A 57,333-nucleotide genomic window follows, 5' to 3' on the forward strand; every position below is an offset into this window, starting at 1 on the left:
AGCCCCATCCCCGCCGCCTGCCGCTCGATGGCGAACTCGACGATCAGGATGGCGTTCTTGGCGGCGAGACCGATCGTGGTCAGCAGGCCGACCTTGAAATAGACGTCGTTGGTCTGGCCGAAGAGCGTCGCCGCCGCGAGCGCGCCAAAGATGCCGATCGGCACCGACAGCATGACCGCGAACGGGATCGACCAGCTTTCATAGAGCGCGGCCAGGCACAGGAACACGACCAGCGCCGAGATTGCATAAAGCGCCATCGCCTGGTTGCCCGAAAGCCGCTCCTGGTGCGACAGCCCTGTCCATTCATGGGAGTAGCCCGGCGGCAGCTGCGCGACGAGCTTGTCGATCTCGTCCATCGCCGCGCCCGAACTGACGCCCGCCGCCGCCGCGCCCTGGATCTCGACCGCCGCCGAACCATTGTAGCGTTCGAGCCGGGGCGAACCGAAGGTCCAGTGGCTGGAGGCGAAGGCCGAGAACGGCACCATGGCGCCGCTGGAATTGCGCACCTGCCATTTGTCGAGATCTTCCGGCTGCATGCGGAAATTGGCGTCCGACTGCATGTAGACCGGCTTCACCCGCCCGCGATCGATGAAGTCGTTGACATAGTCGCTGCCCCAGGCGCTGGACAGCGTGTTGTTGATGTCGGCGAGGCTCACGCCCAGCGCGCTCGCCTTCTCCTGGTCGATGTCGACCGAGAATTGCGGCTGGTCCTCCTGACCGTTCGGACGCGTGTTGGCCAGAACCTTGCTCTGGGCGGCAAGGCCCAGCAGCTGGTTGCGCGTCTGGATCAGCGCATCATGGCCTGCGCCGTTGACGTCCTGCAGGTAGAAGTCGAAGCCGTTGGTGTTGCCGAAACCCTGGATCGCCGGCGGCGCCAGCGCGAACACCTGCGCATCCCTGATCGCTCGGAAGGCGCCCATGGCGCGGCCGGCGATCGCCTGCGCGGCGGAACCCGCAGATTTGCGCTGGCTGAAATCCTTCAGCCGCACGAAGCCGATGCCGACATTCTGCCCGGCGCCGCCGAAGCCGAAGCCCGAGGCGGTGAAGACGCCTTCGACCGCGTCCTTCTCTTCCTTGAGATAGTGATCCGTCACCTGCGCCAGCACGCGCTCGGTGCGATCCTGCGTGGCGCCGACCGGCAGGGACACGCTGGTGATCAGGATACCCTGGTCCTCTTCCGGCAGGAAGGAACTGGGCAGCCGCGCGAACATCCAGCCCATGCCGATGACGATCGCCAGGAACACCACGAGAAAGCGCTTGCCCCGGTTGATGATGCCGTGCGAGCCGTCGCGATAGGCCGTCGTGCCGCGGTCGAACATCCGGTTGAACCAGCCGAACGGACCGGTCTGCGTCGCATGGTCCTTCGGCGGCCGCAGGATGGTGGCGCACAGCGCCGGCGTCAGCACCAGCGCCACCAGCACGGACAGCACCATGGCCGAGACGATGGTCACCGAGAATTGCCGGTAGATGATGCCGGTCGAGCCGCCGAAGAAGGCCATCGGCACGAACACCGCCGACAGCACGGTGGCGATGCCGATCAGCGCCCCGGTGATCTCGTTCATCGATTTTCGTGTCGCCTCTTTCGGCGGCAGCCCCTCCTCCGCCATGACGCGTTCGACGTTTTCCACCACCACGATGGCGTCGTCGACCAGAAGCCCTATCGCCAGCACCATGGCGAACATGGTCAGCGTGTTGACCGAATACCCGAACAGGGACAGCACGCCGAACGTGCCGAGCAGCACCACCGGCACGGCGATGGTCGGGATGATCGTCGCCCGCAGATTCTGCAGGAAGATGAACATCACCAGGAACACCAGCACGATCGCCTCGGCCAGCGTCTTGACCACCTCCTCGATCGACAGCCGCACGAAGGGCGATGTGTCGTAGGGATAGACCACCTCGACGCCCTGCGGGAAGGTCGAGCTCAGCCGGTTGATCGTCGAGCGCACGGCTTCCGCCGTGCTGATGGCGTTGGCGCCGGTCGCCAGGTTGACGGCGACGCCCGCCGCCGGCTTGCCGTTGTAATTGGCCTGCGTGGTATAGCTTTGGGCGCCGAGTTCCACGGTGGCGACGTCGTTGAGCCGCACCAGCGAGCCGTCGGTCTGGCTCTTCAGGATAATGTTGCGGAACTGTTCGGCCGTCTGCAGCCGGCTCTTGGCCGTCACCGTGGCATTGAGCTGCTGGCCCTTGCGCGCCGGCAGGCCGCCGAGCTGGCCGGCCGAGACCTGCGTATTCTGCGCCTGGATGGCGCTCGCGACATCGCTCGGCATCAGCGCGTATTTGGCGAGCTTGTCGGGATCGAGCCAGATGCGCATGGCATAGCCCGAGCCGAACAGCTGCGTGGAGCCGACACCCTCGACGCGCTTCAGCGTATCGTTGACGGTAGCGTTGACATAGTCGGCGAGATCGGTCGAGTTCATCTTGCCGTCGCTGGAGACGAAGCCGATGACCATCAGGAAGCCGGTCGAGGATTTCGACACGGTGATGCCGTTGCTCTGCACCACTTGCGGCAGCTGCGACTGCACCAGCTGCAGCTTGTTCTGGGTCTGCACCTGCGCGGTATCGGGATCGGCGGAGCTGGTGAAGGTCAGCGTGATCGAGGCCTGCCCGGTCGAGGTCGATGTCGCCGTCATGTAGTCGAGATTGTCGATGCCGGTCATGCCCTGCTCGATGACCTTGGTCACCGAGTTCTCGACCGTTTGCGCATCGGCGCCCGGATAGGTGGCGCTGATGTTGACCGTGGTTGGCGCGATCTGCGGATATTGCGAGATCGGCAGTGATTGCAGCGCGAGCAGGCCGCCCAGCATGATCACGATGGCGATCACCCAGGCGAAGATCGGCCGGTTGATGAAGAATCCTGACATGGCTCAGTTCCCGGTCGAGGCGCCTTGCGCCGGCTTCTGGCCACTGTCGGCGACGGTGGAGGTGGCGGGCGCGGTCGACGAGGTCTGCGCGCGATCCTTGATCTCGCCGGTCGCCTCGTCGATCGTCACTTCGACGCCGGTGGCGTCGCCGCCGGGGCGCACCAGCTGCAGCCCCTCGACAATGACGCGGTCGCCGTCACCGACGCCCGAATCCACCAGCCAGTTGTTGCCGACCGTGTTGCGCACGGTGAGCACGCGGGTCTCGACCTTGCCCTGCGCATTGATGACCATGGCGGTCGCTTCGCCCTTGGTGTTGCGGGTGACGCCGCGTTGCGGCACCAGGAAACTGTTTTGCGCAACGCCCTCCTCGACCAGCGCGCGCACATACATTCCGGGCAGCAGCAGCCGGTCGGGATTGGGGAATTCGGCCCTCAGCGCAAAGGTGCCGGTGGTCTGGTCGACATTGGCGCCGGCGAATTCCAGCTTGCCAGTCTGCTGGTAGATGGTGCCGTTCTCCAGTTTCAGCTTTACCGAGACATTGGGGCCGCTGAATTTCAGCCGCCCTTCCGAGATCGCCTGGCGCAGGTTGAGCAGGTTGGTGCTCGACTGGGTGACGTCGACATTGATCGGGTCGAGCGAGCGGATGGTGGTCAGCACCGTCGACTGGTTGGTTGTCACCAGCGCGCCGGGCGTCAGCGTCGACTTGTCGATGCGGCCGGCGATCGGCGCGGTGACCGAGGTGCGGTTGAGGCTGATGCGCGCGGTCTCGACGCTCGCCTTGGCCGAGGCGACATCGGCCTGCGCCTGCGCCAGCGTGGCGGCGGCATCGTCGTAATCCTGTTTGGAAACAACGTTCTGCTTCAACAGCCCGGCATAACGGTCGAACTTCGCTTGCGCGGTCGGCACCGCCGCTTCCGCCTTCTGCTGCGCCGCCAGCGCGCTGTCATAGGCCGCCTGGTAGCTGGCCGGGTCGATCAGGTAGAGCGGCTGGCCCACGACAACCTCGGCGCCTTCCTTGAAAAGGCGCTGCTGGATGATGCCGTCGACCTGCGGACGCACCTCGGCGACCAGCGACGCGGCGGTGCGGCCGGGCAGTTCCGCCGTGATGGCCACCGATTGCGGATGCAGCGTCACGACGCCGACCTCCGGCTTGCCGACGCCGCCCATGCCGGCCGGCGCCTTGCTTCCTTCCTGCGAGCAGGCCGCCAGCAGGAAAGCCGCGCAGGCCATGCCAGCCCATGGCGCGAGGCGGCGGCGCATCGGCAGCGCAAAATGATTAGACGGGATAGGCATGGTCTGGATCTTTCGCTGGGGTTGCGGTCGCCGCCTGGCGGTCGGCATCGGATCGTTCGACGAGCAGCCGGGAGAGATGCCGGCCGAGGAAGCGCTGGAGGTCGTCCATGAAAGTGTAGACGACCGGCACATAGACAAGGCTGAGCACGGTCGAGGAGATAAGGCCGCCGATGACGGCGATCGCCATCGGCGCGCGCGTCTCGGCATCGGCGCCGATGCCGAGCGCGATCGGCAGCATGCCGACGCCCATGGCGATCGATGTCATGACAATGGGGCGCGCCCGCTTGCGGGCGGCGTCGAGCAGTGCTTCGAAGCGGCTCATCCGACGCTCCTTCTCCGCGACCAGGGCGTACTCTACCAGCAGGATCGAGTTCTTGGCCGCGATGCCCATCAGCATCAATATCCCGATCAGCGGCGATATGCCAAGCGCCTTGCCGGTAATGAGCATGAAGCCGAGCGCGCCGCCGACGGAGAGCGGCAGCGCGACCAGGATGGTCACCGGCTGCACGAAGCCGCGGAACAGAAGCACCAGGGTCAGGTACATCAGCAGGATGCCCGCGGCGATCGCGGTGGCGAAGCCGGAGAACAGCTCCTGCATGCGCGCGGCGTCGCCGCGCGACAATTCGTGCACGCCGGCCGGCAGGTCGCGCATGACAGGCAAGGCGCGTATCGCCGAGGTCGCCTGGCCGAGCGTCAGGTCCGACAGGTCTGCCTCGATCGTGGCGCTGCGGCTGCGCCCCACCCGCGTGATGCTGTTGGGCCCGGCGTTGAAGCCGATGTCGGCGACCGCGCCGAGCGGCACGGTGCCCTTGGCGCCGGTAAGCGGCAGCACCGCCAGCTTGGCGGGATCGTCGATCGCGCCGTCCGGCAAGGTCACCATGATCGACACCTGGCGGTCGCCGAGATTGAACTTGGCAAGGCTGGTGTCGGTGTCGCCGATGGTGGCGATCTTCACCATCGAGGCGATCTCGGTCGGCGTCACGCCAAGCGCGGCGGCCCTGGCGCTGTCGGGCCGCACGATCAATTCCGGCTTGGTCGTCGCCGCCGTCGACTTCGGGTTGATCAGCCCCGGCACCGACTTCATCTGCTCGATCAGTTCGGCGCTCGCCTTCTCCAGCGCGGCGCCGTCGTCGGCAACCAGCGTGATCGCCACCTTGGCGCCGGCAAAACCGTCGGCGCCGAACTGGATGCGCGCGCCCGCAACCTCGTTGAGCTTCGGCGAGGCCTCGGCCTCGAACTGCTGCTGGCTCATCGCGCGTTCGCCGCGCGGCTTCAGGTTGACGGTGATGTTGGCGGTGCGCACCTCGGCCGAGCTCGAGCCCTGGTTGGGGCCGCCGCCGGAAGACGCGGCCGTGCCGATGGTGGCGAAAATGCTGTCGACGGCCGGCTCGTCCCTGAGGCGCCTGGTGATGTCCTGCACCACGGCGGTGGTCTGCTCGATCGTGGATCCCGGCTGCAATTCGACCGAGATCATCGAGCGGCCGCGATCGGCCGCCGCCATGAACTCCGTCGGCAGTTTCGTGGCCAGCATCATCGACCCGGCAAAGAAGGCGATGCCGGCGGCGAGCGTGATCCAGCGATGGTCGAGCGCCTTGCGCAGCAGCCATAGATAGGTCGGCACCCAGCGCGGCATGTCGTCCTCGTCGTGGCCGCCGGCGCGCACCAGATAGGCGCCCATCAGCGGCGTCAGCATGCGCGCCACAAGCAGCGAGAACAGCACCGAGACGCAGACCGCGACGGCGAAGGAAAAAAAGAACTTTCCCGGAATGCCCGGCATGAAGGCGACAGGCACGAAAACCGCCACGATCGTTGCCGTGGTCGCCACCACGGCCAGCCCGATCTCGTCGGCCGCCTCGATCGCCGCCTGGTAGGCGCTGGCGCCGGTCTGGCGCATATGGCGAACGATGTTCTCGATCTCCACGATCGCGTCGTCGACCAGGATGCCGACCACCAGCGACAGCGCCAGAAGCGTGATGTTGTTGAGCGAGATGTCGAACGCCACCATCACCGCGAAGGTCGGGATCAGCGACAGCGGCATGGCGACCGCCGAGACCAGCGTCGCCCTGATGTCGCGCAGGAACAGCCAGACCACGCCGACCGCCAGCAGCGCGCCGAGCCACAGCGCCTCGAGCGCGGCATCGTAGCTCTCCTGCACAAAACCGGAGGACGAGGTGACCTCGGTGAATTTGGCGACGGTCGTCCCCGCGCCCATTTCGGCGATCGCCGCCCGCGCCGCCTTGACCACGTCGATCTCGCTCGATCCGACCGAGCGGTAGACATTGAAGGCGACGACCTGCCGGCCGTCGAAATAGGCCGCCTGGCGCGGCTTTTCCCAGCTGTCGGTGACGGTGCCGAGATCCTTGAGCCTGACGTCGCCGGCGCCGGTGAGTGCGATGCGCGTGTCGGCCAGCGCCTCGACGGTGGTGGCGCTCGCCAGCGTGCGCACCGACTGTTCCTGCCCGCCGATGGTCGTGCGGCCGCCCGGCTGGTTGACGTTGTTGGAAGCGAGCGTCTGGCTGACATCGCCGGCGCTGATGCCGAGCGCGGCGAGCCGGTCGGGGTCGAGCGCGACGCGGATGACGCGGTCGACGCCGCCCGAGCGCGTCACCTTGGAGACGCCGTCGACGCCGAGCAGCACCTTGGCGACATCGTTGTCGATGTACCAGCTCAGCGCATCTGGCGACAGCGTCGGCGCCTCGACGACGAAGGTCAGCACCGAATTGCCTGATGCGTTGACCTTGGCCACGACCGGCGTCAGGGCCGCCGCCGGCAGGCTGGATTGCACCTGCGAGACGGCGTTGCGCACGTCGTTGGCGGCCGTCTCCGGATCGGTGCCGAGCGTGAACTCGACCGTGGTGACGGAAGAACCCTCGCCGATCGAGGTCGAGACGTCGTCGACGCCTTCGAGCGTCGCCACCGTGTTCTCGATGACGCGGGCGACCTGTACTTCCATCTCGCTTGGCGCGGCGCCCGGCTGCGATACCGTGACGGTGACCGTCGGCAGGTCGATGTCGGGCATGTTGTTGGTGCGCAGGTGGGAAAAGCCCCACAGGCCGGCAATGGTCAGCGACAAAAACAGCACGATGGTCGGCACCGGGTTGCGGATCGACCAGGAGGAAATGGCGTTCATCGCGACGCCTCCGCCGCCTGTGCGCCATCCCCGGCCTGCGCCGCTTCGGCGGTATCGGCGGCGACGCGCACGAGGTTGCCGTCACTGAGGAAGCCGGCCCCGGCGACCACGACATCGTCGCCCTGCGCGAGCCCGCTTTCGATCGCGACACGGCCATTGTGACGGGTGCCGGTCGTCACCGGGCGCATGGCGGCCTTGCCGGAAGCATCGACGACGAACACCGCCGGCTTGCCGTCCTGCCAGACCAGCGCGGCCTCAGCGACGCTCAGCTGTTGCGCGGCCGCACCCGCGATCGACACGCGGGCGAACATGCCGGGCCTCAGGCCAGAGCCTTCGCCAAGCGCGACATAGACCGTGGCGAGCCGCGTCGTCGAATTCACCGTCTGGCCGATCGAGGAGACGCTGCCCGCGAAATGGCGGCCGGCCGCGTCGACGACATCGGCGGCCTGCCCGACCGAAATGGCCGGCAGGTCTTTTTCGGGAACGAGCACGCCGGCCTCGAGCCTGCCGGCGCGGATGATCTTCATCAGCTCGGTGCCGGCCTGCACGATGGAGCCGGTCACCGCCGGGCGGCTGGAGATGATGCCGTCGAAAGGCGCGCGGATGGTGGTGCGGTCAAGCTCGGCCTGCAACCGGTCGGCGGCGGCCTGCGCCTGCTCGACCTGCGCCCGTCCGGTTTTTACGGCCGTCGCCCTGTCTTCCGCCGTCTCCGTGCTGATGGCGTTGCTTGCCAGCAATTTGCTGGCGCGGGCGGCCGCGGAGACGGCCGAGTCCAGCGTGGCCTGAGCCTGCGTGACGGCGGCTTTCTGCTCCGCCAGTTGCGCCTTGAGCAGCGAGGCGTCGAGCCGCGCCACGACATCGCCGGCGCGCACGCTGTCGCCTTCCGTGACCAGCATGTCGGTCAGCCGCAATCCGCTCTCCTCGGCGCCGATGGTCGCTTCCTGCCAGGCAGCGACGGTGCCGGTGGCGCTGATCGACGACGTGACAGGCTCGGCGCGCGCCTTCTCTACCGTAACGGTCAAGGTCGCGGCCTTCAGCGCCGAAGCCGCCGGCGCGGCGGCCTCGGCCGTCGTCGCGCGGCCATAGGCCTTCAGCGCCGCCATTGTGGCGAGCACGATCAGCACGGCCGCGAGCACGACATAGGTTTTACGCGATCTTGCGGTCATGATGTCCATGGCCGTTGGTCCGCTGCGAAAGCGGCAGCGACAGGCGAAAGGCGGCGAAGCTCAGGCGAATGGCGCCCTTCAGTGCGGGGGAAGACGGCACCTGCGGCTGGGCTGCGTGATTGTCGCGCGGCAAGTATCTTGGGCTGGCCGATGCGATCAGCCGCAGCAGCATCAGGGCTTCCCACATTGGCGTGCTTCCAGTTCGATGGGTTCAAAAGCAGGCCCTGATCGGGCCAGCCATGATTTGAACCGGATGGCGCAGTTACGCGCGCCATCCGGGAAGTTCCGGCCAGCCCGAGAACGGGTTGGGTACCGGGCTGGCCGGCGCAGCCGGTCAGAGCTGCTCGCCATTCCCGGGCTGGGGTGGCGGGCCGCCTTCATTGGGCAGGCCTCTTGGGCCGGCTGCATCATTCGGCGGACCGCCCCAGGGACCGGGGGGTGGTCCATGGGGGCGTTCCGCCGAAGCGAGGATTTCGAGCTGTTCGGGCGAGAGCTTGGCGCGCAGTTCCGTGATCGCGTCCTTCAGCTTGGCCGCCGAAGCCGCGCGGGCCGTGACGTCGTCGGCCAGCCTTTCCTGGAATGCGAAGGGATCGGCCTTGCCGCCGGGTCCCGCATCGGGGCCTTTCGCCTGAGGCCCACCATCCGGCCCGCCAGGACCTCCGGTGCCGCCGGGGCCGCGATCATGGCGCGGCGGCGCAAGCACCGCTTGCAGCGCGCTGGTGTAGTCGCGCCAGGCGTCGAGCTGTTCGGAGCGGATGCCGACGCGCGTTTCCAGCGCCGCCAGCCGCGCGGCCAGCATGAATTCCGGCGGCGGTCCCATGCGGCGGGGACCAGGGCCTTCCGGCCCGAAGCCTCCCGGGCCAAAGTGTGCCGGGCCAAAGCCTTTCGGACCATGCGGCATCGGGCCGTGCGGGCCGGGACCGAGGTCGGGACCGCCCTGCATGGCCATCATTGGTGGCATGGGCGGCGCCTCGCCGGGCGCGCCGCCGGGATCGGGCTGCGCCGCAAAAGCGGGGTGGATGGCGGCGAGGGAAAACAGGCCGAGCGCAAGAAGTCTGTTGCGCATGATGTGGTTCCTTTCATCCATGCTTCGGACGATCAGGAGGATAGGAAGGCTGTTTGTCCGCTTCGCGTCGGCGTGTTGCCGAAGGTTTCCGCAAAGGGGCAATTTGTTTCCGAATGTTTCCACCGGCCCGCCAGCAACATTGCGTTGCAATTTTCCATGCCGCTGGCGCGCGCTCTCCCTATAATCGGCATCGAGCCCCATGATCACGGGCCCCATGATCAGGGACAAGGTCAGGCACGATGCAGTCACAACCCCATATCCTTGTCGTCGACGACGACCGCGAGATCCGCACGCTGCTTGGCCGTTATCTCGACGGCCAGGGTTTCCGCGTCTCCGTCGCGGCCGACCGGCGCGAGTGCGAACAGAAGCTGGCGACGGGCCAGTTCGACCTCATGGTGCTCGACGTCATGCTGCCGGACGGCTCCGGCCTCGACATCTGCCGCAGCCTGCGCGACCGCAAGCCGCACATCCCCGTCATCCTGCTGACGGCGCTGAAGGAAGATGTCGACCGCATCATCGGCCTGGAGCTCGGCGCCGACGACTATCTGGGCAAGCCGTTCAACCCGCGCGAACTCACCGCCCGCATCCGCGCCGTGCTGAGGCGCGCCGCCCCCGAGGACGCGCCCGCCGCGCCGCGCGCCCGAATCTACCGTTTTGCCAGCTACAGTCTGGAGCCGGACACGCGCAAGGTGATCGACGCGCAAGGCGACCTCGTCGATCTCACCGGCGCCGAGTTCGACCTTTTGCAGGTGTTCCTCGACCGTCCCGGCCGGCTGCTGTCGCGCGACCAGTTGCTCGACCTCACGCAGGGCCGCGAGCGCGACCCGCTCGAACGCTCCGTCGACGTGCTGATGAGCCGGCTGCGCCGCAAATTCGCCGAGGCCGGCGACGGACCGCTGTTCAAGACGGTGCGCAATGGCGGCTACCAGCTCACCGCGCGCGTCGAGGCCGTGGAGATCGAAGCGTGAATTCGCTGCGCCGCCGCCTCATCGTCCTGCTCGTCGCTTCCATCGTCGGCGTCGTCGGCCTCGCCACCGCCGCCGTCATCAGCGTGCGCGGCGGCGGGCCGCCGCCGGAACTGACCGTGCCCTGGGTCGCCCAGCAGATGGAACTGGTGCTGCGGCTGCTGCCCGGCCCCATCCCGGACGTGCTGCGCGTGGAATTCACCGACCAGCCGGCCGGCGGCAAGGTCGACCGCCCGGAAACGACGATGCTGAACGATATTCTGCAGCGCCGCGGCTTCTCCCTGACGGCCGTCGTCACCGAGAAGCCGGACGAGCCCGGGCAGATCGCATCGGTGCATCTGCCCGACGGCCGCTGGGCGATCATGAAGATGCCGCATCTGAAGCCGCCCGGTCGTGAATGGCTGGTGCTGGCCGGCTGGATCTCGCTGATCGTGGCCGGCGCGACCGCCGTCTCGGTCTATTTCACCTCGGTGCTGATCCGTCCGCTGGAGATGCTGGAGGCCGCCGTCTCCAAGATCGGCTCGGACGGCGTGCTGGCGGCCGTGCCGGAAGTCGGCTCGGCCGAAGTCAAGGCCACGGCGCATGCGCTGAACCAGCTGTCGTCGCGGCTGAGGACGTCGATGGAAAGCCGCATGCGGTTGGTGGCCGCCGCCGGCCACGACCTGCGCACGCCGATGACGCGCATGCGGCTGCGCGCCGAATTCCTGGACGAGGACCGCGACAAGTGGCTGCACGACCTGGACGAACTCGACCGCATCGCCGACAGCGCCATCCGCCTGGTGCGCGAGGAGGTGAACCAGGACGCCGTCGAACCGCTGGATCTGAAGAAGATGGTGCGCGACATTTCGGATGAAATGGCCACGCTTGGCCATGACGTGTCGATCGAGCGGCTGGACGCCGTCTCGGTGCGCGCCGGCGCGCTCGGCCTGCGCCGGGCGCTGCGCAACCTGATCGTCAACGCCGCCACCCACGGCCGGGCCTGCACCATCTCGCTCACCGCCGCGGACCAGCGCGCCGTGCTCTCGATCTGCGACATCGGGCCGGGCATCCCGCCCGACCTCATCAACAAGGCCTTCGAACCCTTCTTCCGCGTCGACCCCGGCCGCCAGCAATCCATCCCCGGCGCGGGCCTCGGCCTCGCCATCGCCAAGGAAATCATCGAGCGCTACGGCGGCACCGTGACGCTGGAAAACCGCTTCGGCGGCGGCCTGGCGCAGACCGTGGTGTTCAAGGCGGTGTGAGGGGCGTTGGCGCAATCCTCCAGGTAGATAGCAACGCAGATAAAAGCACCTCGAAGTAGATCGGCAAAAATTGCTCGTGCCCTATTTTGTGTCTAGCTAGAATATGCTTTTATATGAGAGATCGCTAATTACCCTTCAGAAAAACACGGTTTTTAGCCATGACCGGGGTGGCAATATCTTCCAACCGCGACCTACAGGATTTCATGCGCATAGCATGGCCTGGGGAGCGAAAGAGATTCATGGGGCCGCCTGCTGCGGTCGTGGCGTTCTCCGACTGGAATTACTACTATACTAGAGACCCATTGGAGTGGCGCTCAAATACCGATCCGAAACGTACAGTGGACGTCCCTGTTGGTTTCGTAACAGATTTGGCCAGCATTCCGCCGGCATTCTGGACATTGCTGCCAAAAACTGCCGCTTACAGCTATCCTGCGATTATTCACGATTACCTTTATTGGTTTCAGCCCTGCGACCGCAAGGATGCGGATGAAGTGTTGAAGGGCGCCATGGAGGATCTCGGCGTCGCGACGGTCACCATTACCACCATTTACGGCGGCGTCCGAGTGGGCGGAGAGAGCGCTTGGCAAGCCAACGCCAAGGCCAGGGCGAATGGCGAGAAACGAGTTCTGAAGCGCTTCCCGGCTGACATGAAGATCAGTTGGGAACAGTGGAAAACGGAGCCGGATGTATTCGTCTAGGACGTGAGGTCCATTCACGTCGAAGGAGCGGCTCGTTTGTAGAGGGGGAGGACGATGGCTGGGGGCAAATATGCACTGGTCATGGGCAACGCCGCCTACAACGGAGACATGGCGCTTGCAAATCCATGCCATGACGCGACGGCGATGTCTGACACACTCGCCGCATTGAAGTTCGATGTGACCAAACTGGAGAATGGCACGCGGGACGATATGAGATCGGCGATAAAGAATTTCGTCGGAACGCTAAAGCTGGAACAGGCGTCAGTCGGGGTTTTCTATTTTTCTGGCCACGGCCTACAGGTCGAGGATCAGAACTATGTGGTCCCGATCGACTTCGATCAACATGGCGAGCAACTGGCTTCGCGCATGATCCAGGTTCAGCCGATCATCGACGAGATGTCGAGCGACGTCACCCTCATCCTTCTGGATGCCTGTCGTAACAACCCCGGCGCGCAGCGGGTCATAGGCACGCGCGGCCTCGCCAATCTCGATGACGCGAAAGCGTTGCTTGTCGGCGGTCGTCCTGTAGAGGGCGACGCGCTCACAGTTTCCGGGTTTGGCGAGATGAAGGCAGATCGAAACAGAAATACCTTCATTGCCTTTGCAGCCGCACCTGGCCAATTCGCTTATGACGGCACAGGGAAGATGAGCCCGTTCACCCGGGCTCTTGTCAGCAACATGGATGCGGTGGACCTGCCCCTTGCCAATCTTATGGCACGTGTCCGCAAGGAGGTCTTGTCGATAACCAAGAACCAGCAGCGAACGTGGGACAACTCGTCACTTACAGATCCATTCTTCTTCAATCCCGGATCGCTTCTGCTTTTCCTCGGAAACATCATGGCACTGATCGGTCTTCTGCTTTGTTTGACCTCCTATTCACTGGTCCTCGCGACACATAACGCCAGTTGGAACCAATTGACAGCAGCTGCCACGCTGCCATTGATCTCGCTGATCATCCTGTTGTTCGGCATGCAGAGCGTCTATTCGCGCCTTCGTGGAAACTTTGAATACTCCAACGACGAGGAAAGGACGGTCCGTGACCATCTGCTCCTGAGTCTCCAAAAGGGGGGTGTTGGGGGCTATCTTGGCGCGCAACTTGCGGCACTGTGCATCAGCGTGCCCTACTACATGGCATGGCTGCAGAAGTACGATCAGGGAGCCGCCCGGATGCCGGTGTCGCTCGGCATCCTGACGACGGAGATGGCAATTGCCGCTGCACTGATTGCTTGCCTGCTAGGGAGCACTTGTATCTTCCTCACCCGGCTCAAATGGTCGAACCGCCGGCTGAAGTTTATCCAGCAACCTAGCCGCACAAGTATCCTGCTTGGCGCGGCTTGCGGCGGCATGCTCACCGGGGTGATCACCGCACCATTCCTCATGGGATATTTCGGCAGCCTTGATCGGCCGCAGGTCACGCCGGGATATCTTGTTCCAGGCTCCATCATCGGCGCCTCGATCATCATCTTTTCGATCGTCAATTTCGATTTCGAGCGTCTGAATGCCAAGCGCCTGGGATCCAGTGCATTGGCCGCGCTTGCCGCCATGCTGTTCGGCTGCCTTGCAGCGGTCATCGTGTTCGGGCCGCTCTATGCATTGGGCATCGTGCAGTTCATTACCCATCAGTTGGAGCAGAATTTTCACGACCCGGCGATTATGATCAGCGGGGGTGCGGCCTACGGGCTTCCTGTAGGGTTGATCCTGGGGATTGTCATTGGCGCAGCCATCGTGCTGACCGAAAAGTGGTCTGCCCGACCGGTCATTTAGGCAAGGCGCTAAGGCAGGCTGCCCCCCCGTTCGCCCCTTCGGATGTCGGGGGATGTGATTGACTCAGGGCGACATCAGCGCCCACATCGCTTCGTTGAACTTGCGCATCTTTTCGCGGAATTTCTTTTCCGCCAGCATGCGCGCTAGCGTGGCTTTCTTGCGCCTTGTGTTGGCGGCCCGCCAGAGCGCCTCGACGCGGTGGAACTCGCGGCCAGCGGCCGCGGTCGCCTCCTTGCCCTTGGCGCGCATCACCGCCTTGCTCGCGGCCTTCATCGCCGCCAGTTGGGCTTCTTCATCCGTCTGTGCCGCTTCTTCCTCTCGCCGCGCCGCGCCATAGTCCTGGGCGGCCTTGGTCAGGTCCTGCACTGCTTTCCCGATGTCCGGCATTGTTGCCCCCAATGTCTGTAATCGCAGGCTACAAACATTAGTGAGACCTTAAATTTGGCCGATGTCAATGATGGCTGCGGCCAACATCGAAGGCAGGCGCGGCAAACCTGGACGCAGCAGGGCGGCGACGGGCCCTGCCTCTCCTGGATCTCCCCCCTTGAGGGGAAGATGTCGCCGAAGGGGTCGGTTCGACCGGGCGCTAGCCGCTTTCTGCGACAAAAAAAGAGGGGCGGCGCGTTACGCGCAACGACCCCCTCTGTCCGCTTCGCGGACATCTCCCCTCGAGGGGGAGATCGCCTTCGCTATCAGCCCGCCATGGCCAGCGGCACGGGGCTCTTGTTGGGGATCTGGATGTCGATTTCCAGCGTCGACATGGTCTCGCCACGGTCCATCGACACCTGGAGATAGTCCTGATCGATCTGCACATGCTTGGCGATGACGGCCATGATCTCCTCGCGCAATATGGAGACGAGGTCGGGCTGGGCGCGGCTGCGGCGCTCGTAAGCGAGCAGCACCTGCAGCCGCTCGCGCGCCACCGGCGCACTGGTGCGCCGCTTGAAGAGGTCGAGGATGCTCATGCCGCCCTCCTTCCCAGAAGCCGGTCGAGGAAGCCCTTGCGCTCGAAGGGAACGACGACCGGCAGATCCTCGCCTTCCAGCCTGCGTGCCGCTTCGAGATAGGCCTTGGCGGCGGCGTTGATGGGCTCCGACAGCGTCACCGGCGCGCCGAGGTTGGAGGCGCGCAGCACGTCCTGGCTCTCGGGGATGATGCCAATGAGCGGGACCGACAGGATTTCCAGCACGTCGTCGATCGACAGCATCTCGCCGCGCGCCGCGCGGGCCGCGTCGTAGCGCGTCACCAGCACGTGCTTGGCGATGTGCTCGCCCTGCTCGGCGCGCATGGTGCGAGCATCGAGCAGGCCGATGATGCGGTCGGAATCGCGCACCGACGACACTTCCGGATTGGTGACGATGACCGCCTCGTCGGCGAAGCGCATGGCAAGCTGGGCGCCGCGCTCGATGCCGGCCGGGCTGTCGCAGAACACATAGTCGAACACCTGGCGCAGGCGACCGATGACTTCCTCGACGCCTTCTTCGGTCAGCGCGTCCTTGTCGCGGGTCTGCGAGGCCGGCAGCAGATAGAGCGTCTCCAGCCGCTTGTCGCGGATCAGCGCCTGCGACAGCTTGGCCGTGCCCTGGATGACGTTGACGAGATCGAACACCACGCGGCGCTCGGCGCCCATGATGAGATCGAGATTCCTCAGGCCGACGTCGAAATCGACGAGCGCCACCTTCTTGCCGGTCTTGGCCACGGCGGCGCCGAGCGCGGCCGTCGAAGTCGTCTTTCCGACGCCCCCCTTGCCCGAGGTGACCACCACTACCTTGCCCATATATCCAGCCTCCGTTGGCATTTTTATGTTCTAGTCCCGCCGTGACCGGCACGGCACCCTGTCTCAACCGCCGACCTTCGCATGCGAAGCCGGCCCGAAGCTTGCGTCCCGCCGCCGGCGCCTCAGCCGAGCGGCATCACGCACAGCGCGTCGTTCTCGAGGAAGGCCTGCACCGCCTTGCCGCGCGACACGCCTTCCATCTCCTCGGCGGTCGTGTACCAGCCGTCGACCGCCAGCAGTTCCGCCTCGTTCCTGCGGCAGAAGATGCGCGCCGAGATATTGCCTTCCGAACCGGCGATCGCGCGGCCGCGAAGCGTGCCGTAGACATGGATCGACCCGCCGGCGACGATCTCCGATCCGGACGCGACCGAGCCCAGCACGATGACATCGCCATGCGGATGGAACACCGACTGCCCCGAACGGATCGGCGTCTTGATCATCAGCGTGCCCGCCGTTGGCTCGCCCGGCTGGTGGACGGCGCCCTGCCCCGATCCTGCCGCCTCCGCCCTGTTTGCCCGCGTCTTGCCCGATCCCGCCTTGCCAGATCCCGCTTTAGCGAACTCCGCCGTGGCGGGCTCGATCCTGATCGCTTCCAGTCCCGCCAGCGCGGGGTCCGCCTCCTGATCGTGGGAGGCCACATCCCCGGAAATCCCGTCCTGGAGAGCCGTGTCGGCCGAAACCGCTGCCGGCGAGACCGCTGCGGCAGGCGCCTCAAGCGGCACGGCCTGCCCCTGCTCCACGGCGGCTTCCAGTTCCTCCGCCCGTGCCTTGCGCGCCGCGCGGCCAAGCAGCCCCTCGGCCGTCGCCTCCTTGGCGCCGGCCAGCAGCGGCGGCAGGTCAAGCCCCAGCGAAGCGCCCTCGAGCTCGATGGCGTAGACCCGGATGCCCCGCCCCGCCAGCGAGGCCACCAGCAAGCCGATATCGGCCGCAACGGGCTGCAGGACGTTGAGATCGAGCACCACCGGCCGGCCATTGAAATAGCCCGGCGAATTGGCGATCCAGTGATCGAGCCCCTCCAGCCAGTCGGTGATGGGCGCCTCCGGCGTCAGCGTGAAAGCGACGAAGGAACGGGCGCGAAAACGGATGGATTTGGTCTCAACGGGAGCGGCAAAGGTCACGGCCGGGCGAATCCTTACTCAATGGTTAAAAGTGGCCGCCGAATGGTTAACAAATGGTTAATGCGAGGGTTTTTGCGCCCCTCACCGGCAGCTCCCGCCATGGCCACCGAATGCGGGCCGGGCCGCAAAACTGTGTGATTGGCACAGGAATTGCGTTACATTCCAACGCGACATGAATAAGTTAGCCAACTGGTTTTGCGTCTGACATGAATGCAAAGCAGTCGGTTTGTGGGAACAAATCATGCAGGACCGAGCCAGCTTCGATTTCGACATGGCAGGGCACGACGCGGGCGCGCCGGTCACGCAGGTCGATATCAGTTCAGTCGTTCGCGTGGGGTCGAGGCTGGCGGCGTGGCGCGACGCGCTCAACAACTATTACTATCCTCTCGACCTTTCCACGCCCTCGACGGCCTTCAGTGTCGGCCATCTGTCGGTCCACGATGTCGCCGAAATCCGAATCGGCGTGCTCGACAGCGACCCCATGACGGTTACCCGCCGCCCGACCCATATCGGACGCAGCGACGACGACTTCTTCATGATGCCAATAACCGCCTCCAACAACCTCTACCTCACCCAGCGGACGCGCGACTGCCAGGTCCGGCCGGGCGACCTTGCGTTCATCGGCACCGGTGATCCCTACGTCTACGGCCAGCCCGAGCGCACCATGATCACGGCGCTGCGCCTGCCCGCCGCGATGCTGCGCGAAAGGGTGCCGTGGATCGACGACATGACGGCGCGGCAATGCCAGCGCGAGCAGCCTCTCGTGCAGATGTTCCACGAGTTCCTGGGTTCGATCACGCGGCATGGATCGCATTTGAGCGGCCCGGAGGCGAAGTTCCTGCGGCACACTCTTTTCGACCTTCTGGCGCTGGCGGTAACTGTCCCGGGCGGCGCGCTGTCGGATGAGAGCTCCGTGCGCTTCGCCAACCGGCAGCGCATATTGCATTTCGTCGAGGAGCACATATCCGACAGGAATCTGGGCAGTTCGCTGATAGCGGCGCGGCTGGGCCTGTCGCCCCGTTACATCCAGAAGATCTTTGCCGAGCGCGGCGAGACGGTGACCGAGGTCATTCGCAGGCGGCGCGTCACCGAAGCGCAGCAATTGCTCAGGAACAGGAACCTGCAAAGCAAGTCCGTCCAGGAGATTTCCTATCTGGCGGGATTCGCCGACCCGGCCTATTTCAGCCGGGTTTTTCGCCAGGAGACCTCGATGTCTCCCGGCGAATACCGCAAGCTTCATTCGGCCTGAACGGTTATCAGGCGAGTTCCGCCCGCCGCCGGGCGGTCGCCGCCTCGTCGACACGCATCGTGTCGGGGTCGGTGCCGGAAAACACCACGCCGTAAATGTCGTTGGCGCGCTCCAGGGTTTCGTAGCGTTCGATCACGTCGATCAGCACGCGCCTGGGATCACGCTCCAGCGGACTTCCGTAGCCGCCGCCGCCGGCCTGGTTTCCCTTCACATACTCATCCCTGCGGATGTTCAGCACGGCGATGTTGGGCAGCTCTTCCTCCTGCCCGTTGGCGCCGACCTTCCAGTGCCTGCAGCGCAGGCCGTCGCCGCCGCCGCGAACCCCCTTGGGCGGATAGACCGTGCCGTCGCAGGGCCAGATGACGTCCATCGGCTGTTCCTTGGGTCCGTAGGCCACCTCCATCGCCGGTGCGCCGCGAAACTTGCCGGCGCCGCCCGTGCCCTGCATCAGGCGCAGGAAGCGGATGGCGATGGGATGCTTGAGCTCGTCGATCTCGACGGAGTCGCGATACATCAGCCCGGCCGCGACCGGCAGCCCGTAGGTTATCCAGCCATCGGCATTGGGAGAACCCGGTCCGCCGGCATTGGCCAGGAAGAGCTGGTTCACATAGGCCGAATTGTCGGCGCGATGGTCCTTGCCGGAGACGACGGCGCAGCCCGCCCCCATGCCCAGTCCTCCCTCCGCGAGGCCCCAGCCGTCACCAAGCTCGGCGAACGCCGATTGCACGATGTTGACCAGCCTGTCGGCGACATTGGTGGTGGCGACCGAACAGCTGTGGGGAAATTTGGGGCGTCCCGCCACACAGCCGTCGCGCAGCTTCAGCCGGATCCGGCTGAACGACCCGAAGTTGCGGGGCACGGAGGTATCGAGGGCATTGAAGATGCCTGTGATGGTCGATGCGGAGGTGCACGCCTCGCTTTCGTTGAACCCGCATTCGACGTTGTCGACATTGTCGGTCAGGTCGATCTCGATGAGCGCCTTTTCCGGATCGATGTCTATCGCCACGTTCAGCGGAATGCCCTCGGGCAGGAGATCGCCGAACGGATCATGCGCCCCCGAATTCCTCAACGTCACCTTGGGCAGCGTGCGAATCGCCTGGATCATCCGCTGTTCGGAATAGGCGAACCAGTGGCGCACGAACGCCTTGATCTGGTCCTTACCGTATTTGGCGCAGAGTTCCTTCAGCCGCCGCTCGGCGATCCGCGCCGCGCCGATGCCGGCGAGGAAATCGCCGTACCACTGATCCGGGACGCGTATGCGCGAACGGCACATCCGCACGACATCCTCGACCATCTCATAGGCGCGCTGGATGCGCACCGCAGGGAAGATCAGCGCGCCCTCGGCGTACTGGTCCTTGGCTCCGGCCATGTAGGTGGTCGGCAAGGCGTTGCCGATATCGGCCTGGTGAGCCTTGGCGACCGCCGTGAACAGATGCTCGCCGTCGACGAAGACCGGAACGAGATAGGTGTGATCCCCGGCATGGGTGTTGCCGCTATAGGGATCGTTGTGCAGGTAGCAGTCGCCTTCACTCAGCTCCGCGCCGGCGAAGTCGCACATGGCCTGCGTCTGCATATGGCTGCCGAAGATGTGGATCGGCAAACCCTCGGCCGAGGCCAGCAGCCGGTTGTCGCCGGTGCAGATCGAACAGCTGAAGTCGCGCGCGCCGTTGATGACGCCCGAACGGGCCGCGCGCAGCAAGGTGTTGGTCATTTCCCGGATGATGCCGTCGATGCGGTTGGAAATGATCGCCGTCATGTATGGGTCGAAATCGATTTCTGTCATGTCGTTCATGATTTCATCCTTCGCGGGCGCGATTTATCAGGCGATTTCTAGGAGGTAGTGGCCGTTGCCGCTGACCGACACGGCCATGTCGGGATAGACGACCAGCGTCGTCGTCGATTCCTCGACGATTGCCGGGCCCTGGACGCGGCTGCCGCGCACGAGGTCGGCGGCCTTGTAGATGGGAACCTGGAGCGGCGTCTTTTCGCCGAAGAAGCAGGGCCGCACCGTCGCGCTCGGTTTCACCTGCGTGAACTCGACGCGCGGCGCCGGCACCGGCGGCTCGGACAGCGCGACCTTGAGACGGGCCTTCCAGCTGACGGTCTCGATCGGGCTGTTCGGGTCGCGCACCGCGAAGACCCTCTCATGCACGTCATGGAAAGCGCCGACATAGGCCGCGAGGTCGTCATCGCCGAAGAACCGGTCCGTCGGCAGCGGCGTGTCGAGCTCCCATATCTGGCCGAGATAGCGCGCCTCGCCGATTCGCTCTATGGCATAGGCATCGCCACGGCCCGGCAGCCTGCGGCGGAAGCCATGCAGCTTGTTCTCCAGGTCGTCGAGGACTTCGTTGACACGCACGGCGTCGAAGCGGTTGGAGAGCGTGACCAGGCTCTGCGCCTCTTCGGCGACGATGTTGGCGAACTGCATGCCCGAGGCGGAAAGCGCCGAAGCGCTGCTTGGCAGCACAACCTTGTTGCAGCCAAGCTCCTTGGCGATCAGCATGATGTTGATGCCGGCCGCGCCGCCGCCCGCGACGATCGTGCTCTCGCGTGGATTGACGCCCTCGTTGATGGTGACGTCGCCGATCGCGCGCACCATGAGGTCGCTTGCAAGACCCAGGATCCGGAAGGCCGTTTCCTCGATCGTCAGGCCGATCCGCAACGCCACGCCGTGCACGGCCTGGCGCGCGGCCTCGACATCGAGCTTCATGCGGCCGCCGAGAAAATAGTCCGGATCGAAATATCCAAGCACGACCGCCGCGTCGGATACGGTCGGCTTGGTGCCGCCGCGGCCGTAGCACGCCGGCCCGGGGACCGAGCCCGCCGACATCGGGCCGACGCGCATCAGGCCGCCATCGTCGATCCAGGCGATGGAGCCTCCCCCAGCGCCGATCGAGCGCATGTCCACGGCGGAGATGCCGAGCAGGTCGCCCGTGTAGCGGGGGCCGAGCCAGGTGTCGCGGCTGAACGTCAGCCGGCCGTCGCGCACCACGCCGACGTCGAACGTCGTGCCGCCGGTGTCGCAAACGATGACGTCCTCGCCCATGCCTTCCACGGCGGAATAGGTTTTCGCCGCGATCGGCGCCATGGCCGGGCCCGATCCCACCGTGTAGATCGGCTTCTCGATCAGGGCATCGATGCTGCTGCAACCGCCCGCCGCCGTGCTGACCAGCACTTCACCCTGATAGCCGGCCAAGCGCAGGTCGTCTTCGAGGTGGCGAAGATGCGCCTGCATCAGCGGCTTGAGCGAAGCGTCGATCGCCGTCGCCGAGGCGCGGCGATATTCGCGAACGACCGAAATCAACTGATGCGAAAGCGTATAGGGTGTTCCCGGCAGGATTTCTTCGATCAGGGCGCCCAGCTGGAGCTCGTGGGCGGGATCGGCGATCGACCAGAGAAGGCAGACCGCGATCGCCTCGAACTTCTGCTTGCCGAGTTCGCTGATCGTGCGGCGCGCCTGCTCGACGTTCAGGGGGACGACGGTCTGCCCCTCCGATCCGACCCGCTCCTCGATCTCGAACGTATGCCGCCGCGGAATATAGGGATGCGGATAGTCCTGCGAGAAGTCATGCGGGTTGAACTTGCCGCCTTCCTTGAGCACCAGAATGTCGGGAAAGCCTTCGGTGGTCAGCAGCGCCGTCTTGGCCACGGTCTTGGTCACGATGGCATTGGTCGCGCGGGTCGTGCCATAGATCAGCAGCGAGGTGTTCTCCAAGAGGTTCTCGAGCGATATCGCCATGTCCTGCGCGACGTTGACCATCGCGTTGCGCATGCCTTCGAAGATGCGGTCGGGCGTCGTCAGCGACTTGCCGATGGAGAAATTGCCGTTGCCGTCATTGACGACGACGTCGGTGAATGTTCCGCCTGTGTCGACGGAAATACGATAAGTCATTGTATTATCTCGTTTCTTGGACAGAGAAAACAGGCCTGACGCTTCGCCGGCGTCAGGCTGCGCGCTTCACGAACCAGTGGGGCTGGGCTTGCGTCAGCAGGCAGTAGTAGATGCCGGCCGCCACGATCGCGGTGGCGGGGGCCGAGAAGCTGGCGGTCAGTCCGCCCATCTGCTGCAGGACAACGCCGACGCCCGCGCCGGCGAACCATGCGGCCAGCCCGCATGGATTGAATGTCGGCACGCGGTCGCTGCGGTATTCCAGGGTTGCCCCGAACATCTTTTCGTAGCGCGACGACAGGATGTGGGTCAGGGCGACCGCCACCCAGGCGACGACGAAGATGCCTTGATAGGCCAGCGCCTGGAGCAGGTAGGAAAAGACGTCGGCGAGCATGAGGACATAGACGGCGGCGCCAACCAGCAGGGCCCACACCCATTTGGCGGACCGGGCGCCGAACAACTCGCCGAAGAAGGTCTCCATGTTGACGGTGGCGAGATGGAAATTGGCCGTGTTGATGCGCGTCTGCGTCACCCACACGAACAGCAGGCCGGCAAGCCCCATCAGTTTCAGCAGGGCAAGCAGCACCGACACTTCCGACAGCGCCCCCTGCATCGGCACCGTGGCGACCAGGAATATGCCGAACAGCCCGTTGACGATCAGCGCCATCAGATAGAAAGGCGTGCCGAAATTGATCAGCGCGTGATAGCGCGCGTCTTCCTCGCGGCCGAAGCGGGCGTAGTCGAACGTGTACATCATCAAGATCCACACGCCCATGAAGTAGACGAAGCAATCCCACCAGCCGCCGGCGGGAGCGCCCCCTGCCGGCCCGAGCGACATCCACGCATTCGAGTAGCCATATTCGGCAATGGCCATCACCACCGCCGCGACAAGGCCGATCAGGTAGAGCGGCAGCAGGACGCCGTTCAGCTTGTTGAGCCAGTTCTGGACCGAGCCCATGGTCAGCGGAACGCTGTAGAGGATGACGATGAGCGCCGCCCATTCATAGGAGATCCGCGGGAAGACCGTGCTGATCCCCACGGCGATGACCGAACCTTCGAAGACCGCGTAGTAGATGGCGGTGGCGAAGAAGATCAGCGTGGCGAGAGCCGCGCCCGCATTGCCGAAAAGGATGCGCGAGAAGAGGCCGACCGACAGCCCGGTCTTGATGGCGTAACGGGCAATGACGGCGTTGATGACGGCGTACACCACCACCGACAACAGCATGCCGATGATGGCGTTCATGGCGCCAAAACCCTGCGCGAGGGCCGCCGCGACGACGAAATAGAAAACCGCGCTCGACACCGCCCACCAGGCCATCGTCAAGGCGCCTTTCGACATGCGCTGGTCGACCGGCACGGGCCGCGTCGAAAAATCGGAATTCTCGGATTGAGTGGTATCGGAACGAGCCGTTGTAGCCACAACTGTCTCCCATTGGTGCGTTGCAGCTTCCGCGCCGCCCTCTGGAACGGAAGCCAGGAAGATCGAAGCCGCTCGGGAGCTTGTGCTCCTTCTTGGCCGGCGCCGATCAGTGTCCGGGCAGACTATTCCGATTGCGCGGCGCCAGTTTTGGACGAAAGCGCCCGATTTCTTGGATTCCAGCGGCCGGCGCGGTGACAGGACGCGCATGGTTTCAACGCACACGGGCCAATCGCTCGCCCCTCCCACCCCATAGAGTCCGAGAACCCACCTATGCTAGCCTCCACCCGGCCGGCTAGAGCCCGGATCCGAGGGGCGCGTCATGTTGGATCAGTGGAGCAACTTCTTCGTCATGGTGGGCGGCGGCGCGGCGGGGCTTGCCGGGCTGATCTTCGTCGCCATCTCGATCAATCCCGAACGCATCGTGCGCAACACGACGCACAAGAACCGGGCCATCAACATGCTGTCGGGCTTCAGCGCCATTTTCATGGCCTGCAGCCTGGCGCTTCTGGGCGGTCAGTATCTGCCGGCGCTCGGCCTCGAATGGCTTTTGCTGTGGCTCGTGGCGACATTCATCTTCGTCAGGGGCTATGTCGTCGCCATCATGTCGGGGATGAGTTCCATCGGGCTGACCGTGCCCCGGCTGGCGGGCGGCACGATCTGCTACCTGGCCGAAGTCGCGGGCGCGTTGCTGCTCGTTCTCGGCCGCACCGTCGGCCTTTACATCGCGGCGCTCGGAACCATCGTTTTGTTCGCCTTCCTGATTTCGGGCGCGTGGCTGCTGATCATCGGTATCTACGAAGAGCCGGCCAAGGGATGAGCCGCGGGCCAGGCGCGGCAACAGCCAATCTCGATGTCCACGAAACCGGCAGCAGGCCGCAATGTCCGGGGTGCCGGGGATGAAAAGCATTCCGGCTGTCGATTTGCCTGGCTAAATCAGCGCCGGCGCACTATCTACAGCGATGAGCAATCCTCGATTTGAAAATCCCATCCTCGTCCAGGCGGACTCCGCCGGGGGCACTTTCGAGATTGCGGATGTCCAGACCTGCAACGACTTCCTGTTGCGCCGGTGGCCCGGCAAGCGCGGCGACAAGCATCGGGCGGCGCTGCAGGCCTGCATGGACACGGCTTCCGGAAAGAAGCTTGCCTCGAATGCCCGAAAGGCTTTCTGGGCCGCGGCCCGCGAAGCAGGAATTCTGATCAATCCCGTCTGACCCTCTGGGCGTTCATGCGCCGCTGAGGATGTATATCCCCAGCCGAGACACGGCCTCACGACGCTGCTACTTCTGCGGGGGCGCAACGCCGGTCGGCATGAAGTTCTTGCTCTCGATATCGACGATCCCACCGCAATTCAGACATTCCATCTGACAGTGGGAGCGTATCCAGCCAACGCGCTTCTTGGCCTGATGTGAGCACCAGGGGCACTTTACATCGATTTCGAAGCTGTCGCTGGAGCGCGTCGTCATTGCTCGCGGCTTACATCGGCCTCGGTTGGAGCACTGGTCTCTTCCTCGCCGGGAGAGAGCGTTTTTGCCTTCGTCGATTTCGATGCGAGCTTCGCTTCTTTCTTGGCTGCCTTGAGCTTGTCGCGCTGGCTGCGTTCGTACTGATAATTCGGCTTGATCGGCATTTACAATCCTGTCCTGGGCTAGTGGTCGGTTCGATGGGCGCAGAGCCCATGGTGCGACGAGCCCTTCCAAATGAAGGTAGAACCGGATGGCTGGAGATACTCCGATACGGCTTGCGTCAGAGAATCTCGAGAGTCCGGTCGTAACAGATGCCCGCTTCCTTCAGCGCAGTCAGAAAGGCCAGGCTGGCCTGATCGATTGCGCCGTCTCCGTCGCAGCACTTCATCGCGTCCGTCCAGGCCGGACCGTCATGTCCAGGCCATTGTTCAAACAGGAAATCGGAGGCCTGCCGGAAGGATGCGATGATCACGAAGCCTGTGGGGCCGGGAATATAGACCACCACGGGGGTTCGCAATTTTTTGATATCCATCTCGCATCGTACGCCGCATGGCGTGGAAAGACGAGCCCCGTGCGGGAATTCTTCGCCCGAAGCGGCTCAACGGCGTGCATGACCCGTCATCGACAAGGTCCGCCGTGCCGATACGCGCTAACCCTCAATGCCGCTTGAAATATTGCACCTCGCGCTCATGCTTCTCGGCCGCCTCGCGCGTTTCGAATGTTCCCAGGTTGCGCCTTTTGCCGGTCTTCTCGTCCTTCTTGCGCGAGTAAAGCCGGTACTTCCCGTCCTTGAGTTTGCGGGCCATCGCTCTCTCCCTTGAAAACGGAGACAGGCCCGGCTGTGCCGGGCCCGCCGCCTGATCTGTCGCGACCGCTTGAGCAAGACTTGCCCCGCGCCGCGCGGCATCAATCCCGATGCGCGGGCATGGCCTTCAGCTGGTCCTTGGTCCAGTTGGTCACGGCATGCACATCGCCATCCTCGTCGCGCATGAAGTCGAGTTCGCGCGCGGCGACGGCGACCGGCTTGGCGCCGATGCCGAGGAAACCGCCGACATCGACGATCACCTGGCTGCCATGCAGATGGTCGACCGAGCCGATCTTCTCGTCGTCGGGACCGTAGATGGTTGCGCCTTCCAGCGTGTCCGGGGTCAGTTCGGCGTCGGTCAGCCTGATGTGGTTGGTGTGGTCCATGGGCGCATCTCCTGTTGGGTTGGACAGGAGGAACCTGCGAGAGCGACAACGGTTCCGGAGAAGATAGCGGGACTCCGGGAAAGATGGTGGCGAGGATCGGCGTGCCCTGGCAGGCAACTGTCGCGCCCGCCCACCCGATGAATCACTGCATCATCGGCTCGCCCGAACATATTGTTTTTAAAACGCCTTCGGAGTTGCGGCGCTCAGCGCTTGCGCTTGGCCTTCAATGCGCGCGCGGCGGCCTCGATCGCGGCGCGGTCGGTGCCGAGGCGGTCGATCAGCTCCTGTGCCTGGTCGCCGGATATGCCCGTGCGCATGGCCAGGTCCTCGACCGCGAGCACGTCGGTGCCGGCGATCTCGCGCGTCTGCGGCAGGGCATCGTCAGCCGTCAGCGGCAGGGCGGCTTCCCTGTCGATCTCCATCGCGGCCTGGTGCCAGTGGCGCTCATGGTCGCCGTGGGCGCCGCCTTCGCGCTGCCAGATGGCGTAGGCGCGGTCACGGATTCTGTCGTTGCGGTCGTCGCTCATGTCGGTTCTCCCTTGTGTGGGGGAGGAACGCCGGGTTGGTGGGAATGATCCCAAAAATTTGCGTGATTGGCGGGGAAGCGGGGGTGACGAGGGTGGCGTTCTACGGCGCCCCCCCTCTGGCCTGCCGGACATCTCCCCCACTTTGGGGGGAGATTGGCAGCTTGAGCGCCGGCTCTTTCCTTAAATGCTGGAGATTTATACCGGCAGTCTCACATCCACTGACATGTGGTTTTCCACCGCCAGCAACGCCCTGACCATTTCCTTGTCCTGCTGGCGCTTTTGCAGATAGCTCACCACAAGCCAATCCAGCGAGAACTTGCCGGCGCCGACGGCGGCGAGCACGAACATGCCGCCTGATATGGCCAGATCCTTTTCGAAATTCAAAAGTTCGGTCTGGCTGGCGAAGTTGGTGTGGAACAGCGTGGCCGTGGCCAGGCAGAACAGGCCGAGCCCTATGCCGCCCAGCCGCGTCAGCAGCCCCGACGCCACCGAGAGCCCTGCCCCCAGTTGCAGCGCGATGGTGGCGACGAACAGCGGCAGGCCGACGCCTTGCGCGGCCATCGCCTTGGCGGCGCCGTCGAAATGGGTGGCCAGCGTCACCCCCTCATGCAGGAAGATGAAGGACATGAGCAGGCGGCCGGCAAGCAGCGTCACGTCCCTGATGTGGTATTTCGCGACAAGGCCGGTAACCTTCGCGGCAATCTGGTTCGGTGTCATGGGTCAGCCTCCAATTTTGGTATGAGGCAAGCGCCGCCCGGCCACGGGGACGCGCGGAAACGACGCTTGCCGGATGTGGTGTCCAAAAAGGCCGGAGCCGGTCTGAGGGAGAGGTGCCGGCTCCGGCAATGGGCGCCAGCCACGAGCGCCCGATCTTGTGGGAACAGGTCAGCGTCGAGGCCCCCTCATCCGGCCGCTTCGCGTCCACCTTCTCCCCATTTCATCTACGGCATGCATGCATTTCCAGGCTGTTGGCCGTTTGCGGTAGCGTGCGTGGCAACTTGGCGGATGCATTGTCTTGTGCCGCGCTGGTCGACCCCCACTCCGTCGAGCTTCGCTCGACACCTCTCCCCCGATCGACGGGGGAGAGGAAAGGCGCCAGGTCTTTTGCGCTGAGGCCTGTCCTCTATGGCTCCCTTCCTTTCCCTCCGGAGGGGGGGAAAGGTGGCGCTGCGAAGCAGCGACGGATTGGGGGAACCACATCGCAATCAGCCCTCGAACCGATCAGTCAGGGCCAATCACACGAGATGCTCGCATAGCGCAGTCACGGCTTTACTTCGTCACCTTGGTGGCGATGGCCTTCTGCAGGTCCTCGAGCTCCTCGCAGCCGGCGGGACACAGTTTCTGCAGCGAGGCGAGCTGCTCGTTGGCCTTGGCCATGTCGCCGGTCTCGACATAGAGCTCGCCCAGATATTCGCGGGCGGCCTTGTGGTCGGGCTTCAGTTCCAGCGCCTTGTTGTAGTAGGTGAGCGCGGTGGCGAAATCGCCGGTCTTGCGCAGCGTGAAGCCGAGCAGATTGTAGACGTCGGCCTGCTGGTTGTCCTGCGCGAGGTCGCGCAGGTCGGCCAGCGCGCCCTTGTAGTCCTTGGCGTCGATCTTGGCCTTGACGGCGGTGAGATCGGGCGCATCAGCGCCTTCGATGTCGTCGACCGCATAGGCCGGCATGACCGTGGCGACCGGAACGACGGTCAGCACGGCGATGGCGCCGAGCAGGCCGTAGAGGGCGTGCTTGCCCATGAATTTCTGTCTCCCCATGAATCTCTGTCTCATTGTCTTTCTCGCTTGGTTTGGGTTGCTAGCGTCGAGAGACCGTTTCGAAATTCGCTCTGGCGAGTCATATGATGGTGGTTTCGAGAACCGGAGCGCAGCGGACGTTCGGGTCCGTGAGCTCAGTTCTATTGCGACGCAATAGAACGCGGAAGCGCAGAAAACGCCTTCAGATGGCCGCCAGAGTAGAGTTTCCAAACGGTCTCAAACTTGAACCGGTGTGAAGCCGTAGGCATTGCCGTCCTTGACGAAGACGCCGGTGCCGGGGAACGGGAAGTGCGAACCGGAAATGCGGATGTTGTCCGCGATCACCCGGTCGATGATCTTGTGGCGCGTGGCAATCGCGGTGGGCCCGTCCTGGTCGTAGCTGCCCTGCCACTCCGGATGCGGCGCCAGCAGTGCGGGCACATACATGGTGTCGGCCGAGACCATGAACTGCTCCTTGCCGGAATTGGCCAGATACACCGAATGTCCTGGCGTGTGGCCCGGCGCGGCGATGATCTGGATGCCGGGCGCCACCTCGGCGCCGTCCTCGACCAGTTTCCAGTTCTTCCATTTCGGGAAGTTTTCGGCGATGCGCTTGCCCGCCGGCTTGCGGCCCTCGGGCAGTTTCGCGAGCCGGCTCGGGTCGGTCCACCAGTTGTATTCGGTGGCGTTGACGATCAGCTCGGCATTCGGGAACACCGGAGCGTTGGTGCCCTTCTCCATGAGGCCCCAGACATGGTCGGGGTGGAAATGCGAGATCATGATGGTGTCGATCGCCTTGTAATCGATGCCGGCGGCGGCCATGTTGGCCGGCAGATGGGTGGCGTTGGTCTGCCACTGGCCGACGCCCGAGCCCGCATCCATCATGATCAGCCGGCCGCCCATCTTCAGCACCACGACGGTGAGCGGAATGGGCATGAAGTCGGTGGTCAGCCCCGCCTTGGCGAGTGCTGCCTTGGTGTCGTCGACCGAGGCGTTGGCGATGAAGGCCGGGTCGTGCGGCTTCTTCCAGATGCCGTCATAGATCGCGGTCACCTCGATGTCGCCGACCGTGTATTTGTAGAAGCCGACGGTCGGTTCCACCGGCGTCTGGGCAAAGGCGGGGCGAGTGAATTCGAGCTTGCCGGCCAACCCGAAGGCGGCAGCGGCGGCGGCGGTTCCAAGCAGTGTGCGGCGTGTCATGCTGAACATGGGCGTTCTCCTGTTGTGGTGAAGGGGGGTGACGGAGGGCCTTGTCACGAGGCCCTCCGTCCTGATCGCGGATTGGGCCGGGACCTTGAGGGCTGTCCGGACCCCGTGAATTCAGTTCCCCATGCCCAGGATGGGCGGGCCGAAATCATCCGCTTCAGACTGGGCCGGCGCCGGGCTGGCGCTGGTGGTCGTGGTGGCGACCTTTTTGTGGTGCGCGGTGTAGGGGATCGAAGCGGTGGCGGTGCTGTCCACATTGGCGACGGGCTGGCTTCCAGCATTGGCGCTGAAATGGTCGGAGCCGGCAAAGGCGGAACTCGAGGCAAGCAGCATCGCAGCCACGCCGAGAGCGAGCTTGGTCATTGGGATAATCCTTGTTTGTCCTTCAGGGGTCGCGGGCCGCTGGATTGCCCCGCTTGCAGTGAAGACCCGTGGGCGCCGCGCTTTATTCCCGGGCGGCTGCAGATTTTTTGAAAAAAGTTTCAGAGCCGGCGATCGGCCGGCCGCGGCCGGTCTGGCCCACGCCCTTGACTCGCGGGAGCGATTGCCTAGCAATCAGCTCCGGGTGGGGATCTACAGATGATTGCACGAGCAGCTTCTTTGGCCGCGCTCGCGGTGATGGCGGCAACGATCGACGCCGCCGGCGGCGACTATCTTCATCCCTCACCCCATCCGGCGTGGGACAGCCGCGTCCAGACGATCTATGACGCCGCCTCCCGGTCGGTCTCGCGCAAGACCGTGCGCGTCTGGGACCCCTCGCCCGAAAAAGGCCTGGACTTCATCTGGGACCCGGATCCGCAACTGGCCGATGGCGGCCTCTCGCCCGACGGGCTGCCTTCGGGACGGGGGCGCCTGCAATGGCGCATAGGCGGCTCGCCCTCCTACAATCCGGCGACGGTCTTCGCCACCTATATGGGCTCGCTCGTGCGGGGCAAACCGGAGGGACATGGCCGGCTGGAGCTGCGCACGGGCGAATATCTCGACGGCGAATGGCTGGATGGAGCCCCCGAGGGCACGGTGCTGTGGGTGGACGAGGCCGGCAACCGGTATGAGGGGCGCATGCGGCGTGGCGTGGCGGATGGGCCGGCGCGCACCGTCTCGACCAATGGCGAAATCTTCACCGGCACTTTTCGCGACGGTGTCCGTGACGGGACGGGAACGACGCAGCTTCCCGGCGGCACGACCTACCAATCCGCCTGGCTAGACGGCCGCGAGGTCGGAGCCAAACGCCCCGATCTTTTCGCCGACGCCAGGATGGGCGGCCTGTTGAAAGCCGGAGCCAAGTCAGGCCAGGCGGCCGGGTTCTCCATCTCGGCGGCGATAGACGAGCGCATCAACCTGGAATCGATGGATCTAATCCGATACGAAACCGCCCAGTCGACCGACAAGATCGAACTCTACCCTAGGTCTGACTACATGATGAATTTCTGGAAAAGCGGAACCGATATAAATATTGAGGATCATGCTTTCTTTGGTGTTGAGTGGGAAAATTACTTTGCTTTCCTTAAGGTCGATCTCACCTCCACCGACAATAAGAAAGGCAAAATTGCCAGCATGTCGCTTGATTTTTCAGAAAGTGAAGAATTCAAGAAACCGATGCTCTCTATTTATCCCGACGTGGGGTGTGAGGGATTCAGCCCGCAATTCACGGTGCTAAATCAAGGTTGGGGCAGAGTTCTGGAGCCGGAGTTTCAGTTTGTCTTCTCCGGTGAAGGCCAGACCTCCAAACAATTCAACCTAACCGGAATTGACGATTTTGATTCGTCTGGCAAAATTGAAATAAAAAAGTCGATCTTCGAAGCTGGAGCTGATGTGACAACCCTTGCTGTCCAGCATTTCAAATGTGAATCCGCTGGGAAACTGGAAGACTGCTCACAACAATTCCTAGCCAGTGCAAAATTGGGAGAGATCGGCAAGACAATCTCTCGGGATGAAAGCGTGATGCTGACCAACCTGGTCGGTAAGATGAGATACAAATGGAAGGATGCCAAGAATAGAATCCACGCTGAAGAACAGCCCTTCACTGTTCCCATTTCCATCGCCGCGCTTGAAATACCGGAGATCGTGGCCGAATGCGGTGCGGCGTCGGACGGATCTCCAGAGGCGGCGCGATATCAGGATGTCTACCTGCCGCTCAACCGAAAGAATTATAGTATCAGCGTACCCATGCGCGGCAACCGCGACATCGTGCACCTGACAGCTCGTTTCAAATTTCACGCAGACCGATCGTCCATCCACAAATTCCGCGTAAAGGCGAAATTCGCTGATGGAAGCGAAAGGCAGAGCAAGCCGCTGGAACTGCTTTGGTTCAGGCCGCGTCCAGATACCTTTGATTACACCGAGCCGGGCCGTAAATGCGACCCGGGCATCCAGTACAATGTCTGCCAATAGGACGCTGCGCGGCTACAGGCCGATCATCTCCGCGTAAATCCGTTTCGCCATCTCCGTCGCGCGTCTCCAAGGCAGGTGCAAAAGGGCGCCCCCCGGAACAGCGGCGGCGCACGGTCGCCGCTCAATGCCGGTGGGGCAGGTAAATCCGCCCAAAGCGGCCCCAAAACAGCCCTCAGAAACAATCCAGAAACAAAACTCAACAATCCAGAAAAACTGGCGAAAGGATCGTGTGGCATAACCATGCGGCGGCGCCGGGAATGAGCCGCGGCATAAGCTCTTTGGTTTGGTTATAGGAACAGCAACGAGATTTGAACGAATGGATGGGTGGGCCGGCCTGTTACGCCTGCGTCCCGCGTCAGTGTTTGCGATTAAGTGAAGACGGCGTGGCCGTTCCGTTTGGAAGCTTCGGTCATCCCACCTCCATCAACCAGGGTTAAAATTGCGGCGGCGGCGCCGCCGACAATGCCTGCCCAAGCGGCGGCATGATCGAGACGCGCCGTCACCGCATCGCCAGGACGAGAAAGTTTGGAAATGGATCACGGTCTCGACATAGCCGCACTCGACAGGGACACGGCACGACCAGGCGGCGAGCCCGAGGCTGGCCTTGCTGAACTCGAGATTGCAAGCGTCGCGGCGCTTGCGAGGATCGCCCGGCGTTCCCCGGCCGCGCCTGGCCAGGTTCTGACCGGCGCGGACTTCGCCAGGCATTCTCAGCCGGGCGAGCGGCTGGACAAGGTCTTCGACCAGCTGGCCGAAACCTTCGCCGCCTTGCCGGCCGTGATCTCCGACGGCCGGACCTGGACCTATTCCGAGCTCAACAGGCGCGCCAACCAGTTCGCCCGCCTGCTGGTCAAGCGCGGCGTGAAGCCTGGTCACCGGGTCGGGCTCATCCTCGACCGCTCGGCCGACACCTATGTCGCTTTGCTCGCCGTGATGAAGGCCGGCGCCGCCTTCGTGCCGCTGGCCACCGCGTTCCCGCAGGAGCGCATGAGCCTGATCATCGAGGATGCCGGCGTCAGCCTGATCGTCACCATCGCCACCTATGCGTCGCGCGCCGGCGAGCTGCCCGTTCCCCACATCCTGATCGACAGCGCTGCCGCCGAGATCGCCGCGCAGTCCGACGCGCCGCTGAAGCCTGCCAAGGCGTCCGGCCCGGCCGACGAGACCTGCTACATTCTCTACACGTCAGGCACGACCGGCCGCCCCAAGGGCGTGGCCGTCACGCACCGAAGCTTCATCAACTTCATCCATGTCGCGGCAGCGTCCTACGGCTACAAGCCGGGCGATCGCGTTTACCAGGGCATGACCATCGCCTTCGACTTCTCCTCCGAGGAGATCTGGGTGCCCTTCGTCGCCGGCGCGACCGTCGTCCCGGCGCCCGGCCAGATGCCCCTGGTGGGGGAGGAACTGGCGGATTTCCTGCGGCTGCACGACATCACCTGCATGGCCTGCAGCCCGACGCTTCTGTCGTCCATCACCAGCGAGGTGCCCGGCCTGCGCACGCTGCTGGTCGGCGGCGAGGCCTGCCCTCACAACCTCGTGGTGCGCTGGTCGAAGCCGGGCCGCAAGATCCTCAACACCTATGGCCCGACCGAGGCGACCGTCACGGCAACGATGGGCGAACTGACCCCCGACCATCCGGTGACCATCGGCGCGCCGCTGCCCACCTATTCCATCGCCATCCTCGATCCCGAGAAGCCGCAGCTGGTGGCGCCGGGCGAACTGGGCGAGATCGGCATTGCCGGCATCGGGCTGGCGGTCGGCTATCTCAACCGGACCGACCTGACGGAGCAGAAATTCATCGCCGACTTCATCGGCCTGCCCAACAACCCGTCGAAGCGCATCTACCGGACCGGCGACCTCGGCCGCATCAACGATGCCGGCGAGATCGAGTATAACGGACGCATCGACACCCAGGTGAAGATCCGCGGCTATCGCATCGAGCTCGGCGAGATCGAGGCGGTGCTGCTGGACCAGCCCGAAATCGCGCAGGCCGCGGTCACCACCTGGGAGATCGAGCCCGGCCGCGTCGAGCTCGTCGCCTATTACGCCGCCAAGGCCGGCCAGCCGCCGATCCGCCGCGCCGATCTCGCGCAGGTGATGAAGCAGCGCCTGCCGGACTACATGGTGCCTTCCTACCTGGAGGAACTGCCGGCGATCCCGATGACGGTCTCCAACAAGGTCGACACGCGCCAGCTTCCCAAGCCGACCAGCGTGCGGCTCTCGGCCGACCGCGCCATGGTCGCGCCCGGCAATGACGACGAACGTTTCCTGGCCGAGGCGCTGGCCGAGGTGCTGAAATTCGAGACCGTGTCGGTCGAGGATAATTTCTTCGACGATCTCGGCGCCAACTCGCTGCTGATGGCTCATTTCTGCGCCCGCGTGCGCACCAGGAAGGAATGGGCCACGACCTCGATGCGCGACATCTACCTCTATCCGACGGTGGCGCGCCTGGCCAAGCATCTGGGTGTGGCGGAGGAGATGACCATCGCCACCACCGAGCGCGTTCTCACCCGGCAGGCGTCCAACCTCGCCTACTGGAGCTGCGGCGTGGCGCAGCTCATGTTCTACGCGCTCTACAGCTATGCCTCCCTGTGGGCGATCAATCGCGGCCTCAATTGGGTCTATGACGCGCTCGACGAGCCGCTGAAGCTTTACATCAGGTGCGTCGCGCTCTCGGCCGGCGTTTTCTTCGGCATGACCGGCTTCGCGGTTCTCGCCAAATGGGTGCTCGTCGGCCGCTGGCAGGCGGAGACCTTCCCGATCTGGGGCCTGCGTTACTACCGCTTCTGGGTCGTGAAGACCCTGATCCGCACCGCGCCCGTCGTGCTGTTCCGCGGCAGCCCGCTCTACAGCATCTATCTCAGGCTGCTTGGAACAAAGCTCGGGCACAATGCCGTCATCGAATCCAAGTCCGTGCCGGTCTGCACGGATCTGATTTCGATCGGCGACCGCACCATCCTGCGCAAGGAATCGATGATCCTCGGCTACCGCGCCCAGGCCGGCTATATCCACACCGGACCGCTCACCATCGGCAACGATGCCTTCGTCGGCGTCGGCTCCACGCTCGACATCGACACGGCGATCGGCAATGGCAGCCAGCTCGGCCATTCTTCCTCGCTGCAGCGCGGACAAAGCATTCCCGATGGCGAGCACTGGCACGGATCGCCGGCGGTTCCGACCACGGCGGACTACTGCAAGGTGCGCAACGTCAATCCGCCGCGCATCCGACGCTTCCTCTACGAGGCCGTGCAGCTGATCGGCCTGTTCGCCATCGTCACGCCGCTGCCGCTTCTGTTCCACTCCTATTGGGAGAATGTCGGCGACGACTATCAGGAGACGATCGGCTTGGTCGCCATCGGCACGACGGTGACCGTGTTCGGCTACGTCGCCATCGCCTTCCTTGCCGCCACGGTGGTGCCGCGCCTGTTCAGCCTGATCCTGAAGCCCGGCCGCACCTACACGCTCTACGGCTTCCGCTACTGGCTGCAGAGCGTCGCCGAATTCTCCAGCAATTCGCGCGTGCTCGGGCTGGTGTTCGGCGACAGTTCGGCCATCGTCCACTACATGCGCGCCATCGGCTGGAACCTCAACAAGGTGGTCCAGACCGGCTCGAACTTCGGCTCCAACCAGCAGCACGAGAACCCGCTCCTGTGCGAGATCGGCACCCAGACCATGGTGTCGGACGGCCTGTTCATGATCAACATGCACAAGTCCGCCTCGGCATTCCGTCTCGAGCCGACCCGCATCGGCGAGCGCAACTATCTCGGCAACAACATCTATTATCCGCCGGATGGGCGCACGGGCGACAACGTCCTGCTCGGCACCAAGGTGATGGTGCCGATCGACGGCCCGGTGCGCGAGAATGTCGGCCTGCTGGGTTCGCCCGCCTTCGAGATTCCGCGCATGGTCAACCGCGACAAGGAACTCATCGCCGGCGTCGACGAGGCGGACCGCCGCCAGCGCATCCCGCTGAAGAACCTGCACAACCTGGTGACGATCCTGCTGTTCCTGGCCACGCAATGGGTGATGCTGTTCGCCACGCTGGCGATCTGGGACCGCGCGCTGAACTACTACACGGAATGGGCCGAGATCGCCCTCTTCGTGGCGGTGCTGCTGACCTCGGCGATCACCATTCCGTTCTACATCTTCGTGGAGCGGGCGAGCCTCGGCTTCCGCAGGCTGAAGCCGCGCATCACGACGATCTACGACGTCACCTTCTGGCGCCATGAACGCCACTGGAAGCTTGCCGACTCGCCGGTCGTGCGCCTGTTCGCCGGCACACCGTTCCGGCCGATGATCCTGCGCATGCTGGGCGTCAAGGTGGGCAGCAGAGTCTATGACGGCGGCGCCAACCTGACCGAGCGTTCGCTGGTCGAGATCGGCGACGACGCCACGCTCAACGAGGGATCGGTCATCCAGGCGCATTCGCTGGAAGAAGGCGCCTTCAAGTCGGACTACATCCGCATCGGCAAGGGCTGCACGCTCGGACCGTCCGCCTTCATCCACTATGGCGTGGTGATGGGCGAAGGATCGATGGTCGATGCCGACGCCTTCGTGATGAAGGGCGAAGTGCTGGAGCCGAACTCGATCTGGCGCGGCAACCCGGCCAAGCTGCATCGCTTCGTGGAGCCGGTCAGCGAGGGTGCCAAGGCATCTTGAGCGACAGCTCGCGCGGCGCCGTCGATATCCGCCTCTCTCCCGTGACCAGGGCCAACCGGGCCATGGTCACGGCCCTGCGGCTGGCCCCCGGGCAGGTCGATTTCGTCGCCAGCAACGCGGAGTCCCTGCGCGAGGCCAGGTCCGATGAAGATGCCCGGCCGCGCGCCGTCCTGGCCGGGGATCAGGTCGTCGGGTTCCTGATGTACGATGCTCCCGAAGACGACGACGAAGCGCGCATCTACCGCTTCATGATCGACCGCGCCTGGCAAGGCCGGGGCTACGGCAAGGCGGCGCTGCGCGCCGTGCTGGACGAAATCCGCGGGCTCGGCCACGTCAGGCACGTCTCGATCTGCTATGAACCGGAGAACGAGGCCGCGCGGCAACTCTACCGCGCCGCCGGTTTCACGGAAGAAGGGCTGGACGAGGATGGAGAAATGATCGCCGATCTCGTCCTGTCCGGACCCGCTGGAAACCGATGACGTCAGGCCTGGTTTCAGCCGAGGAGATCGCACTCGCCCGCGCGATGGCCGCCATGGCCCCGGCCGGCGTGCGCACCGGATGCCGGCTGATCCGCGAAGACGACGAGGCGCATCTGCTGCCGGCCGAGGCGCGCTCCATGCCCGCGCGCCAGCCGGCGATGCGGCGGGCCAGCGGCGCGGCGCGGCTTCTCGCGCATCGGCTGCTGGCCGATATCGGCTTCGACGGCTTCGCCCTGCTGCGAACGCCTTCCGGCGCCCCGGCCTGGCCGGGTGGGATAACGGGTTCGCTCGCGCATGACGACGACATGGCCGTGGCGGCGGTCGCGGCCATTGGCGATGTCGGCTCGCTCGGCATCGATGTCGAGCCGGCACTGCCCCTGCCCGACGACCTTTTGCCGATCGTTGCGACGCCGGCCGACCGGACAGGCGCGGTCGACGAACAGCTTGCCGGACGCCTCCTCTTCGCCACCAAGGAAGCGGTCTACAAGGCCGCCTACCCGCTCGATCTGGAAGTCCTCGGCTATGAGGACATCACCGTCGATCTCGGCTCCGGCCGCGCCACGACGAGGACGGGCCGCGAGGTTAGCCTCGCCTATTGCGTTGCTCCGCGCGTGGTCGTCTTGGCTTTTGTCGGTGGCGACGGGGTTTAGCGTCGGCGCGATTGCTCTGCGTCATGCGTTCCTGGCAGAGCGCGACGGTCTTTAACGCAAGCGCTGCCCCTCACCTGCCTGCCGGCATCCTCTCCCCGTATAGTGACGGGGAGAGGGACGCTGTCATCCCGGGCTTCGCCAACTGTCAGCCTTGGAAAGAATGCGCCGGCATCGCGGCCAGCCCCTCTCTCCCCGTCACTATACGGGGAGAGATGTCCGGCAGGACAGTGAGGGGCAGCGCCAACGCTGGCCATATCCGGCGGAAGCATTCCGGCATCACGAGCCGGCAGTCGGATCTTTCGAAGACCGGTTGTCCCCGGCGCCGACGATCTCCCGATAATCCCTGGCCTCGCCGTCCAGCCCGCGCAGGCGCCAGTGCTCGCCGTCATGCGCCTCGACGTGGCAAGGCCCGAGCGGCACCTTGCCGCCGCCTTCGGGCAGGTCGATGACATAGACCGGATTGCAGATGCCCGACAGCCGCGCCCGCAGCGCTTCCACCAGCGCCTGTCCCTGCGCGATCGTGGTGCGCCGGTGCGCCATGCCGCGCGCCAGATCGCCATGGTGCAGGTAGTACGGCTTGACGCCGAGCCGGTACATCAGTTCGCGGCACAGCTCCTCCAGCGCCTCGACACTGTCGTTGACGCCCTTGAGCAGGACGCTCTGGTTGAGCAGCACAAAACCTGCCTGGCGCAGCAACCGGCACGCTGTCTCGGTGGCCGGCGTGATTTCCCGCGCATGGTTGAAATGGGTGACGACCGTGACCATCAGCCGTCCCTGCAGTGCCTCGACCAGCCCTGGCGTGATGCGCGACGGCAGCGCCACCGGCACGCGGGTGTGGATGCGCAGCAGCCGTACATGGGCGATGGCCTCGACGCGTGCGCGGATTTCTGCGAGCGCCGCATCGGGCAGCGACAGCGGATCGCCGCCGGTCAGGATCACCTCGCGGATTTCGGGATGCGCCGCGATATAGGCCAGCGCCGGCTCCAGCGCCGCGCGCGTGTAGCCGCGACCGATCGAGGTCAGCGATTCCTTGCGGAAGCAGAAGCGGCAGTAGACCGCGCATTGATAGGTCGGGAACAGGAGCACCCGGTCCGCATGGCGATGCGTCAGCCGCGGCACCGGGCTGAACGCGTGATCGCCGATCGGATCGTCGAGCTCGCCCTCCGCCGCGTCCAGTTCCGCCGGCGAAGGGATGATCTGCGCGCGGATCGGATCGGCCGGATCGTTCCAGTCGATCAGGTCGAGATAGGCTTTCGGCGCACGCACCTTGTGGTGCGCGGCGGCTTCCTGCGCGGCCGCGCGTTCGCCTGATGACAGCGGCAGGCGGTCGAGGTCGCGCACATGGCGCACGCCCTGGCGGACATCGTCCTGCCAGGCGGCATCGGGTTCGTTCTGTGTAAGCGTCTCGGTCATTCACGGGCCTTTTGCATTCGGGCCGCTGGATACAGCATTGGAACGAAAGGCTGAAGGCCTTTGGTAACGAAGCGCCGCTTTAAAAGGCGGCCGGCCTCTCCGTTGCCCATCGCCGCCTTATGATGCCATTGTCCTTCCGACCGCGCGCCATGGGGAGATGGCGTGCCGCCAGGGAGGCCAGGGAGGATTGCCATGACCACGACCGACGCCGGTCTGCCGCGCCATGACGACGCCGTCGCGCGCTTTCGTATCGAAGACGAGATCGCCCGATTGCAGGGTGACCCGGCAACCGGCATCAACGCCTATGTCGAATGCTGCGCCCGCCATACGGGCGAAAACCGGCTGGCGCTGCGCGCGATCTCCGCCGCGGGTGAACTCAGCGAATTCACCTTCGAGGATCTCGACGCCCTGTCCGGCCGCGCCGCCAACCTGCTCAAGGCGGCGGGCGTCGGCCCCGGCGATGTCGTCGCCGGCCTTTTGCCGCGCATTCCCGAACTGGTGGCGCTGATCCTTGGCGGCTGGCGCATCGGCGCCGTCTACCAGCCGCTGTTCACCGCCTTCGGCCCCAAGGCCATCGAACATCGCCTGGGTTATAGCGGTGCGAAGCTGGTGGTGACCAATCCCGCCAATCGCGGCAAGCTCGACGAGATCGCCGGCCGCCCGCCGGTCGCCACCATCCTCGGCGCCAGCGACGCCCTGGCTGACGGCGACATCGATTTCCGCGCGGCCCTTGCCGCCTCCTCGCCGGACTGCGCGCCGGTCATGCGGCGCGGCGAAGACCTGTTCATGATGATGTCGACATCGGGCACGACAGGCCTGCCCAAGGGCGTGCCGGTGCCGCTACGCGCCCTGCTCGCCTTCGGCGCCTATATGCGCGACGCGATCGGCCTGCGCCCCGACGATATCTTCTGGAACATCGCCGATCCCGGCTGGGCCTATGGCCTCTACTACGCCATCACGGGGCCGCTGCTGCTTGGCATCGCCACCACGTTCAACGAAGGTCCCTTCACCGCCAAGAGCACCTATGAGGTGATCGAGCGGCTGGGCGTCACCAGCCTTGCCGGCTCGCCCACCGCCTTCCGCCTGCTGCTCGCCGAGGGACCAGAAGCCGCCGCCCGCATCAAGGGCCGCCTGCGCGTGGTGAGCAGCGCCGGCGAACCGCTCAACCCGGAAGTGATCCGCTGGTTCGACGCCCATCTCGCCGCCCCAATCCACGACCATTACGGCCAGACGGAGAACGGCATGATGGTCAACAACCACCACGGGCTGGCGCATACGGTGCGCGCCGGCTCGGCGGGCTTTGCCATGCCCGGCTACCGCATGGTGGTGCTGGACGAGGCCGGCAACGAACTCGGCCCGAACCAGCCCGGCATCCTCGCCGTCGACATCGCCAGGTCGCCGCTGCGCTGGTTCGACGGCTACCACCAGGCCGAGACGCCGGCGATCGAGGGCGGCTACTACCGCACCGGCGACACGGTGGAATACGAGCCCGACGGCTCCGTCTCCTTCATCGGCCGCGCCGACGACGTCATCACCTCATCCGGCTACCGCATCGGGCCGTTCGATGTCGAAAGCGCGCTCATCGAGCATCCCGCCGTCAACGAGGCGGCGGTGGTCGGCGTGCCCGACCCGCAACGCACCGAGATCGTCAAGGCCTTCGTCATCCTGACGCCGGCTTTCCAGGGCAGCCCCGAACTCGCCGAGGAACTGGCGCAACATGTGCGCAAGCGGCTTTCGGCCCATTCCTATCCGCGCGAGATCGACTTCGTCAGCGAATTGCCGAAGACGCCGAGCGGCAAGATCCAGCGCTTCCTGCTGCGCAAGGCCGAGGTGGAGAAGCGCAAGGGGTAGTCGGGCCTCATCGATTGGTGCTCGATCGCGCTTTCACCCGCAACGCGCACCTCGGTTATCCGGCTGTTCGAGGGTGTGGACGCCTAACGCCGTGACCGAACTCAATGCGTCGCGCCGTTGACGGCGTGCAGCAGCTGCCAGGTCGAGTCGACCCGCCCATCGAACTGCGCGGCAAAATGCATCGCGGCGTCATCCTCCAGCCCGTCATCGACGAGCGCCTCGACGCTTCTGCGCATCAGGGCAAGCTGCATCCGCCTGGCATGCTCCCGGTCCGCCTCTCGCATGATTGCGGTCACGTGGTAGGCGACGACGGGCTGGCCGAGGCACGACAGCAGCGCATTGGCCTCGGACGTTACAGCGGTAACCGCGTCTTCGATCTTCATTCCGGCGCTCCACATCAAGAATGATGCTGACGCCTCCCCGTAGGCCGACGGTGGTCCGTCGCTTTTTCTTTTCGGCTTCGGCCGGTCCCGTTGGACGGCCTCGCTTCGACACGAACACTATCCGTCAAATTCGATTCAAAGGCGACCGGATAGTTAATTGTTGGTTAATGCGCGCGCCGGCGCCCTTGCCGCGCAATCGCCGCAAAGCTGCCGGATGGCTGGCTCACCCGAAGCATCACCACGAGGAAAGGTTCTGTCATGCGGCTGGTCTGGACGCTTCTGTTCGCGCTGGCGAGCGGCACGGCTTTGGCGGCTTCGCCCGAAGACGATTATATCGCCGCGCGCGACAAGGCGATCGCCTCGATCGCGGCCATGGAAAGCGCGAACAGCCCGGTGGAAACGCTGGACGCGGCCAATGAAAAGGCCCGCGCCGACCTCGAAAAGCGCCTTTCCGATCTTCTCGGGCCTTTCACGGTCAAGGATTTCCCCGCCGCCGGCACGATCAACATCGAAAGCCTGAGCTCGTCGGATGTCGGCTTCGGCATGCTGGACGGACTTCGCCATGGCACCGATGACGGTCCCAGCATCGTGGCCTCGACACGCGGGCTGGTCGAGCGCTGGCTGAAATCGCGCGCGGCCGAGACGGAAGCCGACCTCAAGCTGCCGACGAATTTCGACGCGGCGCTGAAGCTCGACGCCTTCTACACCCAGGCAATCGGCAGCGACGCCGCCTTCACCGGCACGCTCGATCTTCCCCTGAAGAAGCCTGAAGGCGCGGATATGGCCATCGCGCGCCTGGGCGGCTGGGCGCAGGATATCGGGCCGAACTACGACCAGGAGGTCGTTGTCACGGTGGTCAAGGGCAACAGCGTCCTCATCGCCGAGGCGCCCGCCAACCCCGCCATCCCCAAGATCGCCGCCTGCGACGCCGTGTGGAGCGCGGCGGACACCGCCGCCCAGAAGCTCAGCAAGCAGGGCGCCGACGAGAGCGACGAAAGCACCTCCGACGCGGCCAACGCCGCCTGGGCGAAAGGCGACAGCGACTTCCGCGCCTGCCTCGGCAAGAGCCTGCCCGGCAACCCTGCCTATCCCACGCTGCTTGCCCAGGCGCAGGCGCTCGCCGACCAGATGGCGGGCAAGTAAGGAGCCGGCCGACAAGCTGCCGATCTCCCCCCTCGTGGCAGGGCAGAGGGGGCGAAGGAACGTGACCCCAGCCCATCTTGGGTCACTCGCCCCCGCAAGGTGGGCTGGGGGATCCACAGATCGTCTATGACTGGCATGACTGATCGGCTTCAGTAGTGATTGCCAGGTGGTTCTCCCAATCCGTCGCTGCTTCGCAGCGCCACCTTTCCCCCCTCCGGAGGGAAAGGAAGGGAGCCTTGCTGGACAAGCGTCGAGCGCAGAAAGCCTGGCGCCTTTCCTCTCCCCCGTCGATCGGGGGAGAGGTGTCGAGCGAAGCTCGACGGAGTGGGGGTCGACCCGGCGCGGCATATGACAATGCATGCCGCCACGCACCCTCTGGCCTGCCGGCCATCTCCCAACGAGGGGGGAGATCGCAGTTCCGCCGCCGGCGCCCCCCTTGTCGCCTTCGCATCGCGTCACGATATTGTCGGCGCGCTGGCCTTGCTGAATCCGGTTGCCGGCGCAATTGAAAATGGTTGAACAGCAAACCCGGATCGTGCATGGCGCGGCGGGCGGATGAGAAGCGTGGGAAAAGCGGAATGACGACAGACACAAAAGCAACCGAAACAAGGGCGTTCGAGGCTGACGTTTCGCGCCTGCTACACATGATGGTGCATTCGGTCTATTCCGATAAGGACGTCTTCCTGCGCGAACTGATTTCCAATGCCGCGGACGCCTGTGAGAAGCTGCGCTTCGAAGCCGTCAGCCGCCCCGAACTGCTGGGCGACGATCCCAAGCCCCGCATCACCATTTCGGCCGATCCAGACAGCAGGCGCATCACCGTCGAGGACAACGGCATTGGCATGAGCCGCGACGACATGGCCGAAGCGCTGGGCACCATCGCCCGCTCCGGCACCCGCGCCTTCATCGAGCGCGTCGGCTCGGGCACCGAGGACACGCAGCTCATCGGCCAGTTCGGCGTCGGCTTCTATTCCGCCTTCATGGTGGCCGACCATGTCGACGTCATCAGCCGCCTGGCCGGAAGCGAGGAAGCCTGGCGCTGGTCGTCCGACGGCAAGGGTTCCTACGAGATCGCCCCTGCCCCGCTCGAAGCCGCCCCCGCACGCGGCACTCGCGTCGTGCTGCACCTGATGGAGGACGCGGCCTCCTACACCACGCCTTACCGTCTCGAAGGGCTGGCCAAGTCGCAGTCGGGCCATGTGCCGGTGCCGATCACGCTGGTCGAAAAGCCTGGCGCGGAGGCGCGCGACATCGCCGACGGCACGGCACTCTGGGTGCGGCCGAAGAGCGAGATCAAGCCCGAGGAATACACCGACTTCTACCGTGGCCTGTCGGGCCAGTATGACGAGCCGGCCGCCACCATCCATTTCCGCGCCGAGGGCCGCCAGGAATACTCGGTGCTCGCCTTCGTGCCGGGATCGCGCCCGTTCGATCTCTTCGACCAGGATCGCAAGGGCCGCATGAAGCTCTATGTGCGCCGCGTCTTCATCACCGACGATGCCGAGCTTCTGCCGCGCTATCTGCGCTTCGTGCGCGGCCTGGTCGATTCCGCCGACCTGCCGCTCAACGTCTCGCGCGAAATGATCCAGGAGAGCCCGCTGCTGGCCTCGATCCGCAAGGGCCTGACCAACCGCGTGCTTGGCGATCTGGCCAAGCTCGCGGAAAACGAGGCCGAGACCTATTCGAAAATCTGGGACAATTTCGGCGTCGTCCTCAAGGAAGGGCTCTACGAGGATTACGAGCGGCGCGAGCAATTGCTGAACCTCGCCCGCTTCCGCTCGACCGCTTCGGGCGAAGGCTGGCGCGGCCTCGCCGACTATGTCGGCGCGATGAAGGAAGGCCAGAAGGCGATCTTCTTCATGGCTGGCGACGACCGCGCGCGGCTCGAAGCCTCGCCGCAGCTCGAAGGCTTCAGGGCGCGCGGCATCGAGGTGCTGCTGCTCACCGATCCTGTCGACAGCTTCTGGGTGACGATGGCGCCGGATTTCGACGGCAAGCCGTTCAAATCGGTGACGCAGGGCGTGGCCGAGCTTGCCGACATTCCGCTGCTCGACGAGGCGAAGCAGCCCGACACGGCGGCGGCGCCCGAGGTCGACGGCTTCCTCGCCTTCGTCAAGACCGCCCTTGGCGACGCCGTCTCGGACGTGAAGGCATCCGACCGGCTGACCGAAAGCGCGGTCTGCCTTGTCGCGCCCGAGCATGGCCCGGACCGCCAGTTCGAGCGGCTGATGAACGCCGCCGGCCGCCTCGACAAGGCCGCCAAACCGATTCTCGAAATCAACCCGCGCCATGAGCGCGTGCTGGCGCTCGCCAAGCTCGGCGACGACGAACAGGCCTTCAAGGACGACGCCGCGCATCTGCTCCTGGATGAGGCGCGCGTGCTCGACGGCGACAAGCCGGAGGATGCCAGGGCGTTCTCGCAGCGCCTTGCCCGGCTGATCGCGCGCGGCCTGCCGAAAGGCTGAGCCGCGCTCCGCCCGCGCTGGCATCGCAAGGCGGAACTATAACATTTGATGGTCGTTGACCTTTCCAAAGGGGGAAGTTCAATGACATCAGACAGCAACAACGAAACACTCGACGACGTCGTCAAACGATTGGTCGCCGAGACAGGCATCAGCGAGGCAGATGCCCTTGAACTGATCTACCTGCTCGGCCTGAACTGGAGTTCGCTGGTGCGCGAGGCGCGCGTGCTGAAGGGACAGGCGAAGAAGGATTGAGAGCCGGTTTGCCGGCGATTTGATCGAGCAGGAATACAGGTCACGTCGCGGTGCCTCGGTGTTCAAGCAGCCCGCCGCCACAACGATTTCCACTGGCTCAATCGCCTGCTGTAGACATTGGGCCTCCAATCACCCAATCTTGCCTCCGGGAACAAAACACGCGCTTCAAAGAAGGCGCACCGGGTGGTCATGGAACGACGATGGACCTTGTATGATCCGCGGCTGGCCTGGATGCTGGTCGCGCCGGTGCTGGTGCTGCTGATCTTCTTCCTGGTGCTGCCGATCGCCGTGATGGCCGCCTACACCTTTTTCACTTTCGTCACCGCCGGCGTCGAGACCAGCGCGCTGACCACGGCGAACTGGCATGAATTCTTCACCGACAGCTATTATTCCGGCTTCCTGCTGAAGACGCTGCGGGTCGGCGCCATCACCGCTCTGTTGTGCGGCGTGCTCGGCTATTTCCCCGCCTATTTCATCTGGGCCACGACCTTCAGGCACAAATGGCTGCTGCTTCTGCTGCTCATCGTGCCGTTCTGGATCAGCTTCACCATCCGCACCTTCTCCTGGATCAACATCCTCGGCGAACAGGGCGTCATCAACGTCGCGCTCATCAAGTTCGGCATCATCAACGAGCCGTTGCCGATGCTCTACAATGAGGGCGCGGTCATCCTTGGCATGCTGCATTTCCTGCTGCCCTACATGATCCTCAACGTCTATGTCAGCCTCGAAGGCATTGATCGCACGCTGATCTCGGCGGCCCGCTCGATGGGCTGCACCAGCGCGCAGGCGTTCCGCGAGGTGACTTTGCCCTTGTCCCTGCCCGGCCTGGCGGCCGGCCTGTTGCTCTGCTTCGTGCTGGCCGCCGGCAGCTATGTGACGCCGCAGTTGCTCGGCTCGGGCCGCGACGCGCTGTTCGGCAATCTGATCTACGACACCATCATGGGTGAATTGAACTGGCCGATGGGCGCCACGCTGTCGATCGTGCTGTTCGTCGTGCTCGGCTTCTTCGCCGCCGTCTACACCCGCTACATGGGCATGTCGCAGATCGTGAAGGGCCTTGGTGGATGACCGGATTGGAGCGGATGACCGGATCGGGGTGGACAATGGGACTGGACGGATGAAGGCGCGGCGCAAGGAAGAAGGCCGATGGGCCTGGCGGCTGACCGGCTTCATCACGCTCTGCGTCTACATCTTCATGTTCGCGCCGATCGTGGCGACCGTCATCCTGTCCTTCAACGCCTCCATGTTCGGCGGCTTCCCGATGACGGGCTTTTCCCTGCAATGGTACTATAAGCTGATGGCCAACGAGCAGGTGCTGGCGGCCTTCCGCACCTCGCTGTGGATCGCGCTGGTGACGGCAGCCGTCACCACGGCCGTCGGCGTGGTGACGGCGTTCGCGCTGGTGCGCTTCGAATTCACCGGCAAGCAGGCGCTGAGCACGCTGGTGATCATGCCCGCGTTGGTGCCCGAAACCATCCTCGGCGTCGGCCTGCTGGTGCTGATCAAGGCGGTGGACCAGCCGCGCACCATGCTGCTTCTGGTTCTCGGCCACATATTGCTCGCCGTGCCCTATGTCGTGCTGATCACGCAGGCGCGCATGGTCGGCATCCGCCGCGTCTACGAGGAGGCGGCGCTTTCGCTCGGCGCGTCGCGCTTTGCCTCCTTCCGCGAGATCACGCTGCCGCTGCTCGTCCCGGCGGTGGTCGGCGGCGCGCTGCTTGCGTTCACCATCTCTTTCGACAACACCTCGGCCAGCCTGTTCTGGCGGCCGGCGGGCGTCGAGACCATGCCCACCCAGATCCTGTCCATGCTCAAGATTTCGATCAGTCCGGAGATCAATGCGCTGGGCACCGTGATGATCCTGGTGACCGTCGGCATCCCGCTCGTCGGCGGCCTGATCCTGCAAAGCCTGACAAGATTGAAAAGACGCGGCCAACCAACGGAGGAAGCACGATGAAACTGACAACGACCAAGCGGCTGGAAAGGCTGCACGACAGACATGCCAATGGCGATCTCAGCCGCCGCACGTTCCTGACGCTGACGGCCGCCGCGGCGGCTGCGGCCGGCCTCGACATGCCCTGGATGCGCCGGGCGCTGGCCGCCGTCCAGGAGGTTCGCTTCGACGGCTGGGGCGGCACTGTGCAGGACGCGATCGACAAATACGCCTTCCAGCCCTACACGGCCAAGACCAAGCTCAAGGTGGTCCAGGGCACGTTCGGCGACGAGGACGAGATCATCACCAAGATCAAGACCGCCAAGCCCGGCGACTACCAGGTCATCCATTCCTCGGGCGTCAACTACTACATCAAATATGTGAACGGCGGCCTGACCTCGGAGATCAACGAGGCCAACATTCCCAACATGGCGAATGTGCTCCAGCCGATGATCGAGCCGTTCCGCAAGCTGACGCCGAAACTCTCGGCCGTGCCTTACGACTACGGCACGACGGGCATTGCCTACAACACCAAGGTGATCTCGCCCGAAGAGGCCAAGGAAAAGGGCGCGGCGCTCCTGCTCGACAAGAAATATGCCGGCAAGGTCGGCGGCTATGACGACATGACCACGCGCGTCTGGTACGCGGCGCTCGCCACCGGCCAGGATCCCAACAACATCAAGGACATGGACACGATCTGGGCCAAGGTGCGCGAGACGCGCGACCTCGCCAAGAAGTTCTGGAGCTCGGGCGCCGAGCTGATGGACCTTCTCTCCAAGGGCGAGATCGTGGTGACCGACGCCTGGTCGGGCCGCGTCGCCGCCTTGCAGGACCAGGGCCAGCCGATCGGCTATCTCGATCCGGCCGGCTCCTATGCCTGGATGGAGGACATGCTGATCCTGAAGGGCTCGCCCATGGCCGAGTGCGAGGAACTGATCAACTTCATGCTCGATCCCGCGACCTCGATCGCGGTGGCCGAGGGCCAGAGCTATCCGCCCTCGCTCGACCCGACCAAGGTCAAGCTCACCGAGAAGATCGAGAAGCTGCCGGCCTTCGACAAGACCGGCACCATGAAGTCGCTGACCTTCGCCGACCCGACCTACTGGGCGACCAACGAGGACGCCTGGACCAAGCAGTGGAACAGGATTTCCAAAGGTGCCTGACAGCCAGGACACCCTATCCAGCCCCCGGCCGGCCTCGGCCGGGGCAAGCGCTCTGGGCACGGCCGCCGCGGCGAACAGCCCGGCGGTCGAGTTCCGCGACATCGACATCGCCTATGGCAAGTTCGTCGCCGTGCGCGATTTCTCGCTCTCGATCGCCAAGGGCAGTTTCGTCACCCTGCTCGGCCCCTCGGGCTGCGGCAAGACGACGATCCTGCGCTCCATCGCCGGCCTGGTCGACATATCGGGCGGCCAGATCATGATCGACGGGCGCCGCGTCGACGACGTGCCGATCTACAAGCGCAACATCGGCCTGGTCTTCCAGAGCTATGCGCTGTTTCCGCACAAGAACGTCTTCGACAATGTCGCCTTCGGCCTGAAATACCGCGATGTGCCCAAGCCCGAGATCGTGCGCAGGGTCGGCAAGGCGCTTGACATGGTGCGGCTGCCGGGCACCGAGAAGAAGCTTCCCTCGCAGCTGTCGGGCGGCCAGCAGCAGCGCATCGCGCTGGCCCGCGCGATCGTCTTCGAGCCGCAGGTGCTGTTGCTCGACGAGCCGCTGTCGGCGCTGGACGCCAACATGCGCGAAGAGATGCGCGTCGAGATCAAGAAAATCCAGAAGGAAACAGGCATCACCGCCATCTTCGTCACCCACGACCAGGAAGAGGCGCTTTCGATGTCCGACCGCATCGTGGTGATGAACGCCGGCGCGGTGGAGCAGATCGGAACCCCGCAGGAGGTTTACGAGACGCCGGCCACCGCCTTCGTCGCCGACTTCCTCGGCAAGGCCAACATGCTTCCCGGCACGGTGACCCGGTCCGGCCAGGGCACGGCGGTGACGCTCGCAGCCGGCCAGACGGTCAATGTCGTTCCCCCGAAGCCACTGGCGCAAGGCGGCAAGGTGACGGTCGTGGTGCGGCCGCAGAAACTGTCGGTCGGTACGGCGGCGGGCGCCAACAGATTGTCGGGCCGCGTCGTCTCCGCTTCGTATCTCGGCGGCAGCGCCATCTACGAGATCGACATCGGCGGCGGCACATTGATCCGCGCCAACACGCCGATCAGCGGCCGCGTCTTTGGCGAGGGCGAGGCCATCGAGGTCGGCTTCGATCCCGACGGCTGCGTGTTGCTGGATGAAGGCGGGCAGCGGATTTCGTGAAGGGAGCGCCCTCACCCGCTTTCCGACTGCCGCTCAGGCCAGCAGGAGCTTCAACCTGTAGAGCCGCATGCGGGCAAGGCGGCGTGCGGAATCCTGGAAACTTTCCAGGCCGGCCTCGACAGCGAAGGCCAGCGTCATCAGTTCGATCAGGAATTCCTCGACCGCTTCGAAGCCGAGCCGCGAGGCGCTCTTGACGCCCTCCAGCAAGGCGCGCGCCTGCGCGGCGGCATCCGGGCCACCCTCCGCGATCAACGCTTCCAGCCTGTCGACGCTATCCAATTCCCGAATCTCCCCACCGTTGCCGAAGGATAGGTAGACCCGGCGGGAGCGACAGTCACATTTGTTGATGAGGCCAGTCGCTCTATCCGCAACTTTGTGAAGCTTGCGTGCTGGCTCGGTGATGAAGAGAACCTTTGAGAGAGCTGGGAGCGCGATTTGCCCCGCTCCGTTGGACTATTGTCTGGCTGACAAACCAAGAGTGCGAATAGCTATTCGCCCCATGAAAACGTGAAGCGAGTTGGGTTGGTTTTGATCCCCGGCGGCCAACATCTCATCACGCCTTTTGCGAGCAACGGAGCGGCCTTAGCCATCGCCTCGGAATGAGGCTCATATGCTACCACGGTGGCAGCTTTCGCTTTGCCAGCCGAACCTGATGTGACCTCGAATGTCACCTTGAATGGAACATCTCCAATAGAGACTGGAATGACTAAGCAGCCAACGATCTTATCACTGAGGTAGTCCAACTCGCCCGCGCGCGCGGTACCGACGCAAACCAGTAAACCCACGACGATGACCGTTCGCATTTTATGGCTATTCCTTGGCTTCGTGACGCTTTCGCCGCGCCAGTTCCTTTATCAGCTCATTGGTGAGTTTGGGCGTATGGGCGATCTTGCCTAGGATCCTTGGAATGATTGCCGCAGCCAATTGAGGTTGCCAACCAGATAATCGCCCTGTGTCGGTCCCTCCTTCAGCCTCCCGCCAGCGCTCTATTCGGATGTCTCAGATGCGTCGGCGTTATGCCGGTCTGCTGGCGGAACACGCGGCTGAAATGGCCGGCATTGGTGAAGCCGCAGCGATAGGCGATGTCGCCGATCTGCAGATCGCTGCCTTCCAGCAGCGACTTCGCATGATGCACCCTGAGCGCCAGATAGGCCGCCATCGGACCGATGCCGAGCTCCGACCCGAAAAGCCGCTCGAGCTGGCGGCGCGATGCGTTCAGGCGGCTGGCGATCTCGGCGACCGACAGCGGCTCCTGCAGATTGCTCTCCATCAAGAGCAAAGCGCGCTTGACCGCGCGGCTCGACGCCGCCGGAAACAGGTCGCCGACGGGCTGCACGTCGCGGCTGCTCCTGATCCGGTCGAGCACCAGGATCTTGGCGGCCTTCTCCGCTGCCTTCTGGCCGATGAATTGCGACACGAAATAGCCGGCAAGGTCGGCCGCACCCGTGCCGCCGGCGCAGGTCGCGCGGCCACGGTCGACGCTGTAGAGGCTGTCGGCATGGGCGTTCACGTCGGGAAACTCGGCGCGAAAGTCCTTGATGTGGAACCAGCTGACGGCGGCGCTGTAGCCGTCGAGCAGGCCGTAGCGCGCCAGCACGAAGCTGCCGGTGCACAGCGCCGTCAGCGGCACACCCTTCTCGGCGGCGCGCAGCAGGAACGCCTCCTTGTCGGAACTCAGGGCGCGGTTGGTGTCGAGCAGGCCGCCGACCACCACCACATTGTCGAAATCCTCCGGATTGCCGATGCCCTTGGTCGGCAGCAGTTCCACGCCGCAGCTCGCGCGGATCGGCAGGCCGCGTTCTCCGACGATCTCCCAGTCGAATTCTATGCGCCGGCTGCGGTCGCCCTCATCACCCGCCAGCCGCAGCGTGTCGATGAACAGCGACAGCGGCGACAGCGTGAAGTCGCGCACCAGGAGAAACGCAAACCGCCTTGCCATTTGTCTGAACCGTTTCCCTTGTCTTCCGGCGGTCTATGCCTTCCCGTGTCTGCCACATCGTCCCGCTTAGCACTCTTCAGCGGCGGCCGCCTGATGTCGGAGACCGGATCGGCGGGCTTGACAGATATCAGACCCGACATGCCGCCGGCCAGCAGCCCTTGCAACAAGCAAAAACGCCCGGGCGCGCCTGCGCCCGGGCCTGCATCGATTGCGAAGCAGCTCAGTTCTTGCCGACGGTGACGGCGGCCTCTTCGATGAGCTTGGCGACAGCCTTGGGGTTGGAGACGTAGACGGCATGGCTGCCGGGCACTTCGACCGTCGTCGCCTTGGCGCGGCTCGCCATCTGGCGCTGGGCCGGCGGCGGGATCATGTGGTCGTCCTTGGCGACCATGTACCAGGACGGCTTCACCTTCCAGGCCGGCGCGGTCACCTTGCCTTCGAGCGCGGCCACGCCCCACGGAACCTGCGAGTCGGCCATGAAGGAGGCAAGCGCGGGCTTGACGTCGGCGGCGAAGGAGGCGGCGAACTTGGCCTTGTCCAGCATCAGGAAGCCGTCGACGGGCGGCAGGATCGGCGGCACGGAAGCGCCGGGAGGCGGGTTGGCGATCAGCGTCGAGACCGACTCGCCGGCATCCGCCGCGAAGGCCGCGATATAAACGACGCCGGCCACCTTGGCATCGGTGCCGGCTTCCGACACCACCACGCCGCCATAGGAATGGCCGACCAGGATGACATTGCCTGGAGCGGCTGCGATGGCGCGCCTGGTCACCGCGACATCGTCGGCGAGCGAGGTGGTCGGGTTCTGGACGATGGTGACGTCGTAGCCGTCCTTCTTGAGCTGATGGTAGACCCCTTCCCAGCCCGAGCCGTCGACGAAGCCGCCATGCACGAGGACGACGGATTTCACGGGCTGGGCATGGGCGGTTCCGGAGGCGGCGACGCCGAGGGCGAGAGCGGCGGAAGCGATGATTGCTGCGGTGGTGGACATTTGAGTTCTCCTTTTCAAAGGCGTTGTTTGCGTTGCTTGCAGGAGGACTATGCGACGGGGCGGCGGGGCTCGCTTTGAGACCACCTTCAGCTTCTCTTGATTTTCTCTTGAGATCGCTTTGATTTTGCCTCCACGACGCGGTTTAATCTTTTGGGCGACATGCATTAGAGTGCCGGAATCGCTCTTCCCGCGCGATCTGGAGCCAGCAATTGCCGTATCTTTTCGAGGATTTCGCTCTGGATGGCGACCGGCGGGAACTGCGCCGTGGCGACGACCTGATTTCCGTCGAACCGCAAGTGTTCGATCTCCTCCAGTATCTGGTCCGCAACCGCGACCGGGTGGTCAGCAAGGACGATCTTGTCGACGCGGTCTGGCAGGGACGCATCGTCTCCGACGCCACGCTTGCCAGCCGCGTCAACGCCCTGCGCAGCGCGCTCCGCGACAGCGGTGAGGAGCAGCGCCTCGTGCGCACCATCCTGCGCCGGGGCTTTCGGTTCGTCGGCGCCGTGCGCGAGGAAGGCCATGCGGGCGCGGCCGCGCGGCCGGCGCCCTGCCCTGAGCTTCCCGACCGGCCGTCCATCGCCGTGCTGCCCTTCGCCAACATGAGCGGCGATGCGGAGCAGGACTATTTCGCCGACGGCATGGTCGAGGACATCATCACCGGTCTGGCGCGCATCCGCTGGCTGTTCGTGATCGCGCGCAATTCGAGCTTCACCTACAAGGGCCGCGCGGTGGACGTGAAGCAGGTCGGGCGCGAGCTCGGCGTGCGCTATGTGCTGGAAGGCAGCGTGCGCAAGGTGGGCGGCCGGGTCCGCATCACCGGCCAGCTGATCGATGCCGAGGACGGCAGCCATCTGTGGGCCGAACGCTACGACCGCGAGCTGACCGACGTGTTCGCGCTGCAGGACGAGATCACCATCAGCGTGGTCGCGGCGATCGAGCCCAATTTGCGCCGGGCCGAGATCGAGCGCGTCAGGCGCAGGCGGCCCGACAGTCTCGACGCCTATGATCTCTTCCTGCGCGCCCTGCCCGACGTCTACACCTTCATGCCGCAGGGCGCCGCCAAGGGCCTGCCGCTGCTCGACCAGGCACTCGCGATCGAGCCCAGCTACGCGCTGGCGCATGGCTTTGCAGCCTGGGCGCATCAGACGCTCTTCATCCGTGGCGGCATGCGGGCGGAGCACCGCGAGAAGGCCTCGCGCCATGCGCACGCGGCGATCGAGCATGGCTCGGGCGATGCCATGGCGCTGGCTCTGGCCGGCTTCACCATCGGCCTGGTCGAGCATGACCGCAGGCTGGCCGACGAGGCGTTTTCGCAGGCGCTGGCGCTCAGCGCCTCCTGCGCTTTCGTCTACACGTTCGGCTGCGTGCCGGTGGCCTATGGCGGCGATGCGGCCCGCGCCATCGACTGGTGCGAGCAGGCGTTGCGGCTGAACCCCCTGGACGCCATGAACTGCGTGCCGCAAGGCATGATCGGCTTCGGCAACTTCCTCGCCGGCCGGGATGAGCAGGCCATTGCGGCCGGGCGCCGGGCGGTGGAGATGAATCCCGGCTTCAGCATCCTGCACGGCTGGCTGGCCGCGCCACTGGCAAGGCTCGGGCGGATCGAGGAAGCCAAAGCGTCGGCCGCCCGGCTGCTGTCGCTCGACCCGCATTTCACCATTGGCCGCTGGTCCGCGGCCGTGGGACTTGCGCCAGCGATCGCTAGCGATGTGACTGATGCGTTGCGGAAGGCGGGCTTGCCGGCTTGACAGACGGAACACCGGGATGAGCCTGACGGCAATCGTATTCAAAAGCAGTCTGGCTCTGGAAAAGGGGTTCCCACGATACCGCTTCGAGCGCGAACCTATCTCAGGGGAATGCGCAGTCGTTTATCCCGATGGAGCAAAATTGCCTTGGGAGGCCGTGATAGCGTCCGAGCAATGGCTCGGCAATATCGCCGGCATCGATCACCTTCGAAGCACGATCGCTGGATATCTCGGCAAATCATCAGCTCTGCAGCGGCTTGTTCTTTATTCCGGCAGCCACTGCGGGGACGTGATCGAGGACGTCAGCTTCAGTGAACTTGAAAAGGAACTCGCCTTCATTGACGCCAGTCCTGACGAATATGTCAAAGAATTCGCCGGACACATGCGATCACTGATCGGCATGGCACGACAGGAAGGCAATCCGATCGTGTTTGTGTGAGCCGACAATCTAGGTCCCCTGTTTCGATCTTCAATCCGGCCCGCCCTGACCCAGGCGCGGCTCGGTGCCCGCCAGCAGCCGCGCGATGTTGGCGCGGTGGCGCGCGATGACATAGAGGCCGCCGGCGATGACCAGCAGCCGATAGGCCAAGGGTTGCTCCAGAATACAGGCGAGCACGATCGCCGTCGACGCCGCCGGCATCGAGCTCAGGGAAACGATCCGCGATATCGCCAGCACGGCGCAGAAGACCACGGCCGCGCCGAGACCGATCGGCCAGGACAGCGCCAGGAGCACGCCGAGCCCTGTCGCCGCGGACTTGCCGCCGGTGAAGTTCAGCCAGATCGAACGGCCATGCCCCAGAAGCACGGCAAGTCCCGCAAGGCACACGGCCCAGGGCACGAGAGCCTGCGCGTCGAGCCCTACCGGAGGCGTCAGCGACGCTTCGAGCCAGTGTGCGAACAGGATCGCCGCGACGCCCTTCAGCACGTCGACCAGCAGCACCGCCAGGGCCGGCCCCTTGCCCAGCGTCCTGAGCACGTTGGTCGCGCCGGTGGACATTGAGCCATGCTCGCGTATGTCGATACCCCTCAGCAATCTGCCCGCCATATAGCCGGTCGGAATGGAACCGAAGAGGTAGGCCACAATCAGTCCGGCCACGCCTGCTATCCAGAAAATCATCGTGCCCCCTGTTGCGAGCCCATCGCCATACCATTATATGCCGCCTGTCGGAAAAGGCAGGGTTGGTTTGGTAAGCCCAACTCCTTTCGGTAACGAAAGCTCTGGTCTTTGGCTTCGTGCACGAGATCCCCGCGACGAACATCGGACGCTCATGAAGCGTCCAATCGTTCGTCCGTGTGGCTCTCAAATCGAGGAACGCTCCGGTCGAACAACGACCAAGGAGTAGTTCATGCACAATCCGATTCCCCATGATGTCATCATTGCCGGCGCTGGTCCGGTCGGTCTGTTCCTCGCCTGCGAGCTGCGCCTGGCGGGCCTGTCCGTCCTGGTGCTGGAACAGGCGCCGGATCCGCGCTCGCCGCTGAAGCGGCTGCCCTTCGGCATGCGCGGCCTGTCAGTGCCCACCACCGAAGCCTTCCATCGTCGCGACCTGCTGAGCGAGATGGCGGCGGCGCCGAGCAAGGACGGCGGCGCGCACTGGGCCCAGCAGCAGCGCCGCCCGGGCGGCCATTTCGCCGGCATCCAGTTCTACCTCGACGCCGTCGACATGTCGAAATGGCCCTATCGTCTGCCGGGGCCCGCAGGCACCAACCTGCTGGTCGAGATGGAAGAGCTGGAGACCATGCTCGCCGACCGCGCCACCGCGATGGGCGTGGGGATCCGGCGCGGCCTTGGCGTCGAGGGCTTCACCCAGTCCGGGGATGACGTGACCGTTCGCGCCGGCGGCGAGACCTTCCGCGCGGGCTGGCTCGTCGGTTGCGATGGCGGCCGCAGTACGGTCCGCAAGCTTGGCGGCTTCGGATTCACCGGTACCGATGCCGAATTCACCGGTTATACCGCCGAAGTCGAACTGGCCGATCCCGACAAGCTCAGCCCCGGCCGGCACTATACGGCGGGCGGCATGTACACCTATGCCCGTCCCGGCACCATCGCCATGGTCGACTTCGACAACGGCGCCTTCCACCGCAGCCAGCCGGTCACGACAGAGCATGTGCAGGCAGTGCTGCGCCGCGTCTCCGGCACCGATGTCACGCTGACGGCGCTGAAGCTCGCCACCACCTGGACGGACCGCGCCTATCTCGCCGCGACCTACCGGCAGGGCCGCGTGCTGCTCGCAGGCGATGCCGCCCACATCCATTCGCCGCTGGGCGGCCAGGGGCTCAATCTCGGCCTTGGCGACGCCATGAACCTTGGCTGGAAGCTTGCAGCGACCATCCGCGGCGACGCGCCGGCCGGCCTGCTCGACAGCTATTTCGAGGAGCGCCATCCGGTGGCGGCGCAGGTCCTCGACTGGTCGCGCGCGCAGGTCGCGCTGATGCGGCCCAGCCCCAGTTCGCGCGCGCTCGAAGCCATCATCCGCGACCTCATCGGCACGCGCGACGGCGCGACCTATTTCGCTGGCCGGGTGTGGAGCGTCGGGCTTCGCTACGATCTCGGCGGCGGCCACGGGCTGGTGGGCCGCAGCGCGCCCGACTTCGAGCTGTCGGACCGGACAAGGCTTGGCGAACGGATGAGGTCCGGACACGGCCTGCTGCTCGATTTCAACGCAAGCCCCGCCCTGCAAGCGCTCACAACCCGCTGGGGCGGGCGCATCACCTATGTCGCGGCGGACGCAAGAGAGCGGCTTGGCCTGAATGCCCTACTCGTGCGCCCCGACGGCTTTGTCGCCTGGGCCGCTGATGGCGAGCCGGACCTGGAGGAAGCCACCCGTGCCGCGTCGCGATGGTTTGGCGATGCGGCAACGCCGTGATTTCCCCCGGTGGTGGCCAGTCGAATATGGCGGCACCAACTCCCCGGAGCTAGGGAATGCACACCTCCCCTGTGGTTGGCGGACCAATCAAGGCG

At 64.8% G+C, this 57,333-nt stretch carries 51 protein-coding genes; 22 read left to right on the forward strand and 29 right to left on the reverse strand.

Annotated features, from left to right (window positions below; all coding sequences use genetic code 11):
• The 6 genes from FFS37_RS24665 to FFS37_RS24690 all read right to left on the reverse strand — a co-directional run.
• A partial coding sequence (locus tag FFS37_RS24665) for an efflux RND transporter permease subunit (RefSeq protein WP_137933584.1) occupies positions 1–2,864 on the reverse strand: 2,864 nt, incomplete at its 3' end.
• Between the two features lie 3 nt (positions 2,865–2,867).
• Positions 2,868–4,157: an efflux RND transporter periplasmic adaptor subunit gene (locus FFS37_RS24670; protein ID WP_171026400.1), complete on the reverse strand. Its 1,290-nt coding sequence runs from the start codon at positions 4,155–4,157 to the stop codon at positions 2,868–2,870.
• Positions 4,141–7,287 (reverse strand): efflux RND transporter permease subunit, encoded by a 3,147-nt coding sequence (locus FFS37_RS24675; RefSeq protein ID WP_137933585.1) that lies wholly within the window; start codon positions 7,285–7,287, stop codon positions 4,141–4,143. Before FFS37_RS24675 ends, FFS37_RS24670 begins: the two co-directional genes overlap by 17 nt.
• Positions 7,284–8,453, reverse strand: coding sequence for an efflux RND transporter periplasmic adaptor subunit (locus FFS37_RS24680; RefSeq protein WP_171026401.1), 1,170 nt, complete (start codon positions 8,451–8,453; stop codon positions 7,284–7,286). Before FFS37_RS24680 ends, FFS37_RS24675 begins: the two co-directional genes overlap by 4 nt.
• Entirely contained in the window at positions 8,434–8,625 is a 192-nt protein-coding gene (locus tag FFS37_RS24685) for a hypothetical protein (protein WP_232375757.1), read from the reverse strand. The genes FFS37_RS24680 and FFS37_RS24685 overlap by 20 nt, the downstream gene beginning before the upstream one ends.
• Before the next feature lie 162 nt (positions 8,626–8,787).
• Positions 8,788–9,519 carry a hypothetical protein gene (locus FFS37_RS24690; RefSeq protein WP_137933588.1) on the reverse strand — a complete coding sequence of 244 codons (732 nt, stop codon included), beginning with the start codon at positions 9,517–9,519 and terminating at the stop codon, positions 8,788–8,790.
• A gap of 239 nt (positions 9,520–9,758) precedes the next feature.
• On the opposite strand from FFS37_RS24690, the gene FFS37_RS24695 reads away from it, so the two are divergent.
• From FFS37_RS24695 to FFS37_RS24710, 4 genes are all read left to right on the forward strand, one after another.
• Entirely contained in the window at positions 9,759–10,487 is a 729-nt protein-coding gene (locus tag FFS37_RS24695) for a response regulator (RefSeq protein WP_137933589.1), read from the forward strand.
• A complete protein-coding gene (locus tag FFS37_RS24700) occupies positions 10,484–11,725 on the forward strand; it encodes an ATP-binding protein (RefSeq protein ID WP_137933590.1) in 1,242 nt (413 codons plus the stop codon). The genes FFS37_RS24695 and FFS37_RS24700 overlap by 4 nt, the downstream gene beginning before the upstream one ends.
• 158 nt (positions 11,726–11,883) lie before the next feature.
• Positions 11,884–12,423 (forward strand): DUF1353 domain-containing protein, encoded by a 540-nt coding sequence (locus FFS37_RS24705; protein ID WP_210240473.1) that lies wholly within the window; start codon positions 11,884–11,886, stop codon positions 12,421–12,423.
• A 54-nt stretch (positions 12,424–12,477) separates the two neighbouring features.
• On the forward strand, positions 12,478–14,187 hold the full coding sequence (locus tag FFS37_RS24710) for a caspase family protein (protein ID WP_137933591.1): 1,710 nt from the start codon (positions 12,478–12,480) through the stop codon (positions 14,185–14,187).
• A gap of 63 nt (positions 14,188–14,250) precedes the next feature.
• Here the strand turns inward: FFS37_RS24710 and FFS37_RS24715 are convergent, their stop codons facing one another.
• From FFS37_RS24715 to minC, 4 genes are all read right to left on the reverse strand, one after another.
• Positions 14,251–14,574 (reverse strand): hypothetical protein, encoded by a 324-nt coding sequence (locus tag FFS37_RS24715; protein ID WP_137933592.1) that lies wholly within the window; start codon positions 14,572–14,574, stop codon positions 14,251–14,253.
• A gap of 305 nt (positions 14,575–14,879) precedes the next feature.
• On the reverse strand, positions 14,880–15,152 hold the full coding sequence (gene minE / locus FFS37_RS24720; protein WP_137933593.1) for a cell division topological specificity factor MinE: 273 nt from the start codon (positions 15,150–15,152) through the stop codon (positions 14,880–14,882).
• Positions 15,149–15,964 carry a septum site-determining protein MinD gene (minD, locus tag FFS37_RS24725; protein WP_137933594.1) on the reverse strand — a complete coding sequence of 272 codons (816 nt, stop codon included), beginning with the start codon at positions 15,962–15,964 and terminating at the stop codon, positions 15,149–15,151. The genes minE and minD overlap by 4 nt, the downstream gene beginning before the upstream one ends.
• A gap of 122 nt (positions 15,965–16,086) precedes the next feature.
• Positions 16,087–17,082, reverse strand: coding sequence for a septum site-determining protein MinC (gene minC, locus FFS37_RS24730; protein ID WP_137933595.1), 996 nt, complete (start codon positions 17,080–17,082; stop codon positions 16,087–16,089).
• Positions 17,083–17,323: 241 nt separating this feature from the next.
• On the opposite strand from minC, the gene FFS37_RS24735 reads away from it, so the two are divergent.
• On the forward strand, positions 17,324–18,331 hold the full coding sequence (locus tag FFS37_RS24735) for a helix-turn-helix domain-containing protein (RefSeq protein ID WP_137933596.1): 1,008 nt from the start codon (positions 17,324–17,326) through the stop codon (positions 18,329–18,331).
• 7 nt (positions 18,332–18,338) lie between these two features.
• On the opposite strand, the gene FFS37_RS24740 is transcribed toward FFS37_RS24735, so the two are convergent.
• From FFS37_RS24740 to FFS37_RS24750, 3 genes are read right to left on the reverse strand one after another with little or no spacing between them, the layout of a single operon-like run.
• Positions 18,339–20,123 (reverse strand): hydantoinase B/oxoprolinase family protein, encoded by a 1,785-nt coding sequence (locus FFS37_RS24740; RefSeq protein WP_210240474.1) that lies wholly within the window; start codon positions 20,121–20,123, stop codon positions 18,339–18,341.
• Positions 20,124–20,150: 27 nt separating this feature from the next.
• On the reverse strand, positions 20,151–22,223 hold the full coding sequence (locus FFS37_RS24745) for a hydantoinase/oxoprolinase family protein (protein ID WP_137933597.1): 2,073 nt from the start codon (positions 22,221–22,223) through the stop codon (positions 20,151–20,153).
• Between the two features lie 52 nt (positions 22,224–22,275).
• Entirely contained in the window at positions 22,276–23,640 is a 1,365-nt protein-coding gene (locus FFS37_RS24750) for a purine-cytosine permease family protein (RefSeq protein WP_137933598.1), read from the reverse strand.
• A gap of 319 nt (positions 23,641–23,959) precedes the next feature.
• Here FFS37_RS24750 and FFS37_RS24755 point away from each other — a divergent pair, with 319 nt between their 5' ends.
• Positions 23,960–24,457, forward strand: a complete 498-nt coding sequence (locus FFS37_RS24755; protein ID WP_137933599.1) for a hypothetical protein — start codon at positions 23,960–23,962, stop codon at positions 24,455–24,457.
• 142 nt (positions 24,458–24,599) lie between these two features.
• Positions 24,600–24,851: a DUF982 domain-containing protein gene (locus tag FFS37_RS24760; protein ID WP_137933600.1), complete on the forward strand. Its 252-nt coding sequence runs from the start codon at positions 24,600–24,602 to the stop codon at positions 24,849–24,851.
• 248 nt (positions 24,852–25,099) lie between these two features.
• On the opposite strand, the gene FFS37_RS35830 is transcribed toward FFS37_RS24760, so the two are convergent.
• The 9 genes from FFS37_RS35830 to FFS37_RS24800 form a co-directional block, all read right to left on the reverse strand.
• A complete protein-coding gene (locus FFS37_RS35830) occupies positions 25,100–25,267 on the reverse strand; it encodes a hypothetical protein (protein WP_171026402.1) in 168 nt (55 codons plus the stop codon).
• Positions 25,268–25,383: 116 nt separating this feature from the next.
• On the reverse strand, positions 25,384–25,635 hold the full coding sequence (locus FFS37_RS24765; RefSeq protein WP_137933601.1) for a DUF982 domain-containing protein: 252 nt from the start codon (positions 25,633–25,635) through the stop codon (positions 25,384–25,386).
• A gap of 124 nt (positions 25,636–25,759) precedes the next feature.
• On the reverse strand, positions 25,760–25,909 hold the full coding sequence (locus FFS37_RS24770; RefSeq protein WP_137933602.1) for a hypothetical protein: 150 nt from the start codon (positions 25,907–25,909) through the stop codon (positions 25,760–25,762).
• 100 nt (positions 25,910–26,009) lie between these two features.
• Positions 26,010–26,294: a PRC-barrel domain containing protein gene (locus tag FFS37_RS24775; protein ID WP_137933603.1), complete on the reverse strand. Its 285-nt coding sequence runs from the start codon at positions 26,292–26,294 to the stop codon at positions 26,010–26,012.
• 203 nt (positions 26,295–26,497) lie between these two features.
• On the reverse strand, positions 26,498–26,821 hold the full coding sequence (locus FFS37_RS24780) for a DUF2934 domain-containing protein (RefSeq protein WP_137933604.1): 324 nt from the start codon (positions 26,819–26,821) through the stop codon (positions 26,498–26,500).
• Positions 26,822–27,016: 195 nt separating this feature from the next.
• Positions 27,017–27,538 carry a DoxX family protein gene (locus FFS37_RS24785; protein ID WP_137933605.1) on the reverse strand — a complete coding sequence of 174 codons (522 nt, stop codon included), beginning with the start codon at positions 27,536–27,538 and terminating at the stop codon, positions 27,017–27,019.
• Between the two features lie 552 nt (positions 27,539–28,090).
• The gene (locus FFS37_RS24790; RefSeq protein WP_232375758.1) at positions 28,091–28,588 is read right to left on the reverse strand and encodes a tetratricopeptide repeat protein; all 498 of its coding nucleotides are present in this window, start codon (positions 28,586–28,588) and stop codon (positions 28,091–28,093) included.
• 201 nt (positions 28,589–28,789) lie between these two features.
• A complete protein-coding gene (locus FFS37_RS24795) occupies positions 28,790–29,761 on the reverse strand; it encodes an MBL fold metallo-hydrolase (protein ID WP_137933606.1) in 972 nt (323 codons plus the stop codon).
• Positions 29,762–29,872: 111 nt separating this feature from the next.
• A complete protein-coding gene (locus FFS37_RS24800) occupies positions 29,873–30,121 on the reverse strand; it encodes a DUF680 domain-containing protein (protein ID WP_137933607.1) in 249 nt (82 codons plus the stop codon).
• 216 nt (positions 30,122–30,337) lie between these two features.
• Between FFS37_RS24800 and FFS37_RS24805 the strand changes: the two genes are divergently transcribed.
• The 4 genes from FFS37_RS24805 to FFS37_RS24820 all read left to right on the forward strand — a co-directional run bounded on the left by FFS37_RS24805 (position 30,338) and on the right by FFS37_RS24820 (position 37,940).
• Positions 30,338–32,149: an MORN repeat-containing protein gene (locus FFS37_RS24805; RefSeq protein ID WP_137933608.1), complete on the forward strand. Its 1,812-nt coding sequence runs from the start codon at positions 30,338–30,340 to the stop codon at positions 32,147–32,149.
• Positions 32,150–32,680: 531 nt separating this feature from the next.
• Complete coding sequence (locus FFS37_RS24810) at positions 32,681–36,811, forward strand: Pls/PosA family non-ribosomal peptide synthetase (protein WP_171026403.1); 4,131 nt, start codon at positions 32,681–32,683, stop codon at positions 36,809–36,811.
• Between the two features lie 62 nt (positions 36,812–36,873).
• Positions 36,874–37,290, forward strand: coding sequence for a GNAT family N-acetyltransferase (locus FFS37_RS24815; protein WP_137933699.1), 417 nt, complete (start codon positions 36,874–36,876; stop codon positions 37,288–37,290).
• Positions 37,287–37,940, forward strand: a complete 654-nt coding sequence (locus tag FFS37_RS24820; RefSeq protein WP_137933610.1) for a 4'-phosphopantetheinyl transferase family protein — start codon at positions 37,287–37,289, stop codon at positions 37,938–37,940. Before FFS37_RS24815 ends, FFS37_RS24820 begins: the two co-directional genes overlap by 4 nt.
• 276 nt (positions 37,941–38,216) lie before the next feature.
• Here the strand turns inward: FFS37_RS24820 and FFS37_RS24830 are convergent, their stop codons facing one another.
• Entirely contained in the window at positions 38,217–39,353 is a 1,137-nt protein-coding gene (locus FFS37_RS24830) for a KamA family radical SAM protein (protein ID WP_137933611.1), read from the reverse strand.
• A gap of 186 nt (positions 39,354–39,539) precedes the next feature.
• On the opposite strand from FFS37_RS24830, the gene FFS37_RS24835 reads away from it, so the two are divergent.
• Complete coding sequence (locus FFS37_RS24835; RefSeq protein WP_137933700.1) at positions 39,540–41,204, forward strand: acyl-CoA synthetase; 1,665 nt, start codon at positions 39,540–39,542, stop codon at positions 41,202–41,204.
• A gap of 101 nt (positions 41,205–41,305) precedes the next feature.
• Here the strand turns inward: FFS37_RS24835 and FFS37_RS24840 are convergent, their stop codons facing one another.
• Positions 41,306–41,587 (reverse strand): hypothetical protein, encoded by a 282-nt coding sequence (locus FFS37_RS24840; protein WP_232375759.1) that lies wholly within the window; start codon positions 41,585–41,587, stop codon positions 41,306–41,308.
• 258 nt (positions 41,588–41,845) lie between these two features.
• Between FFS37_RS24840 and FFS37_RS24845 the strand changes: the two genes are divergently transcribed.
• The 7 genes from FFS37_RS24845 (at position 41,846) to FFS37_RS24870 (ending at position 49,696) form a co-directional block, all read left to right on the forward strand.
• Entirely contained in the window at positions 41,846–42,730 is an 885-nt protein-coding gene (locus FFS37_RS24845) for a hypothetical protein (RefSeq protein ID WP_137933613.1), read from the forward strand.
• A gap of 578 nt (positions 42,731–43,308) precedes the next feature.
• On the forward strand, positions 43,309–45,195 hold the full coding sequence (gene htpG / locus FFS37_RS24850) for a molecular chaperone HtpG (RefSeq protein WP_137933614.1): 1,887 nt from the start codon (positions 43,309–43,311) through the stop codon (positions 45,193–45,195).
• A gap of 81 nt (positions 45,196–45,276) precedes the next feature.
• A complete protein-coding gene (locus FFS37_RS35835) occupies positions 45,277–45,447 on the forward strand; it encodes a hypothetical protein (protein WP_171026405.1) in 171 nt (56 codons plus the stop codon).
• A gap of 189 nt (positions 45,448–45,636) precedes the next feature.
• On the forward strand, positions 45,637–46,515 hold the full coding sequence (locus tag FFS37_RS24855) for an ABC transporter permease (protein WP_137933615.1): 879 nt from the start codon (positions 45,637–45,639) through the stop codon (positions 46,513–46,515).
• Between the two features lie 49 nt (positions 46,516–46,564).
• Positions 46,565–47,404 carry an ABC transporter permease gene (locus FFS37_RS24860; protein WP_137933616.1) on the forward strand — a complete coding sequence of 280 codons (840 nt, stop codon included), beginning with the start codon at positions 46,565–46,567 and terminating at the stop codon, positions 47,402–47,404.
• Positions 47,401–48,543, forward strand: coding sequence for an ABC transporter substrate-binding protein (locus FFS37_RS24865; protein WP_137933617.1), 1,143 nt, complete (start codon positions 47,401–47,403; stop codon positions 48,541–48,543). The genes FFS37_RS24860 and FFS37_RS24865 overlap by 4 nt, the downstream gene beginning before the upstream one ends.
• Entirely contained in the window at positions 48,536–49,696 is a 1,161-nt protein-coding gene (locus FFS37_RS24870) for an ABC transporter ATP-binding protein (protein WP_137933618.1), read from the forward strand. The genes FFS37_RS24865 and FFS37_RS24870 overlap by 8 nt, the downstream gene beginning before the upstream one ends.
• Before the next feature lie 33 nt (positions 49,697–49,729).
• On the opposite strand, the gene FFS37_RS24875 is transcribed toward FFS37_RS24870, so the two are convergent.
• The 4 genes from FFS37_RS24875 to FFS37_RS24890 form a co-directional block, all read right to left on the reverse strand.
• The gene (locus tag FFS37_RS24875) at positions 49,730–49,975 is read right to left on the reverse strand and encodes a hypothetical protein (protein WP_137933619.1); all 246 of its coding nucleotides are present in this window, start codon (positions 49,973–49,975) and stop codon (positions 49,730–49,732) included.
• A 209-nt stretch (positions 49,976–50,184) separates the two neighbouring features.
• Positions 50,185–50,499 (reverse strand): hypothetical protein, encoded by a 315-nt coding sequence (locus FFS37_RS24880; protein WP_137933620.1) that lies wholly within the window; start codon positions 50,497–50,499, stop codon positions 50,185–50,187.
• Positions 50,500–50,663: 164 nt separating this feature from the next.
• Entirely contained in the window at positions 50,664–51,635 is a 972-nt protein-coding gene (locus FFS37_RS24885) for a GlxA family transcriptional regulator (RefSeq protein ID WP_137933621.1), read from the reverse strand.
• A gap of 220 nt (positions 51,636–51,855) precedes the next feature.
• Entirely contained in the window at positions 51,856–52,623 is a 768-nt protein-coding gene (locus FFS37_RS24890; RefSeq protein WP_232375760.1) for an alpha/beta hydrolase, read from the reverse strand.
• A gap of 209 nt (positions 52,624–52,832) precedes the next feature.
• On the opposite strand from FFS37_RS24890, the gene FFS37_RS24895 reads away from it, so the two are divergent.
• Both FFS37_RS24895 and FFS37_RS24900 read left to right on the forward strand, forming a co-directional pair.
• Positions 52,833–54,374, forward strand: coding sequence for a winged helix-turn-helix domain-containing protein (locus FFS37_RS24895; protein WP_137933622.1), 1,542 nt, complete (start codon positions 52,833–52,835; stop codon positions 54,372–54,374).
• A gap of 16 nt (positions 54,375–54,390) precedes the next feature.
• Positions 54,391–54,810 (forward strand): hypothetical protein, encoded by a 420-nt coding sequence (locus tag FFS37_RS24900; RefSeq protein ID WP_137933623.1) that lies wholly within the window; start codon positions 54,391–54,393, stop codon positions 54,808–54,810.
• Between the two features lie 30 nt (positions 54,811–54,840).
• Here the strand turns inward: FFS37_RS24900 and plsY are convergent, their stop codons facing one another.
• Positions 54,841–55,488: a glycerol-3-phosphate 1-O-acyltransferase PlsY gene (plsY, locus tag FFS37_RS24905; protein WP_137933624.1), complete on the reverse strand. Its 648-nt coding sequence runs from the start codon at positions 55,486–55,488 to the stop codon at positions 54,841–54,843.
• Between the two features lie 229 nt (positions 55,489–55,717).
• On the opposite strand from plsY, the gene FFS37_RS24910 reads away from it, so the two are divergent.
• Entirely contained in the window at positions 55,718–57,238 is a 1,521-nt protein-coding gene (locus tag FFS37_RS24910) for an FAD-dependent monooxygenase (protein ID WP_137933625.1), read from the forward strand.
• Positions 57,239–57,333: the final 95 nt, after the last annotated feature.

Origin of the sequence: Mesorhizobium comanense (genome assembly GCF_005503535.1) — a bacterium.
Taxonomy (GTDB): domain Bacteria; phylum Pseudomonadota; class Alphaproteobacteria; order Rhizobiales; family Rhizobiaceae; genus Mesorhizobium; species Mesorhizobium comanense.

Bases quoted from the DNA above. Each gene is read 5' to 3' on its own strand.
- FFS37_RS24815 (WP_137933699.1), top strand. From the start codon at position 36,874: ATGGTCACGGCCCTGCGGCTGGCCCCCGGGCAGGTCGATTTCGTCGCC.
- FFS37_RS24690 (WP_137933588.1), bottom strand. From the start codon at position 9,519: ATGCGCAACAGACTTCTTGCGCTCGGCCTGTTTTCCCTCGCCGCCATC.
- FFS37_RS24765 (WP_137933601.1), bottom strand. From the start codon at position 25,635: ATGGATATCAAAAAATTGCGAACCCCCGTGGTGGTCTATATTCCCGGC.
- FFS37_RS35835 (WP_171026405.1), top strand. From the start codon at position 45,277: ATGACATCAGACAGCAACAACGAAACACTCGACGACGTCGTCAAACGA.
- FFS37_RS24830 (WP_137933611.1), bottom strand. From the start codon at position 39,353: ATGACCGAGACGCTTACACAGAACGAACCCGATGCCGCCTGGCAGGAC.
- FFS37_RS24740 (WP_210240474.1), bottom strand. From the start codon at position 20,123: ATGAACGACATGACAGAAATCGATTTCGACCCATACATGACGGCGATC.
- FFS37_RS24910 (WP_137933625.1), top strand. From the start codon at position 55,718: ATGCACAATCCGATTCCCCATGATGTCATCATTGCCGGCGCTGGTCCG.
- FFS37_RS24670 (WP_171026400.1), bottom strand. From the start codon at position 4,157: ATGCCTATCCCGTCTAATCATTTTGCGCTGCCGATGCGCCGCCGCCTC.
- FFS37_RS24880 (WP_137933620.1), bottom strand. From the start codon at position 50,499: ATGCGAACGGTCATCGTCGTGGGTTTACTGGTTTGCGTCGGTACCGCG.
- htpG (WP_137933614.1), top strand. From the start codon at position 43,309: ATGACGACAGACACAAAAGCAACCGAAACAAGGGCGTTCGAGGCTGAC.
- FFS37_RS24800 (WP_137933607.1), bottom strand. From the start codon at position 30,121: ATGACCAAGCTCGCTCTCGGCGTGGCTGCGATGCTGCTTGCCTCGAGT.
- FFS37_RS24775 (WP_137933603.1), bottom strand. From the start codon at position 26,294: ATGGACCACACCAACCACATCAGGCTGACCGACGCCGAACTGACCCCG.
- FFS37_RS24770 (WP_137933602.1), bottom strand. From the start codon at position 25,909: ATGGCCCGCAAACTCAAGGACGGGAAGTACCGGCTTTACTCGCGCAAG.
- FFS37_RS24680 (WP_171026401.1), bottom strand. From the start codon at position 8,453: ATGACCGCAAGATCGCGTAAAACCTATGTCGTGCTCGCGGCCGTGCTG.
- FFS37_RS24760 (WP_137933600.1), top strand. From the start codon at position 24,600: ATGAGCAATCCTCGATTTGAAAATCCCATCCTCGTCCAGGCGGACTCC.
- FFS37_RS24735 (WP_137933596.1), top strand. From the start codon at position 17,324: ATGCAGGACCGAGCCAGCTTCGATTTCGACATGGCAGGGCACGACGCG.
- FFS37_RS24885 (WP_137933621.1), bottom strand. From the start codon at position 51,635: ATGGCAAGGCGGTTTGCGTTTCTCCTGGTGCGCGACTTCACGCTGTCG.
- FFS37_RS24795 (WP_137933606.1), bottom strand. From the start codon at position 29,761: ATGTTCAGCATGACACGCCGCACACTGCTTGGAACCGCCGCCGCCGCT.
- minE (WP_137933593.1), bottom strand. From the start codon at position 15,152: ATGAGCATCCTCGACCTCTTCAAGCGGCGCACCAGTGCGCCGGTGGCG.
- FFS37_RS35830 (WP_171026402.1), bottom strand. From the start codon at position 25,267: ATGCCGATCAAGCCGAATTATCAGTACGAACGCAGCCAGCGCGACAAG.
- FFS37_RS24785 (WP_137933605.1), bottom strand. From the start codon at position 27,538: ATGACACCGAACCAGATTGCCGCGAAGGTTACCGGCCTTGTCGCGAAA.
- FFS37_RS24865 (WP_137933617.1), top strand. From the start codon at position 47,401: ATGAAACTGACAACGACCAAGCGGCTGGAAAGGCTGCACGACAGACAT.
- FFS37_RS24855 (WP_137933615.1), top strand. From the start codon at position 45,637: ATGGAACGACGATGGACCTTGTATGATCCGCGGCTGGCCTGGATGCTG.
- FFS37_RS24840 (WP_232375759.1), bottom strand. From the start codon at position 41,587: ATGAAGATCGAAGACGCGGTTACCGCTGTAACGTCCGAGGCCAATGCG.
- FFS37_RS24675 (WP_137933585.1), bottom strand. From the start codon at position 7,287: ATGAACGCCATTTCCTCCTGGTCGATCCGCAACCCGGTGCCGACCATC.
- FFS37_RS24705 (WP_210240473.1), top strand. From the start codon at position 11,884: ATGACCGGGGTGGCAATATCTTCCAACCGCGACCTACAGGATTTCATG.
- FFS37_RS24695 (WP_137933589.1), top strand. From the start codon at position 9,759: ATGCAGTCACAACCCCATATCCTTGTCGTCGACGACGACCGCGAGATC.
- FFS37_RS24790 (WP_232375758.1), bottom strand. From the start codon at position 28,588: ATGAGACAGAGATTCATGGGGAGACAGAAATTCATGGGCAAGCACGCC.
- FFS37_RS24710 (WP_137933591.1), top strand. From the start codon at position 12,478: ATGGCTGGGGGCAAATATGCACTGGTCATGGGCAACGCCGCCTACAAC.
- FFS37_RS24820 (WP_137933610.1), top strand. From the start codon at position 37,287: ATGACGTCAGGCCTGGTTTCAGCCGAGGAGATCGCACTCGCCCGCGCG.
- FFS37_RS24780 (WP_137933604.1), bottom strand. From the start codon at position 26,821: ATGAGCGACGACCGCAACGACAGAATCCGTGACCGCGCCTACGCCATC.
- FFS37_RS24755 (WP_137933599.1), top strand. From the start codon at position 23,960: ATGTTGGATCAGTGGAGCAACTTCTTCGTCATGGTGGGCGGCGGCGCG.
- FFS37_RS24745 (WP_137933597.1), bottom strand. From the start codon at position 22,223: ATGACTTATCGTATTTCCGTCGACACAGGCGGAACATTCACCGACGTC.
- plsY (WP_137933624.1), bottom strand. From the start codon at position 55,488: ATGATTTTCTGGATAGCAGGCGTGGCCGGACTGATTGTGGCCTACCTC.
- FFS37_RS24715 (WP_137933592.1), bottom strand. From the start codon at position 14,574: ATGCCGGACATCGGGAAAGCAGTGCAGGACCTGACCAAGGCCGCCCAG.
- FFS37_RS24890 (WP_232375760.1), bottom strand. From the start codon at position 52,623: ATGTCCACCACCGCAGCAATCATCGCTTCCGCCGCTCTCGCCCTCGGC.
- FFS37_RS24900 (WP_137933623.1), top strand. From the start codon at position 54,391: ATGAGCCTGACGGCAATCGTATTCAAAAGCAGTCTGGCTCTGGAAAAG.
- minD (WP_137933594.1), bottom strand. From the start codon at position 15,964: ATGGGCAAGGTAGTGGTGGTCACCTCGGGCAAGGGGGGCGTCGGAAAG.
- FFS37_RS24810 (WP_171026403.1), top strand. From the start codon at position 32,681: ATGGATCACGGTCTCGACATAGCCGCACTCGACAGGGACACGGCACGA.
- FFS37_RS24805 (WP_137933608.1), top strand. From the start codon at position 30,338: ATGATTGCACGAGCAGCTTCTTTGGCCGCGCTCGCGGTGATGGCGGCA.
- FFS37_RS24860 (WP_137933616.1), top strand. From the start codon at position 46,565: ATGAAGGCGCGGCGCAAGGAAGAAGGCCGATGGGCCTGGCGGCTGACC.
- FFS37_RS24685 (WP_232375757.1), bottom strand. From the start codon at position 8,625: ATGCTGCTGCGGCTGATCGCATCGGCCAGCCCAAGATACTTGCCGCGC.
- FFS37_RS24845 (WP_137933613.1), top strand. From the start codon at position 41,846: ATGCGGCTGGTCTGGACGCTTCTGTTCGCGCTGGCGAGCGGCACGGCT.